Annotated in this window: 54 protein-coding genes (1 of these 54 cut by a window edge); 31 read left to right on the top strand and 23 right to left on the bottom strand. The window is 70.0% G+C overall.

Annotated features, from left to right (window positions below; translation table 11 throughout):
- The 3 genes in view from pdxA to AC792_RS17875 are tightly spaced (each overlapping or abutting the next) and all read right to left on the bottom strand, a layout consistent with a single transcriptional unit that may run on beyond the window.
- A protein-coding gene (gene pdxA, locus AC792_RS17630) for a 4-hydroxythreonine-4-phosphate dehydrogenase PdxA (protein WP_049828996.1) crosses the window boundary here: on the bottom strand, positions 1-927 show its 5' portion. It extends 111 nt beyond the left edge of the window; only the first 927 of its 1,038 coding nucleotides appear in the window; the start codon lies at positions 925-927; its stop codon lies off the left edge, out of view.
- Positions 924-1,151 (bottom strand): hypothetical protein, encoded by a 228-nt coding sequence (locus AC792_RS17625; RefSeq protein ID WP_235436310.1) that lies wholly within the window; start codon positions 1,149-1,151, stop codon positions 924-926. Before AC792_RS17625 ends, pdxA begins: the two co-directional genes overlap by 4 nt.
- Entirely contained in the window at positions 1,145-2,275 is a 1,131-nt protein-coding gene (locus tag AC792_RS17875; RefSeq protein ID WP_049828994.1) for a four-carbon acid sugar kinase family protein, read from the bottom strand. The genes AC792_RS17625 and AC792_RS17875 overlap by 7 nt, the downstream gene beginning before the upstream one ends.
- A 181-nt stretch (positions 2,276-2,456) precedes the next feature.
- Between AC792_RS17875 and AC792_RS02405 the strand changes: the two genes are divergently transcribed.
- From AC792_RS02405 to AC792_RS02360, 10 genes are all read left to right on the top strand, one after another.
- Positions 2,457-4,031, top strand: coding sequence for an ABC transporter substrate-binding protein (locus AC792_RS02405; protein WP_049828993.1), 1,575 nt, complete (start codon positions 2,457-2,459; stop codon positions 4,029-4,031).
- Position 4,032: 1 nt separating this feature from the next.
- Complete coding sequence (locus AC792_RS02400) at positions 4,033-4,968, top strand: ABC transporter permease (RefSeq protein ID WP_049828992.1); 936 nt, start codon at positions 4,033-4,035, stop codon at positions 4,966-4,968.
- A complete protein-coding gene (locus AC792_RS02395; protein WP_049828991.1) occupies positions 4,965-5,903 on the top strand; it encodes an ABC transporter permease in 939 nt (312 codons plus the stop codon). The genes AC792_RS02400 and AC792_RS02395 overlap by 4 nt, the downstream gene beginning before the upstream one ends.
- A gap of 1 nt (position 5,904) precedes the next feature.
- Complete coding sequence (locus AC792_RS02390) at positions 5,905-6,834, top strand: ABC transporter ATP-binding protein (RefSeq protein WP_049828990.1); 930 nt, start codon at positions 5,905-5,907, stop codon at positions 6,832-6,834.
- Entirely contained in the window at positions 6,827-7,651 is an 825-nt protein-coding gene (locus AC792_RS02385; RefSeq protein WP_049828989.1) for an ATP-binding cassette domain-containing protein, read from the top strand. Before AC792_RS02390 ends, AC792_RS02385 begins: the two co-directional genes overlap by 8 nt.
- Positions 7,652-7,703: 52 nt before the next feature.
- Positions 7,704-8,693, top strand: a complete 990-nt coding sequence (locus AC792_RS02380) for an aldo/keto reductase (RefSeq protein WP_049828988.1) — start codon at positions 7,704-7,706, stop codon at positions 8,691-8,693.
- Between the two features lie 37 nt (positions 8,694-8,730).
- Entirely contained in the window at positions 8,731-9,507 is a 777-nt protein-coding gene (locus AC792_RS02375; protein WP_049828987.1) for an HpcH/HpaI aldolase family protein, read from the top strand.
- 4 nt (positions 9,508-9,511) lie between these two features.
- Complete coding sequence (locus tag AC792_RS02370) at positions 9,512-10,759, top strand: sialidase family protein (protein WP_049828986.1); 1,248 nt, start codon at positions 9,512-9,514, stop codon at positions 10,757-10,759.
- Positions 10,749-11,429, top strand: a complete 681-nt coding sequence (locus AC792_RS02365) for an SDR family NAD(P)-dependent oxidoreductase (protein ID WP_049828985.1) — start codon at positions 10,749-10,751, stop codon at positions 11,427-11,429. The genes AC792_RS02370 and AC792_RS02365 overlap by 11 nt, the downstream gene beginning before the upstream one ends.
- Before the next feature lie 196 nt (positions 11,430-11,625).
- Positions 11,626-12,663, top strand: coding sequence for a TerC family protein (locus AC792_RS02360; protein WP_049828984.1), 1,038 nt, complete (start codon positions 11,626-11,628; stop codon positions 12,661-12,663).
- A 52-nt stretch (positions 12,664-12,715) separates the two neighbouring features.
- Here the strand turns inward: AC792_RS02360 and AC792_RS02355 are convergent, their stop codons facing one another.
- Positions 12,716-13,453 carry a GntR family transcriptional regulator gene (locus tag AC792_RS02355; protein WP_049828983.1) on the bottom strand — a complete coding sequence of 246 codons (738 nt, stop codon included), beginning with the start codon at positions 13,451-13,453 and terminating at the stop codon, positions 12,716-12,718.
- Positions 13,454-13,576: 123 nt separating this feature from the next.
- On the opposite strand from AC792_RS02355, the gene AC792_RS02350 reads away from it, so the two are divergent.
- From AC792_RS02350 to eda, 6 genes are read left to right on the top strand one after another with little or no spacing between them, the layout of a single operon-like run.
- Entirely contained in the window at positions 13,577-14,956 is a 1,380-nt protein-coding gene (locus tag AC792_RS02350) for an MFS transporter (RefSeq protein ID WP_049828982.1), read from the top strand.
- Complete coding sequence (locus AC792_RS02345; RefSeq protein WP_049828981.1) at positions 14,953-16,026, top strand: L-idonate 5-dehydrogenase; 1,074 nt, start codon at positions 14,953-14,955, stop codon at positions 16,024-16,026. The genes AC792_RS02350 and AC792_RS02345 overlap by 4 nt, the downstream gene beginning before the upstream one ends.
- Positions 16,023-17,234 (top strand): D-mannonate dehydratase ManD, encoded by a 1,212-nt coding sequence (gene manD / locus AC792_RS02340; protein ID WP_049828980.1) that lies wholly within the window; start codon positions 16,023-16,025, stop codon positions 17,232-17,234. The genes AC792_RS02345 and manD overlap by 4 nt, the downstream gene beginning before the upstream one ends.
- On the top strand, positions 17,231-18,199 hold the full coding sequence (locus AC792_RS02335; RefSeq protein WP_049828979.1) for a PfkB family carbohydrate kinase: 969 nt from the start codon (positions 17,231-17,233) through the stop codon (positions 18,197-18,199). The genes manD and AC792_RS02335 overlap by 4 nt, the downstream gene beginning before the upstream one ends.
- On the top strand, positions 18,181-19,641 hold the full coding sequence (locus tag AC792_RS02330; protein WP_326947576.1) for a mannitol dehydrogenase family protein: 1,461 nt from the start codon (positions 18,181-18,183) through the stop codon (positions 19,639-19,641). The genes AC792_RS02335 and AC792_RS02330 overlap by 19 nt, the downstream gene beginning before the upstream one ends.
- On the top strand, positions 19,634-20,260 hold the full coding sequence (gene eda / locus AC792_RS02325) for a bifunctional 4-hydroxy-2-oxoglutarate aldolase/2-dehydro-3-deoxy-phosphogluconate aldolase (protein ID WP_049828977.1): 627 nt from the start codon (positions 19,634-19,636) through the stop codon (positions 20,258-20,260). The genes AC792_RS02330 and eda overlap by 8 nt, the downstream gene beginning before the upstream one ends.
- A 96-nt stretch (positions 20,261-20,356) precedes the next feature.
- On the opposite strand, the gene AC792_RS02320 is transcribed toward eda, so the two are convergent.
- Positions 20,357-21,013, bottom strand: a complete 657-nt coding sequence (locus AC792_RS02320; protein WP_049828976.1) for a peroxiredoxin-like family protein — start codon at positions 21,011-21,013, stop codon at positions 20,357-20,359.
- 217 nt (positions 21,014-21,230) lie between these two features.
- Between AC792_RS02320 and AC792_RS02315 the strand changes: the two genes are divergently transcribed.
- Complete coding sequence (locus tag AC792_RS02315; protein ID WP_049828975.1) at positions 21,231-22,166, top strand: quinone oxidoreductase family protein; 936 nt, start codon at positions 21,231-21,233, stop codon at positions 22,164-22,166.
- Between the two features lie 13 nt (positions 22,167-22,179).
- On the opposite strand, the gene AC792_RS02310 is transcribed toward AC792_RS02315, so the two are convergent.
- Both AC792_RS02310 and AC792_RS02305 read right to left on the bottom strand, forming a co-directional pair.
- Positions 22,180-23,382, bottom strand: a complete 1,203-nt coding sequence (locus AC792_RS02310; RefSeq protein ID WP_049828974.1) for an MFS transporter — start codon at positions 23,380-23,382, stop codon at positions 22,180-22,182.
- Positions 23,383-23,492: 110 nt separating this feature from the next.
- A complete protein-coding gene (locus AC792_RS02305) occupies positions 23,493-24,503 on the bottom strand; it encodes a 1-aminocyclopropane-1-carboxylate deaminase (protein WP_049828973.1) in 1,011 nt (336 codons plus the stop codon).
- 170 nt (positions 24,504-24,673) lie between these two features.
- Between AC792_RS02305 and AC792_RS02300 the strand changes: the two genes are divergently transcribed.
- Positions 24,674-25,327 carry a GntR family transcriptional regulator gene (locus AC792_RS02300; RefSeq protein ID WP_049828972.1) on the top strand — a complete coding sequence of 218 codons (654 nt, stop codon included), beginning with the start codon at positions 24,674-24,676 and terminating at the stop codon, positions 25,325-25,327.
- Here the strand turns inward: AC792_RS02300 and AC792_RS02295 are convergent.
- Positions 25,252-25,689, bottom strand: coding sequence for a class I SAM-dependent methyltransferase (locus AC792_RS02295; protein ID WP_049828971.1), 438 nt, complete (start codon positions 25,687-25,689; stop codon positions 25,252-25,254). The genes AC792_RS02300 and AC792_RS02295 overlap by 76 nt on opposite strands.
- A gap of 92 nt (positions 25,690-25,781) precedes the next feature.
- On the opposite strand from AC792_RS02295, the gene AC792_RS17615 reads away from it, so the two are divergent.
- The 3 genes from AC792_RS17615 to AC792_RS02280 all read left to right on the top strand — a co-directional run bounded on the left by AC792_RS17615 (position 25,782) and on the right by AC792_RS02280 (position 27,868).
- Positions 25,782-26,837, top strand: coding sequence for a tetratricopeptide repeat protein (locus AC792_RS17615; protein ID WP_235436308.1), 1,056 nt, complete (start codon positions 25,782-25,784; stop codon positions 26,835-26,837).
- Between the two features lie 69 nt (positions 26,838-26,906).
- Positions 26,907-27,302, top strand: a complete 396-nt coding sequence (locus tag AC792_RS02285; protein WP_049828970.1) for a VOC family protein — start codon at positions 26,907-26,909, stop codon at positions 27,300-27,302.
- Complete coding sequence (locus AC792_RS02280) at positions 27,299-27,868, top strand: GNAT family N-acetyltransferase (RefSeq protein ID WP_049828969.1); 570 nt, start codon at positions 27,299-27,301, stop codon at positions 27,866-27,868. The genes AC792_RS02285 and AC792_RS02280 overlap by 4 nt, the downstream gene beginning before the upstream one ends.
- A 56-nt stretch (positions 27,869-27,924) precedes the next feature.
- On the opposite strand, the gene AC792_RS02275 is transcribed toward AC792_RS02280, so the two are convergent.
- Together AC792_RS02275 and cynS are read right to left on the bottom strand one after the other, a co-directional pair.
- Positions 27,925-28,749, bottom strand: coding sequence for a formate/nitrite transporter family protein (locus AC792_RS02275; protein WP_049828968.1), 825 nt, complete (start codon positions 28,747-28,749; stop codon positions 27,925-27,927).
- A 24-nt stretch (positions 28,750-28,773) separates the two neighbouring features.
- Positions 28,774-29,226 (bottom strand): cyanase, encoded by a 453-nt coding sequence (gene cynS, locus AC792_RS02270; RefSeq protein WP_049828967.1) that lies wholly within the window; start codon positions 29,224-29,226, stop codon positions 28,774-28,776.
- Between the two features lie 210 nt (positions 29,227-29,436).
- Here cynS and AC792_RS02265 point away from each other — a divergent pair, with 210 nt between their 5' ends.
- Positions 29,437-30,249, top strand: coding sequence for a helix-turn-helix transcriptional regulator (locus tag AC792_RS02265; RefSeq protein WP_049828966.1), 813 nt, complete (start codon positions 29,437-29,439; stop codon positions 30,247-30,249).
- 18 nt (positions 30,250-30,267) lie between these two features.
- On the opposite strand, the gene AC792_RS02260 is transcribed toward AC792_RS02265, so the two are convergent.
- Complete coding sequence (locus tag AC792_RS02260; RefSeq protein ID WP_049828965.1) at positions 30,268-31,506, bottom strand: cobalamin-independent methionine synthase II family protein; 1,239 nt, start codon at positions 31,504-31,506, stop codon at positions 30,268-30,270.
- A gap of 301 nt (positions 31,507-31,807) precedes the next feature.
- Positions 31,808-32,899: a Gfo/Idh/MocA family protein gene (locus AC792_RS02255; RefSeq protein ID WP_049828964.1), complete on the bottom strand. Its 1,092-nt coding sequence runs from the start codon at positions 32,897-32,899 to the stop codon at positions 31,808-31,810.
- Positions 32,900-32,997: 98 nt separating this feature from the next.
- On the opposite strand from AC792_RS02255, the gene AC792_RS02250 reads away from it, so the two are divergent.
- Positions 32,998-34,113, top strand: coding sequence for a dienelactone hydrolase family protein (locus tag AC792_RS02250; protein WP_049828963.1), 1,116 nt, complete (start codon positions 32,998-33,000; stop codon positions 34,111-34,113).
- A gap of 86 nt (positions 34,114-34,199) precedes the next feature.
- Here AC792_RS02250 and AC792_RS02245 read toward each other — a convergent pair whose 3' ends face one another.
- The 7 genes from AC792_RS02245 to AC792_RS02215 form a co-directional block, all read right to left on the bottom strand.
- Entirely contained in the window at positions 34,200-35,240 is a 1,041-nt protein-coding gene (locus tag AC792_RS02245; protein ID WP_049828962.1) for an LLM class flavin-dependent oxidoreductase, read from the bottom strand.
- A gap of 55 nt (positions 35,241-35,295) precedes the next feature.
- The gene (locus AC792_RS02240; protein ID WP_049828961.1) at positions 35,296-35,502 is read right to left on the bottom strand and encodes a tautomerase family protein; all 207 of its coding nucleotides are present in this window, start codon (positions 35,500-35,502) and stop codon (positions 35,296-35,298) included.
- Positions 35,503-35,511: 9 nt separating this feature from the next.
- Entirely contained in the window at positions 35,512-36,993 is a 1,482-nt protein-coding gene (locus AC792_RS02235; RefSeq protein ID WP_049828960.1) for an aldehyde dehydrogenase, read from the bottom strand.
- Complete coding sequence (locus tag AC792_RS02230) at positions 36,986-37,744, bottom strand: alpha/beta fold hydrolase (protein WP_235436307.1); 759 nt, start codon at positions 37,742-37,744, stop codon at positions 36,986-36,988. The genes AC792_RS02235 and AC792_RS02230 overlap by 8 nt, the downstream gene beginning before the upstream one ends.
- Positions 37,741-38,292, bottom strand: a complete 552-nt coding sequence (locus AC792_RS02225; protein ID WP_049828959.1) for an amino acid synthesis family protein — start codon at positions 38,290-38,292, stop codon at positions 37,741-37,743. The genes AC792_RS02230 and AC792_RS02225 overlap by 4 nt, the downstream gene beginning before the upstream one ends.
- Positions 38,289-38,921 carry an amino acid synthesis family protein gene (locus tag AC792_RS02220; RefSeq protein WP_049828958.1) on the bottom strand — a complete coding sequence of 211 codons (633 nt, stop codon included), beginning with the start codon at positions 38,919-38,921 and terminating at the stop codon, positions 38,289-38,291. Before AC792_RS02220 ends, AC792_RS02225 begins: the two co-directional genes overlap by 4 nt.
- Before the next feature lie 66 nt (positions 38,922-38,987).
- Positions 38,988-39,680, bottom strand: a complete 693-nt coding sequence (locus tag AC792_RS02215) for a GntR family transcriptional regulator (protein ID WP_049828957.1) — start codon at positions 39,678-39,680, stop codon at positions 38,988-38,990.
- 129 nt (positions 39,681-39,809) lie between these two features.
- On the opposite strand from AC792_RS02215, the gene AC792_RS02210 reads away from it, so the two are divergent.
- The 3 genes from AC792_RS02210 (at position 39,810) to AC792_RS02200 (ending at position 43,983) form a co-directional block, all read left to right on the top strand.
- Complete coding sequence (locus tag AC792_RS02210; protein ID WP_049828956.1) at positions 39,810-40,754, top strand: flavin reductase; 945 nt, start codon at positions 39,810-39,812, stop codon at positions 40,752-40,754.
- Positions 40,755-40,806: 52 nt separating this feature from the next.
- Positions 40,807-42,408, top strand: coding sequence for a BCCT family transporter (locus tag AC792_RS02205; protein ID WP_235436306.1), 1,602 nt, complete (start codon positions 40,807-40,809; stop codon positions 42,406-42,408).
- A 69-nt stretch (positions 42,409-42,477) separates the two neighbouring features.
- On the top strand, positions 42,478-43,983 hold the full coding sequence (locus AC792_RS02200; RefSeq protein ID WP_049828954.1) for an NAD-dependent succinate-semialdehyde dehydrogenase: 1,506 nt from the start codon (positions 42,478-42,480) through the stop codon (positions 43,981-43,983).
- Between the two features lie 106 nt (positions 43,984-44,089).
- On the opposite strand, the gene AC792_RS02195 is transcribed toward AC792_RS02200, so the two are convergent.
- Complete coding sequence (locus AC792_RS02195) at positions 44,090-45,655, bottom strand: chitinase (RefSeq protein WP_049828953.1); 1,566 nt, start codon at positions 45,653-45,655, stop codon at positions 44,090-44,092.
- A gap of 203 nt (positions 45,656-45,858) precedes the next feature.
- Here AC792_RS02195 and AC792_RS02190 point away from each other — a divergent pair, with 203 nt between their 5' ends.
- Entirely contained in the window at positions 45,859-48,327 is a 2,469-nt protein-coding gene (locus tag AC792_RS02190) for a glycosyltransferase family 2 protein (RefSeq protein ID WP_235436305.1), read from the top strand.
- 31 nt (positions 48,328-48,358) lie between these two features.
- On the opposite strand, the gene AC792_RS02185 is transcribed toward AC792_RS02190, so the two are convergent.
- The gene (locus AC792_RS02185) at positions 48,359-49,822 is read right to left on the bottom strand and encodes a protein adenylyltransferase SelO (protein ID WP_049828952.1); all 1,464 of its coding nucleotides are present in this window, start codon (positions 49,820-49,822) and stop codon (positions 48,359-48,361) included.
- Between the two features lie 120 nt (positions 49,823-49,942).
- On the opposite strand from AC792_RS02185, the gene AC792_RS02180 reads away from it, so the two are divergent.
- Positions 49,943-50,638 carry a DsbA family oxidoreductase gene (locus tag AC792_RS02180; RefSeq protein WP_049828951.1) on the top strand — a complete coding sequence of 232 codons (696 nt, stop codon included), beginning with the start codon at positions 49,943-49,945 and terminating at the stop codon, positions 50,636-50,638.
- 3 nt (positions 50,639-50,641) lie between these two features.
- On the opposite strand, the gene AC792_RS02175 is transcribed toward AC792_RS02180, so the two are convergent.
- Positions 50,642-51,496 carry a metal-dependent hydrolase gene (locus AC792_RS02175; RefSeq protein WP_049828950.1) on the bottom strand — a complete coding sequence of 285 codons (855 nt, stop codon included), beginning with the start codon at positions 51,494-51,496 and terminating at the stop codon, positions 50,642-50,644.
- Positions 51,497-51,631: 135 nt separating this feature from the next.
- On the opposite strand from AC792_RS02175, the gene AC792_RS02170 reads away from it, so the two are divergent.
- Positions 51,632-52,609: an MsnO8 family LLM class oxidoreductase gene (locus tag AC792_RS02170; protein WP_049828949.1), complete on the top strand. Its 978-nt coding sequence runs from the start codon at positions 51,632-51,634 to the stop codon at positions 52,607-52,609.
- Positions 52,610-52,650: 41 nt separating this feature from the next.
- Here the strand turns inward: AC792_RS02170 and AC792_RS02165 are convergent, their stop codons facing one another.
- Complete coding sequence (locus tag AC792_RS02165; protein ID WP_049828948.1) at positions 52,651-52,905, bottom strand: hypothetical protein; 255 nt, start codon at positions 52,903-52,905, stop codon at positions 52,651-52,653.
- A gap of 373 nt (positions 52,906-53,278) precedes the next feature.
- On the opposite strand from AC792_RS02165, the gene AC792_RS02160 reads away from it, so the two are divergent.
- Positions 53,279-54,139, top strand: coding sequence for a YsnF/AvaK domain-containing protein (locus AC792_RS02160; protein WP_049828947.1), 861 nt, complete (start codon positions 53,279-53,281; stop codon positions 54,137-54,139).
- A gap of 3 nt (positions 54,140-54,142) precedes the next feature.
- Entirely contained in the window at positions 54,143-55,276 is a 1,134-nt protein-coding gene (locus tag AC792_RS02155; protein ID WP_049828946.1) for an aminotransferase class V-fold PLP-dependent enzyme, read from the top strand.
- Positions 55,277-55,339 lie beyond the last annotated feature (63 nt).

The following is a 55,339-nucleotide window of genomic DNA, read 5'->3' as shown; positions in this document are numbered from 1 at the left end:
GTCCACGGACGTGCGGATGACCGGGAGCCCCACGGTGATGTTCACCCCGGCCTCGATCCCCAGCACCTTCACCGGGCCGTGCCCCTGGTCGTGGTACATCGCCACCACGAGGTCGTAGTCACCGCGCCCGGCCAGGAAGAAGAGGGTGTCCGCCGGGAGCGGACCGGTGACGTCGATGCCGTCCGCGGCCGCCCGCTGCACGCCGGGGGCGATCTTCTCGGCCTCCTCGCCCTGCCCGAAGAGGCCGTTCTCACCGGCGTGGGGATTGATGGCGCACACCCCGATCTTCGGTGCGGGGACACCGGCCCGCACGAGGGCGTCGTGGCCGCGCCGGACGGTCCGTTCCACGAGATCGGGGTTGATCTTCCGGATGGCATCCACGAGGCCGATGTGCGTGGTCACGTGGATCACCCTGATCTTCGGGGTGGAGAGCATCATGGACACCTCCTCGGTGCCCGTCAGGTGCGCCAGGAGCTCGGTGTGGCCGGGGTAGACGTGGCCGGCCGCGTGCAGTGCCTCCTTGTTGAGCGGGGCGGTGCAGATGGCGTGCACCTCCCCGGCCATCGCCAGCTCACTGGCCACCCGGATGTACTCGTACGCGGCATGCCCGGCCGTGGCGGAGAGCTCACCCCAGGCCAGGTCCTCCGGCAGCAGCGCGAGGTCGATCACGTTGACCCGGCCCGGCTCGAAGACGGCCTCGCCCACGGTGGTGATCGTCCGGATGTCGGCGCTGATGCCGAGGACCTCCGCGGCCTGCCGCAGCCGGCCGGCGTCCCCGATGACCACCGGGCGGCACTCGGCGTTGCTCTGCGGGTCCAGGACGGCGGCCACCACCACCTCGGGGCCCACCCCTGCGCCGTCGCCCATGGTGACGGCCACCAGGGGCAGGTCGTTGCGGATCTCTGTCGGGTCGAGCGTCGTGGTCATGGTTGCTCCAGGGTGTAGACGGAAGATGCGGTGGTGTCGGTGGTCGATGGATCGGCGGCGCGAACGTGCCGGAGGAGGTCGTGGAGCTCGGCGAGCGCGTCGTCGTCGCCGAAGCTCCCGGGCTTGGTCCCCACGAGCGTCCCGTCCCCGGTGCGGCTGACGACGGCGCCGTGCTGGGCCGCCCGCAGCGGTACCAGGCCGCGGTGCCCGAGGACGGTCAGCACCTCGCGCGCCGGCCCCCCGCCGGGCAGCAGGAGATCGGGCGGCGAGGGGCCGCCGGCCACGCGGGCGGCGACCCGCGCGGGGGAGGCGGCGGCGGGGGCCGGGCGGGCGGGGACCAGGGCGGCCGCGGCGGGGGTGACGACGCGGCGGAGCCCGCGGCCAGCGCGGGGCGGCACCGCAGCAGGGCCTCCTCCGGGGCGGACGGGTCCGCTGCGGGGATCCGGAGCCGGAGGAACCCGCGCTCCCCGGGCCTGCCGAGCTGCCGGTGCGCCGGGGCCGAGGCGGTTCCGACGACGGCGAGCCCCGGTCGGCTGCGGGGGCCCCGCCCGCCCCCGGGCGCCTCTGGTGTCCCGGACGGGACATTCTGCGCGTTGTGCGCATCAGCGTGGTGCTGAGCGGCAGGGGGTGCGCAGCGGTCGGCGAGGGCGACGGCGGCGGCGCCGGTGCCGGCGAGGACCACCCGCCGCCCACCCGCGCCGGAGCCGCCGCCCAGCAGGAACTCCACCACGAGGTCGAGGTCGGCGTCGGTCTCGCCGTCCACCAGCAGGACCACGGGATCCGGGCCCGAGAGCCGTTCGGCCAGCCGGGAGGCGCGGTCCGCGGAGCGCAGGAGTGCCAGCGGGAGGTGGCGGACCTGCTCGGGTGCGTCGGGGCGGAGCAGCACCCGGAGGTCGGTGGGGGGTGGGGCTGCTTCCGCCTGCCACCGCTCCGTGGCGGCCAGGGGGACGCCGTCGACGACGGGCCGGCCGTCGAGCACCGCGCGGCCCAGGTGGGGAAGGGCCCCGGCGACGACGACGTGGTGTCCGGCCGCGGTCAGGGCGGAGATCTCCGCGTGGATGTTCCCGCGCCAGAGGGAGTCGATCTTCTTGAGGACGAGCGTGTCCGGACCGGGGGGAAGGTCCCGGAACACGTCGCCCGTGCGGCGCCGGGCCTCCGCCGCGCCCGTGCCGCGGGGGTGGGTGTCGTGGACGACGACGTCGGCCTCGGGGGAGTGCGCGGTGCGGTCGCCGGAGGAGGCCCCGTCCCGGGCCAGGACGAGCACGGTGCGCAGACCCCGACGGACGAAGCACTGGGCGGTCTCGGCGGCTCCAGAGAGATCGTCGGCCTGCACCACGATGTGCGTCACTGCGTCCCTCCTCGTTCCCGGCCGAGGCCTTCGAGGGAAGGCCGTCGTGACCATCATCATGACAGTTATGCGCGATATGCGCCATACCTATTGCGTAAAACACGCAGTGATGCGACAGTGATGGAGATTACACGGCGGCCTCGCAGACGAACCGCCCCACCGCTCTATCGAGAGGTCAACGATGACCGGCCTTCCCCACGGCTCTCAACTCTCCCGCCGTCGTCTCCTCCAGTTCGGGGCCCTCGCCGGCATCCTCGCCGGTTCGGGGAGTCTGGGCGCGTGCGCCGGCCCCACGGGACTCCCGGGGCGCGACACCCTGACGCTGGCGCTGAACCGGTCCCTGGTGAGCCTGGACAACAAGCTGAACCAGTTCGACGCCGCGGTCACGGTGCAGCGCGCGGTCCGTCAGGGCCTCACGGCCATCGGCCCCGACACGAGCGCCGTCCCCGTCCTCGCGGAGTCCTTCGAGCAGACCGGTCCGCTGCAGTGGACGGTGCGCCTGCGCGAGGGGGTCTGCTACTCCGACGGCAGCCCCGTCACGGTGGAGGACGTCTCCACGGCGCTCGAGATGTACCAGCAGGTGCAGGGCTCCTTCGTGGCCGGGTTCTTCCCCGAGTTCCCCACCGTGGTGCCCGTGGACGAGCGGACCTTCCGGATGGAGTCCGAGCAGCCGATCCCCATCCTCGACTCCCTGATGAGCATGATCCTGATCACGCCCGCGGCGCAGAACAAGCCGGAGGAACTCCAGGAGGGCCTGGGATCGGGGCCCTACCGGGTCACCGGCTCCAACCGGGGTGCGGGCACCTACAGCCTGACCCGGAACGAGAACTACTGGGGCGAGCCCGCCGAGGTGGAGAACGTCGAGGTCCGGTTCCTCCCCGAGGAGTCCAGCAGGGTGATCGCCCTGCGCAGCGGCGAGGTGGACGTCATCGACTCCATCACCCCCGACTCACGCGAGCAGCTGGCGGGACTCCCCGGTATCCGGCTCCAGGAGGCATCGAGCCTGCGGCTGAACCAGATCTTCTACAACTTCCGGAAGCCGACCGGCCACCCCCTGGCCGATCCCCGCGTGCGGCAGGCGCTGAGCATGGGGATCAACGGCGAGGCACTGGTCCGCGACGTCCTGGTGGATGCCGTCACCCAGGCGGAGGGCGTGACGCCGTCGAGCCTGACGGGGTCCGTCAAGACCGGCGACTACGTGTACGACCCCGAGCAGGCGAGGTCTCTGCTGCAGGACCTCGGTGCCACCGGCCTGTCCCTCAAGATCATCTGGGAGACCGGCGAGTTCGCCGGTGACGTCTCGGTGATGGAGGCCCTGGTGGAGATGTTCGGCGCGATCGGCGTGAGGACCGAGCTCCAGCAGTTCGAACCGGGCGGCAACATCCTCTCCTGGCGCCAGGGCAAGGAGGGCGACTGGGACCTGCTGGGGAACGGCTACTCGAGTCCCACGGGTCTGGCGATCACCATGCTGCAGGGGATGTACGCGGGGACCCCGGAGAAGGAGGAGACGCGGGACACCTACCAGGGGTACGTGATCCCCGAGGTCACCACGGCCATACGCGCCGCCGCCACGGAACCGGACCCGACCCGCAGGCAGGAGCTGCTCGGGAACGCCCAGCAGGCGGTCTGGGACACCTGGCCCTGCGCCTGGGCGTTCGTGCCGAAATCCGTTCTCGCACACCGCGAGCGGGTCTCCGAGGTGGGGCTCGCCACCACCAACTCCTACCCGCTCGCCACTGTCCGGTTGGAGGCCTGACATGAAGACCTACGTCCTCAAGCGCATCGGCCAGGGCCTGCTGACTGTCTTCCTCACGGTCTCCACGGTCTTCATCCTCATCCGCCTCGCCCCCGGGGACCCCGCCGCGGCCTACGCCGGGCCCCTTGCGACCTCGGAGCAGCTCACCGTGGTGCGGCAGCAGTTCGGGCTGGACCGCCCGGTGATCGAGCAGTACTGGATCTTCCTGCAGCAGCTGTTCACCGGCAACCTCGGGCAGTCCTACTCGTTCCAGGCGCCCGCGCTTCAGGTGGTCGCCGAACGCATGCCGTACACGCTCACCCTCGCCACCGCGGCGATCCTCCTCACCGCGCTCGTCGCGATCCCCCTCGGCGTCTGGATGTCACGGCGGCCGGACACGGGGCGCGAGTTCGGCGTCAACGTCCTCACCATCGCGGGACAGTCCATGCCGGACTTCTGGACCGGCATCATGCTCCTCACCGGGTTCGCCGTGCTGATCCCGGTCTTCCCCGCCTCGGGCTTCGCCACCTGGGGTGGCCTGGTACTCCCGACCATCACCATCGCCATCCTGCAGATCGCCCTGATCTCACGGATGGTCCGCCGGGAGATGACCGCGAACTTCGCGGCACCGTACCTCACCGTGGCCCGCTCCCGGGGCGTGCGCAACTCCGCCCTGACGTGGCGTTACGCCATGAGTAACTCGGCCATCCCGGTCTTCACCGCCCTCGGCACCCGGTTCGCCGCCATGCTCAACGGGGTGGTGGTGGTCGAGGTGGTCTTCGCCTGGCCCGGCGTCGGCTCCCTGATCGTCCGCGCCCTGGAGACCCGCGACTACCCGCTCATCCAGGCCACGGTGCTGCTGACGGCGTTGCTCGCCGTGACGGTCCAGCTGGTCATCGACCTCGCCTACCCGCTTCTCGATCCCCGCGTTCGTCTTGGAAAGGCGGCAGCAGCATGAGCCTCAGCGACACCACGAACCCGGCCGGCGGGAGTACGCCGGCACCGGCGTCCCGGGAGCCGAGCCCCACCGCCGTCACCCGGCAGCTGATCGCCCGGGCGGGAGCCACCCGGCGCCGGAACACCTCGCGGAGCAAGATCGTGGTGGGTGTGGTGTGCACCCTGCTGGTCATGGTGCCGATCCTGCTGGCCCAGCTGCTCCCGATCCCGGACGCGAACTTCCAGGACCTCTCCGCGCGGCGTCTGCCCCCGCTCACGGACGGGCACCTGTTCGGCACGGACCAGCTGGGCAGGGACCTGCTCTCCCGCGTCCTGCACGGCGGTCAGGTCTCGCTCACCATCGGCATCCTCGCCGTCCTCGTCTCGGGGGCCATCGGCATCGTCCTGGGATCGGCCGCCGGCTACTTCGGCGGCTGGATCGACACCATCGTCTCCCGTCTACTCGAGGCCCAGATGTCCCTGCCCCTGCTCATGATGCTGCTCCTGGTGGTGGCGCTCTTCGGGCCCTCCATCCCGGTCATCACCTTCGTCATCGCCATCGCGCAGTGGCCCGAGGTGGCGCGCCTGACCCGCTCCATGGTGCTGGTGGAACGCGAGAAACCCTACGTCTCCGCCGCCCGGATCCTCGGCCTGCACCGGGTGCAGATCCTCGTCCGCCACATCATCCCCAACGTCATCAAGCAGGCCACCCTGGTGGTCCTGCTCCTGCTGGCCCAGGCCGTGCTCCTGGAGAGTGCGCTGAGCTTCCTCGGTGCAGGTCCCCAGCGTCCCTTCGCCACCTGGGGCCGCATCATCTCGGACGGACAGGACTACATCACCACCTCCTGGTGGATGGTCACCATGCCGGGTCTGTTCATCGTGCTCATGGTGGTGGGCGTGAACCTCCTGGGAGACGGTCTGCGCGACCGCCCCCGCCGCAGGAAGAAAGGTGCCTGACATGACGGTCCAGACCGAGACCAGCAACCGGAGCACGCACCGGGAGGAGGCCCTCCTCGAGGTGCGGGACTTCCAGGTCGAGCTCATCACCGACGCCGGGATCGTCCGCGCGGTGGACGGCGTGAGCTTCCGGATCGACCGCGGCGAGACGGTGACCATCATCGGCGAGTCCGGCTCGGGCAAGTCCACCACCGCCATGGGCGTGCTCGGGCTCCTGCCCAAGGACCTCGCGGTGCTCTCCGGCACCGTGCTCATCGACGGCGTGGACACCACCGCGAGCCCGAAGGCCATCGAGAAGGTCCGCGGACGCACGGTGGCCCTGATCCCGCAGGACCCCATGACGGCGCTCAGCCCCGTGCACTCCATCGGCTCCCAGCTCACCGAGGCCATCCGGATCGCCGGTGCTGCCTCGAAGGAGCGCGGTGCACTCGCGGCACGGGCCGTGCGCCTGCTGCAGCAGGTCCACATCCCGACGCCGGAGAAGCAGCTGAGGAAGTTCCCCCACCAGCTCTCCGGCGGCATGCTGCAGCGCGTCCTGATCGCCATCGCCCTGGCCAGCGAGCCCCAGCTACTGGTCGCCGACGAACCCACCTCCGCCCTCGACGTCACCGTGCAGGGCGGGATCCTCGACCTGCTCCTCGAGCTGCAGGAGCAGCGCGGGATCGGGATCCTCATGATCACCCACGACCTCGGTGTGGCCCGGCTCATCTCCGACCGCATCCACGTCATGAAGAACGGCTCCTTCGTGGAGTCCGGTGACGTCCAGCAGATCGTGGACCACCCCGCCACCGAGTACACGCGGTCCCTGCTCGCGGCCATTCCCACCCTCGGCCCCTGGGACGAGACGATGCCCCCGACGACCGGTGGGCGGACGCCCACCGGTCACGGCAGTACCGCCGCCGCGCACAGAAACGGAGCCGACCATGGATGAGCCCTTCCTCTCGGTGGAGAACCTGGTGGTGGACTACCAGGTTCCCGGCGGATCCTTCCGGGCGGTCGACGACGTCTCGTTCTCCGTGGACCGCGGCAGGACCATCGCCGTCGTCGGCGAGTCGGGCTGCGGGAAGTCCACCATCGCCAAGGCGGTCATGCGCCTGATCACGCCGACCAGCGGTGCGATCAGGTTGGACGGCACCGACATCGCCTCGCTCCCCGAGTCCAGGCTCAGGTCCATGAGATCGAGGTTCCAGATGGTGTTCCAGGACCCCTACGGCTCCCTCGACCCGCACATGACCGCCCAGGAGATCGTCGCCGAACCGCTCAGGCTCCAGGGCGTGCGCTCGAAGGCGGAGCGGCACCGCGCCGCGGCCGAGCTCATCGACCAGGTGGGCCTACCCGTGGCGTCCCTGGACAAGCACCCCTCCGAGTTCTCCGGCGGCCAGCGGCAGCGCATCGGGATCGCCCGGGCGCTCGCGTCCAAACCCGAGCTGCTCGTCTGCGACGAGGCGACGAGCGCCCTCGACGTCTCCGTGCAGGCCCAGGTGCTCGGACTGCTGCGCTCCATCCAGGAGGAGACCGGCATCACCTACGTCTTCATCACCCACAACCTCGGGGTGGTCCAGGAGATCAGCGACACCATCATGGTGATGCAGCGCGGGCGCGTGGTGGAGGCCGGGCGCACCTCCACCGTGCTGACCACCCCGGCCGAGGACTACACCCGCAAGCTCCGCCGGGCGGCGCTCGACCCGTCCACGATGCAGGGCGTCAAGCCCCGCCACCTCGTGCGGTCCCTCTCCCTGGCCGGCTGAGGCCGATGCGCCCTCCCCTCCCGTTCCCCCCGACCAGTACCAGGAGCCACTCATGACCACGACGTCCTCCGCCGCCCGTCCCGTCCCGGCAGCACCGGCGATCTCCCGCCTGGTGCTCGGCACCATGACCTTCGGCGACACCGTCGACGAAGCCACGGCGGCGCGCATGCTGGACGAGGCGTTCGACGCCGGGATCACCACGGTGGACACCGCCAACGCCTACGCCGCCGGCGTCACGGAGGAGATGCTCTCCCGGCTGCTGGCGGGGCGACGCGACGGCGTCGTCCTGGCCTCGAAAGCCGGTATGCCGCACCCCGACCACGGGGAGCACAGCCCGCTGTCCGCGGACGGTCTCCGGGCGGGCGTGGAGGGCAGCCTCCGCCGGCTCGACGTGGAGCGGCTCGACCTGTTCTACCTGCACCAGCCCGATCGCGCCGCCCCTCTGCACGAGACCCTGCAGACGGTGGCGGAGCTGGTCCGCGAGGGCAAGATCGGCGCCCTCGGGGTCTCCAACTTCGCCGCCTGGCAGATCGCCGACGTGATCCACGTGGCCCGCGAGGTCGGTGCCCCCGAACCCACGGTGGCCCAGCAGCTGTACAACCTGGTGGCGCGCAGGGTGGAGGAGGAGTACCTCGAGTTCGCGGCGGTCCACTCCCTCCACACCATGGTCTACAACCCGCTCGGGGGAGGCCTGCTCACCGGGAGGCACTCCTTCGACGCCAAGCCCTCCGAGGGCCGCTACGGCGACTCCCGGCTCGCCGCCATGTACACCCAGCGGTACTGGGACCGCCAAATCTTCGACGCCCTCGGTGAGCTGGCCGCCATCGCCGCGGACGCCGGGATGCCGCTCACCGAACTGTCCTTCCGCTGGCTCTCCTACCGGGACGGCGTCGGGTCGATGCTGCTCGGCGGCTCCAGGGTGGAGCAGCTGCGCAGCAACATCCGGGCCGTCGCCAACGGTCCGCTACCGGCCGACGTGGTGGAGGCGTGCGACGCCGTGGGCGCGACGCTCCGCGGCCCCATGCCCGCCTACAACCGCTGACACCACACCCTCCATCCCCGACGAAAGCAGGCTTCCCATGACCTCCGACCTCGCCCTCGAGTTCGCCCGCACCATCCGCGCCCGGGAGAAGGCCGTCGGCTACTGGGCCGTCCTCGACGCCCCGGTGGCCACCGAGCGCATCGGCCGGCTCGGGTACGACTACGTGGCGCTCGACGCCCAGCACGGCCTCCTCGGGTACTCCGGGGTGCTCGCCGGGCTCATGGCCGTCGACGCCGGGCACACCGCGGTGGGCATGGTGCGGGTGGAGGAGAACTCGCCGGTCGCCATCGGCAAGGCCCTCGACGCCGGTGCGGTGGGGGTGATCGTGCCCCTCGTCGACACGGCGGAGGACGCCGCCGCCGCGGTGGCCGCGGCCAAGTACCCGCCCCTGGGGAACCGTTCCTACGGTCCCATGCGCTCGGCGCTGCGGATCGGCCCCGTGCCCGCCGAGGCCAATGCCGCGACCCTGGTGTTCGCCATGATCGAGACACCGGACGGCCTGGCGAACGTGGCGGAGATCTGCGCCACCGAAGGACTCGACGGCATCTACGTGGGACCCTCCGACCTCACCATCGCGGTGGGCGGGAAGTACCCCGGGGACCCGGACGTCCAGGAGGCGTTCGGTGAGGCGCTCGCCACGGTCGCGGCCGCCGCCGCGGCGGCCGGGGTGGCCGCCGGGATCCACACGGCGGCCGGGGAGGTGGCCGCCCAGCGCCTGAGCCAGGGCTACACGTTCGCCACCGTGGCCTCCGATCTGACCCATCTCGAGCAGATCGCCAAGAGCCACCTCGCCGCCGCGACGGCCGGGAGGTAGGGCGATGCCGGAGCTCGACGCGGACTACAGCACCATCACCCCCGACGGTGCGGTGAGGAGGGCCGGCGGCGTCGCGTACGCGTCCCTGCCGGCACCCACCGTGCAGAGCCACGCCGCGAACCTGCTGACCCTCCCGGACGGCCGGCTCGGCTGCGTGTGGTTCGGCGGCACCCAGGAGGGGGTGCCGGACATCTCGATCTGGTTCTCCACCCTGGACGAGGGGGCCGAACAGTGGTCCTCGCCCGAGCAGCTCTCCCACGATCCCGCGCGGTCCGAGCAGAACCCCATCCTCTTCACCGCACCCGGTGGTGATCTCTGGCTGCTCTACACGGCGCAGAAGGCGGGCAACCAGGACACCGCGGAGGTGCGCCGTCGGATCTCCACGGACAGCGGCCGCACGTGGGGGGCCGTGGAGACCCTCTTCGCGGCGAACGCGACGGGCGGGGTCTTCGTCCGTCAGCTGCCCGTGGTCCTGCCCTCCGGCCGGCTGCTGGTGCCCATCTTCCGGTGCATCACCGTGCCGGGGGAGAAGTGGGTGGGCAACAGCGACGACAGCGCCGTCATGTACTCCGACGACGGCGGTGTCACCTGGAGCGAGCAGGTGCTCCCCGGGAGCCTGGGCTGCGTCCACATGAACATCCAGCCCCTCACCGACGGCACCCTGCTCGCGCTGTTCCGCAGCCGCTGGGCGGACTGGATCCACGAGTCCCGCTCCACCGACGGCATCACCTGGAGCGAGCCCGTGCCCACCGAGCTGCCCAACAACAACTCGTCCATCCAGTTCACGGCCCTCACCGACGGCCGCCTGGCCCTCGTGTACAACGCGAGCCGGGCGGAGGAGGGCACCGAGCGCCGGCTCTCGCTGTACGACGAGATCGACGACGACGGCCTCGCCGACGAACAGGGGCAGCTCGCCGAACCCGAACCCGGGGCAGCGTCCGTCGGTGACGAGCGCAGGGCCTTCTGGGGGACGCCGCGCTCGCCCATGACCCTGGCCGTCTCGGAGGACTCGGGGCGCAGCTGGTCCGTCCGCCGGGACCTCGACGTGGGGGACGGCTACTGCCTGTCCAACAACTCCCGTGACGGGCTCAACCGCGAGTACTCCTACCCCTCGATCCACCAGGGGCCGGGCGGCTCCCTCGAGATCGCCTACACCTACTTCCGGCAGGCCATCAAATGGGTGCGGGTGGAGCCGCAGTGGGCGTACGAGGGCACCGGTACTCCAGGACAGGCAGCCGCCCATGACGGCTGAGCGGCGTGCGGTGGTCACCGGCTGCAGTTCGGGGATCGGTGCGGCCATCACCCGGCAGCTGCTGGCGGACGGGTGGTCCGTGGTGGGGCTGAGCCGGACCCCCACCGATCTCCCGGGTTCCTTCGAGTGGCGGGGGGGGGGCCCCTCGGCCCTCGGCCACGTCGTGGACGTGGCCGCGGGCCTCGGCGGGAGCGACGCCCTGGTCCACGCCGCGGGGTTCCAGCGGTCCGCGCGTCTGGGAGACCTGGATCCCCGGGCCCTGGAAGCGATGTTCACCGTGCACGTGGCGGCGGCGAGCGTGCTCGTGAACGCGGTGGTCCCCACCCTGACCGACGGCGGCAGGATCCTGCTCCTGGGGAGCCGGACCGCCACCGGGGTGGCGGGGAAGAGCCACTACGCGGCCACGAAGGCCGCACTGCTGGGGCTCGGACGGTCCTGGGCGCAGGAGCTGGCGGGCCGGCGCATCACGGTGAACGTGCTCTCGCCGGGACCCACCGACACCCCGATGCTGCACGATCCCGGGCGAGCGGCCACACCCGTGAGGCTGCCCGCGCTCGGAGCGCTGGTCGACCCGGAGGATGTCGCGGCGCTGGCCGGTTTCCTGCTCGGTGTCCACGGGAGGTCCATCACCGGCCAGAACTACGTGATCTGCGGAGGAGCGTCCCTCTGACAGGTGGTCCTGCGGCGGACTTGGCCGGTTCGCCGCAGGTGGGTTAGGGTTCTTCCATCAAGGGGAGTACTCCCGTCTGTGATCGGCTCGTCAGTACGGATGCTGCGAATGCGTCCCGGGCCCATCGGTCCCGGTTCCACCGGGGCGGAGGAGACCTTGGCGTCCTGTCATCACGCCTACCCCTTGGGAGCCTTCCATGGAGATCACCCCCCTGGTCTGGACCATCACCCTCGCAGTGACGGTCCTGTTCTTCGTCTACGAGTTCTTCGCGCACGTGCGCACCCCCCATGAGCCGACCATCGGTGAGTCCGCCCGCTGGTCCGCGTTCTACATCGGCCTCGCCCTGCTCTTCGGCGTGGGCATCGGCGTCGTCTCCGGGTGGGGGTTCGGTGGCGAGTACTTCGCCGGGTACCTCACCGAGAAAGCACTCTCGGTGGACAACCTCTTCGTGTTCCTCATCGTGATGACCGGCTTCGCGGTGCCGAAGAAGTACCAGCAGAAGGTGCTGATGATCGGCATCATCATCGCCCTGGTCCTGCGCGGCGGGTTCATCGCCATCGGTGCCGCCCTGATCGACAACTTCTCCTGGATCTTCTACATCTTCGGCGCCCTGCTGCTCTTCCTGGCGTACAAGCAGGCCTTCGGCGGCGACGACCACAACCCGGCCGATGGCAAGTTCATGCGCCTGGTCCGCCGGATCCTACCCATCACGGACGAGTTCCACGAGGACAAGCTGACCGTGAAGCTGGCCGGCAAGCGCTTCGCCACCCCGATGTTGCTGACCATCATCGCGATCGGTTTCATCGACCTGGTGTTCGCCGTCGACTCCATCCCTGCGATCTACGGGCTCACCAACGAGGCGTACATCGTGTTCACCGCCAACGCCTTCGCGCTCATGGGCCTGCGGCAGCTGTACTTCCTCATCGGCGGACTCCTGGAGCGCCTGGTCTACCTGGCCCAGGGCCTGGCCGTGATCCTCGCGTTCATCGGCGTGAAGCTCGTGTTCCATGCCCTGCACGTCAACGAGCTGCCCTTCGTCAACGGCGGGGGGCCGCCCCCGTGGGGGCCGGGGATCCCCCCCTGGTTCTCGCTGCCGTTCATCGGGGCCGCCCCCCCCCTCGCCCCCCTGCTCAGCCTGCGGAAGACCCGCGGCGACCGGGACAAGAACGACCGCGGCCGGGTCGACGGCGAACCCGTCATCGCAGCGCCCGAATCGAATCATAAGTCCCAGTAGCGAGGTGGCAGCACTGCCGTAGGCAGGCGGACACATTCCTACGGGGTCGATGTCAGTCCAGGGTGTGGACGGTCCGGCGGTTGAGCCGGACCGTCCTGCCGTCCGAGAACAGATGCGGCACGGCGGCCCTGATGCGTTCGATGTCCTCGAACACGGCCCTGAGGTGAACGCGCAGAGCACCGATCGCGGTGGCTGCGTCACGGCTCGCGAGTGCATCGACGATGTCGGTGTGCTGACCGACGAGCGTCGAGATGGGGCGCGTGTCGATCAGGCTGAGCCGGCGTGCCCGGTCCAGGTGGGCTTTCGCGGAGGTCACGGCGGCCCATGCTGACTCGTGTCCCCCGACGGACAGCAGCTTCCGGTGGAACCGCTCGTCCAGGGCGAAAAACTTCTCCACGTCGCCCTCGATCTCGGTTACCTCCTGCTGCGCCAGGATCGATCGCAGTGACGTGAGGTCCTCCTCCGTCACCCGAGCGACGGCGTCGTTCAGCGACGCGCACTCGATGGCCTCACGGATGAACTGCGCCTGCGTGACGCGCTCGATGTCCACGAGGGAGACGAAGGTCCCGATCTGGGGGAACACCTGGACGAGAGCCTCCTGCTGCAGCAGGATCAGGCTCTCCCGTACCGGTGTCCGGCTCGTGTCGAGGCTCTGGGCGAGTTCGTTCTCCGACAGCGACGTTCCCGGCGCGAGTTCCAGGGTGACGATCTTGCGTCGCAGGGTCTCGAGGGTCCGGGACCGTGCGGAGTGCGAGGGTGCTTTCGGGCTACCGCTGCTCGATGCTGTCATGACGTAAGCCTACCTATTGACACACTAGTATGGCAGTGCTTGTATGGTAGCCGTCGTCATGGGCACGAGGCGGCACGAGCAAGGCCTCACGGTTCTTCCCCGTCCTATGCGAAGGAGCATGGAATGTCTGCACACACACCACCCACCACACAGCACCCTGAGCGGTCCACCAAGGATCTGGCCAAGGTCGCCGCCTCGGGTTGGCTCGGAACGGCCATGGAGTTCATGGACTTCCAGCTCTACTCCCTGGCCGCCGCCCTGGTGTTCAACCGCCTCTTCTTCCCCGATGCCAGCCCGGCGGTCGGTCTGATCGCCTCGATGGGTGTGTACGGGGTCGGCTACGTGGCCCGTCTCGCGGGGGCGGTCTACTTCGGCCGCATGGGGGACCGGCTCGGCCGCAAGAAGGTCCTCTACATCACGATCGCCCTGATGGGGGGGTCCACCACCCTGATCGGTATCCTCCCCACCTACGCCATGATCGGTATCTGGGCACCGATCCTGCTGGTGGTCCTGCGACTGGCCCAGGGATTCGGTGCGGGCGCCGAGTTGGCCGGCGCGACGGTGATGCTCGTGGAGTACGCCCCCGTCAGGCGAAGGGGCCTCATCGGCTCCCTGGTCTGCCTCGGTACCAACTCGGGCACCCTCGCAGCCTCCGGCATCTGGGTCCTCCTGGTGGCGACACTGTCCGAGGAGCAGCTGCTCAGCTGGGGCTGGCGCCTTCCGTTCCTGTTCAGCTTCGTGCTGCTCATCGTGGCCGTATGGGTACGCCGTTCCATCAAGGAGAGCCCGGTCTTCGAGGGTCGCGACGACGTCGTCGACGGCGTGGCACTCACGAAGGAGCAGGCCCTCGCGGACGCGAAGGCCAACGGTGAGAGCACCATCGAGGCCGCCCTGCACCAGAAGAAGGGCAGGGCGTTCCTCATCGCCGTCGGACTGCGCTTCGGCCAGGCCGGGAACTCGGGATTGATCCAGACCTTCCTCATCGGTTACCTCGCCACCACGCTGCTCGTCGACCGGTCCGTGGGCACCACCGCGATCCTGTACGGTTCTCTGCTCGGCTTCGTCACCATCCCCGTCGTGGGGCTGCTCGGTGACCGGTTCGGGCGGCGTCCCATCTACATGGCCCTGACCACGCTGACCATCCTCTTCGCAATCCCCATGTTCATGATGCTCAACAGCGGGGACACCGGGCTGATCACCCTGGCCATGGTCCTCGGGCTCAACATCGGCGTCCTCGGACTGTTCTCCCTGGAGGGTGTCACCATGGCGGAGCTCTTCGGCGCACGCACCAGGTTCACTCAGCTCGCACTGGCCAAGGAGATCGGTGGCATCCTCACCACGGCCATCGGCCCCGTCCTCGCGGCGAGCCTGACCGTGGCGACCGGTCACTGGTGGCCGCTGGCCGCCATGATCATCGGCTACTCCATCGTGACGTTGACCGCCACGATGCTCAGCCCGGAGACGCGGGGCCGCGACCTCGTGAAGCTGGAGGACGCGATATGAGGGCCGTCGTCGTCCACGGACCCGACGACCTGCGCGTCGACACCCTCCCTGAGCCGCAGGCAGGTGAGGGAGAAGTGGTCATCGACGTGGAGTGGGGAGGCATCTGCGGTTCGGACCTCTCGTACTGGCGACACGGGGCGTCCGGCACGGCCGTGCTCGGCGCTCCTCTCGTCCTCGGTCACGAGATCGCGGGCAGGATCTCCGCGCTCGGTCCGGGGGTCACCGGTGTGAGCATCGGGCAGCCCGTCACCGTCCACCCGGCCGAGCTCGTCGGCGACGGGGAGATGCCCGAGCGCCTGGCGGGCAGGACCAATCTCTACCCCGCGGTGCGGTACTTCGGGTCAGCGGCCTTCACCCCGCACACCGACGGCGGGTTCAGCCAGCGCAAGACCGTCCGCGCCTCCCAGCTGCGGCCGCTCCCGGACGGGGTGAGCACCCTCTACGGCGCGCTCGCCGAACCCCTGGCCGTCGCCATGCACGCCGTCAAGCGGGCCGGCGACCTCTCGGGCAGGGACATCCTGGTCAACGGTGCAGGTCCGATCGGCTGCCTCGTGGTCGCGGCCGCCAAGCACGCCGGGGCCCGCAGCGTCACGGCCACCGATCTCAGCGACACGTCGCTGTCCATCGCCGCGGCCATGGGCGCCGACATGGTGCTGAACGTGGCGGACCCCTCCAACATGCCCGCCGACGCCGAAATGGTCTTCGAGGCATCCGGGGCACCCGCGGCCCTGGGCAACGTGCTCCGTGCCACGGCCCGCGGCGGTACCCTCGTGCAGGTCGGCAACCTTCCCGGCACCCCGGCTCCGGCCCTCCTGGGCGATCTGGTCACGCGTGAGATCACCTGGATCGGCTCCTACCGGTTCGTGGAGGAGATCACCGATGCCCTCGAGGCCATGGCCGGCGGACTGGACGTCTCCCCCGTCATCACCCACCGCTTCGCCCTGGACGACGCCGACCACGCCATGCGCGTGGCCGCGGATCGGACCTCGGGCAGCAGCAAGGTGATGCTCGACCTCGGCTCTGCCGCCTCGACCTCCTCCACCGGCTCCGACGAAAGGCCCTCCTCGTGAGAATCACCGATGCCCGAGTGGTGGTGTCCTCCCCGGGACGCAACTACGTGACCCTGATCATCGAGACCGAGGACGGCGTCGTCGGAATCGGCGATGCAACCCTCAACGGACGCGAACTCTCCGTGGCCTCTTACCTGAGGGACCACCTGTGCCCGCTACTGATCGGTCGCGACGCCCGGCGGATCGAGGACACGTGGCAGTACTTCTACAGGGGCGCCTACTGGCGGCGCGGTCCGGTGACCATGACCGCCATCGCTGCCATCGACATCGCCCTCTGGGACATCAAGGGGAAAGCGGCCGGCATGCCTGTCTACCAGCTCCTCGGCGGCGCTGCACGCGACGGCGTCATGGTCTACGGACATGCCAGCGGAGCCGGTCTCGACGACCTGAGCGCCGACGTCCAGCGCCACCTCGACCTCGGATACAAGGCCATCCGCGTCCAGGCTGCCGTCCCAGGTCTGGACAAGACCTATGGGATCGGCCCGGCCGACCGCAGCGTGTACGAACCGGCAAGCGGGGACGCCCCCCAGGAGGACGTCTGGGAGACCACGTCTTACCTGGACTTCGCACCGAAGATGATGGCCCACGTCCGGCAGGAGTTCGGCTACGGGGTGCACCTGCTGCACGACGTCCACCACCGCCTCAGCCCCATCGAGGCCGGACGGCTCGGAGCTGCGTTGGAGCCCTACCGACCCTTCTGGATCGAGGACCCCACCCCGGCCGAAGACCAGTCAGCCTTCCGCCTGATCCGCCAACACACCACCACGCCCATCGCCGTCGGTGAAGTGTTCAACTCCATCTGGGACTGCCAGCAGCTCATCACCGAACGTCTCATCGACTACATTCGCACCTCCGTGTCCCACACCGGCGGCATCACCCATCTGCGTCGCGTGTTCTCACTTGCCGACCTCTACGGTGTCCGTTCGGGCTCCCACGGTGCCGGCGACCTCTCCCCGGCATCCCTGGCCGCGGCGCTTCACGTGGACATGAGCATCCCCAACTTCGGGATCCAGGAGTACATGGGCCACCGCGACGAAGCCGACGAGGTGTTCCGCAGCAACTACTCCTTCAGCGACGGATACATGCACCCCGGCGATGCCCCCGGTATCGGTGTGGAGTTCGACGAGGAGGCCGCCGCTGCGTTCCCCTTCGACCCGAAGTACCTCCCCGTGAACCGACGTCTCGACGGGTCGGTGCACGACTGGTGAGCAGCGTACCCGACACCGAGCCCTTCGACGTCGTCGTCCTGGGCGAGATCCTCGTGGAGATCTCCACCGAACAAGCCTTCGGGCACGGGGTCCCCGCCGAGATGGGGATCTCCGGGGACGCACTCAACGTGGCCGCCGCCGCGGCAGGAGCGGGGGCCCGCGTGGGCCTGGCCGCAGTACTCACCGACGACGAACTCGGCGCCGCGATCACCGAGCGCGTCCGGGAGCTTGGCGTCAGCACGGATCTGCTGCGCTACCGCCGCGGACAGCAGGGCGTCTACCTGGTCCACGGGGACCCGGACGGGCAGCGGGAGTTCTCCTACGCCCGCTCAGGCAGCGTGGGCTCCACCCTGGGTCCGGAGGACCTCGACGACGACGTCCTACGCTCAGCAGGCGCGGTGGTGGCCAGCGGCATCGCCTGCGCCATCTCCGACACCGCACGCGACGCCGTCCACACCGCGGCGCGTCTGGCGACGCGCTTCGTGTACGACCCGAACTACCGCCCGCGCCTGACCAGCGCCGACACGGCAGCGGAGGTGCTCACCGACCTAGCGGAGCACTGCTTCCTCATCACGCCGTCCTTCCCGGGGGAGACCGAGGCCCTCCTCGGTGTCGCCACCGCGGAGCAGGCCGCGACAAAGCTCCTCGCGGCAGGCTGCGATACCGTCGCCGTCACCTGCGGGGCAGAGGGCGTCCACCTGCAGGACGCCTCCGGCAGCACGTGGCTGGACGCCGTCCCGGCCCCGGCCGTGGTGGACCAGACCGGAGCCGGTGACGCGCTGGTCGGTACCCTGACGGCTCGTCTCGTCCTCGGCGACAGCTTGGAGGACGCGGCGGCTTTCGCCGCGGCCGCTGCATCGCTCGTGGTCGGTGGCAAGGGAGGAACCGGCTTCGTGCCCACCTTCGAGCAGACCCGGGCACATGCCGACAGCCACGCAGGAGGGCGATCCACATCGAACGGCTGAGCCTCTCCACCTTCCCAACACCGGCAATCGACCGCGGCCAGCTCGGCAGCGGGATCGTCCACCTCGGCGTGGGCGCCTTCCACCGCGCCCACCAGGCGGTCCTCACCGAGGACGCGATGCTCGCCACCGGGGACACCCGGTGGGGCATCACCGGTGTCACCCAACGCTCCCGGACGGTCGTGGAGCAGCTCGGGCCGCAGGACGGCCTGTTCACCCTCAGCCAGCGGGGTGCCGGTTCCGGTCTACTCCGGGTGGTCAGTAGCCTGCGGGACATCATCCCCGGTCACGAGCGACCACAGCAAGTAGTCGACGCCATCTCCGCGGCGACTACCACCGTGGTGACCCTGACCGTCACGGAGAAGGGGTACCGGATCGACCCCCGTACCCGCAGACTCGCGCTGCACGACGCCGCCATCCAGCAGGACCTCGCCGGCGGTCCCGCACGAACGGCCATCGGGCAGATCGCCCGGGGTCTGCAGGGACGGTTGCGGACCGACACCGGTCCGATCAACATCATTTCCTGTGACAACCTGCCCTCGAACGGCGCGTTGACCCGCACACTGGTGCGGGACTTCATCGCCGCGCTCCCCGGCGGCGAGGCGGACGCCCTGGATGCATGGGTGCGGGAGAACGTCGCCTTTCCCGACACGATGGTGGACCGGATGGTCCCGGCCACGACCGTGGCGGACCTCGACGCCGTCGAGCAGGAACTCGGTCTCCGCGACGAAGGTGCGGTGATCGCGGAGCCGTTCCGGCAGTGGGTCATCGAGGACCAGTTCGTGGCCGCCCGTCCCGCATGGGAGAGAGCCGGTGCGCTGCTGACGGCGGACGTGCTGGGGTGGGAGACCGCCAAACTGCGGCTCCTCAACGCCAGCCACTCCCTATTGGCCTACCTGGGGTTGGCCGCGGGACTGAGGACGATCGCCGACGTGGTCGCGGACGACGCATTCCGGACGGCCTGCTCCCGCATGATGATCGAGGACGTCCTGCCGACGCTCGACCTGCCCGAGGGGCTCGACGGCCGACAGTACATCGAGACCGTGCTGGAGAGGTTCGCGAATCCTGCTCTGGGGCACACGACCGCCAAGGTGGGCAACGACGGGTCCCAGAAGCTCGGGCCACGCCTCCTGGCGACCATCACGGCCGCTTTGGCCGCCGGCCGTCCTCCGCGCTGGGCCGCCCTCGCGGCCGCGGCGTGGATGCACCATGTCTCCACCGCGGACGTCGCGGAGCTCGACGACCCCCTGGCGCGATCCCTCAAGGACTCACTCCCTTCCTCGACGAACAGCGCCAGCATCGTTCGCGCACTTGTGAACCACCTCGACATCTTCACCCCAGAACTAGCAGCAGACACCACCTTCACCGGCCTGCTCACGCACTGGTACAGCATCATCGACAAGCACGGGCCCGAGGGCCTGAGGAAGGAGATCACCCATGGTTGAGAGTGCCCAGTTGTTCGAGGTCTCGCCCGTGATCCCCGTGGTCACCATCGAGGACCCGGCCGACGCCGTCCCCCTGGCCCAGGCCCTGCTCGACGGCGGCATCCGCATCATCGAGCTGACCCTGCGCACCGACAGTGCCCTGGAGAGCCTGCGGCGCATCAGCACCGAGGTGCCGGACATCCTCATTGGAGCGGGCACCATCCTGAGCCCGTCGCAGGCCGACGCCGCCATCGCGGCCGGCGCCCAGTTCCTTGTCAGCCCAGGGACGACGCCGGCGCTCCTGGACCACCTCCTCGCACAATCCGTGCCCGTGCTCCCCGGCGTGGCCACGGTCAGCGAGATCCTCACCGTACTCGAGCGGGGCATCACCACATTGAAGTTCTTCCCGGCAGCGCAGGCGGGGGGGCAGGCCTACCTGAAGTCCGTCGGTGCCCCGATTCCCCAGGCCCGCTTCTGCCCCACCGGTGGCATTACGCTCGCGACTGCCCCCGACTTCCTGGCGCTCCCCAATGTCGCCTGCATCGGCGGCAGCTGGCTGACGCCGATGGACGCCGTGCAGGAGAAGAACTGGCAGTACATCACCGATCTCAGCCGGGAGGCGATGACCCTCGGGCGCTGATCCGGCCGAGCTTCGGCGGACACGGACGACGGCGGGCGTGGGCTGCGTCGCCGCGGCAGCGGATGCCCGCGCAGCATCACGAGAAGCTGGTATTCGTCAGAGGTCTCGTACCGCCTCGAGGATGTCCGCCACCTCGGTGCGCGTGGTGTAGTCGGTGTGCACGTCCATGAACCGGACCGTCCTCGAGGCGTCGACGACGGCGACCGTGGGGAACGGGATCGCGGCGGTGTCATCGGCGTTGCTGTCCGAGACCTCGAAGCCGAGCTGCGTGTGGGCGCTGCGGGCCTCCGCGCTCGGCTCGGTGACGATGCCGATCGCCGCGGCGAGGCGGTTGCCCGGGTCGGACAGGACGTCGAAGTCGAGCTCCGCGTCCTTCGCGGTGGCCCCGCTGCCCTCCGGGTGCTGGGGGCTGATGGCGACGAGCTTGATCCCCTGCTCCACCAGGGACGGCAGCAGCTCGCGCTGGTAGGTCCGCAGCGTGATGTTGCAGTAGGGGCACCAGGCGCCGCGGTAGAACACCAGTACGCCGGCCGAGGATCCCAGGACCTCCGTGAGCTCCACCTCCTGGCCGTCCGCTCCCAGCAGCGTGGCTTCCGGCAGCCGGTCACCCGCCGGTACAACGCCGTCCGGGTGCCCCGCCGCGCGCAGGTCCGCCTGCTCCTGCGCGAAGGTCCCGGAGAGCTCCGGCCCGATCTGGGCCTCGAACCCCCGGTTGAACTCCGCGATCTGCGACTCGATGCTGGTCTGGGTCATGGCTCTCCTCGATGGTCCGGTCAATCCGTCAGGGGCTGCACTCGAAGGATAGGAGACGATCCGGGGAGCAGTCCCGAGGAGTGTCACACACCGACATACAGGCCGCGGGCGAGGCGGTGTCCCGCCGGGGCGTCGGATGCGTGTACCACTTGTGACCGGTGCATGGACGGCGTGGTCCGGTCTTGGCGGCCCGGTCACGCGGGTATCCAATGGGTGCATGAGCAGAGCATGGGTGGCAACGGACTTCGGCGGCTTCGACGTGTTCCAGGAGGTCGACGTCCACGTTCCGGAGCCACGGCGCGGGGAGGTGACCCTCCGGGTCCTCGCCGCCGGCATGAACCCCGCGGACTACAAGCACGTGGCCTCGGGCTCCGGCCGGGAGCTCCTTCCCGTCCGGGTGGGGTACGAGGTGGCCGGCGTCATCTCCGCCGTCGGACCGGGTACGGAGATCGCGTCCGGCGGAGGAGCGGTGGGGGATGAAGTGCTCGCCTTCCGCATCTCCGGCGGCTATGCGGAATCGGTCACGGTCCCGGCACGGGACGTCTTCGCGAAACCTGCGTCCCTCGACTTCCCGCAGGCCGCCAACCTCCTGCTCGCGGGGACCACGGCGGCCGAGATGCTGCACGTCACCGGTGCCGGACCGGGCGACGCGATCGTGCTGCACGGGGCATCCGGCGCCGTCGGCGTGAGCGTGCTGCAGCAGGCACGGCTACACGGCATCCGGGTGATCGGCACCGCGAGCGAGCACAACGCGGACGTGGTCCGGGAGTTCGGGGGCGAGCACGTGGTGTACGGGGAGGGACTGGAGGGCCGGCTCCGCGAGCTCTCGCCGGAGGGGTACGCAGCGGCCCTCGACGCGGTGGGGACCGACGAGGCGATCGACGTGTCGCTGGCACTCGTGCCGGACCGCGGGCGGATCGTGAGCATCGCCAACTTCGGACGTGCCGAACGGGACGGCTACCGAGTGATCCGGGGCAACATGCCGGACAGCGCGGCGTTCCGGGACGAGGCGCGGGCCGGGTTGATCGAGCTGGCCGGATCCGGCGACCTGGTGATCCCGCTCGCCCGGACCTACCCTCTCGGCGAGGCGGTGGCGGCGATGACGTTCCTGAGCGACCAGCACCCGGGCGGGAAGCTGGCCCTGCTGCCGTAGACGCGGAGGGTGATCAGCCGTGGCTGATCACCCGGTTCCGGCCGGCGAGCAGTCCGCTGCCGGTGAGCGCCACCATGAGCACCGCGGTCACGAGGAGCGGGAGCGTCCAGTCCCCGCTGAGATCACGCAGCGCGCCGAAGACCACCGGTCCCAGCGCCCCCAGGGCGTAGCCCATAGACTGCGCCATGCCGGACAGCGACGCCGCCTGCGGGGCGTCGACGGTGCGCAGGCTGAACAGCGACAGCGCGATCACGATGAGGCCCCCGCAGCCGATCGCCCCGAGCACCACCCACAGCAGCACGAGCCCCGGGGCCACCGCGAGGCCCACGAACGTGACCACGGTGAGCACGCTGCCCATGAAGGACACGAGGCGTTGGTCCGGTCCGCGGTGCAGGATCTGCCCGGTGGCGAGACTGGCAGCGACGCTGATGACGAGGAAGACGGAGAGATGCGTACCCGCGGTGGCGGCCGGGACCCCGTGGCTCTGCTCGATCGTGGGCAGCCACGCCATGAGGACGTAGAAGGCGATGGACTGCAACCCCATGAACACGGTCACCTGCCAGCCCAGGGCGGAGGACCACGGCGAGCGGTGGGGCGCCGTCGTCGTGCCGGTGCGCCCGGCGTCGGTGCGGCGCCGGCGTAGCCACGGCCACAGGACCGCCAGCGCGATCAGGGCCACGCCCACCCAGATCCCGAGGGCCAGCCGCCAGCCGCCCGGCGAGGTCTGGGCCACGGGCACGACGACGGCGGTGCCCACCGCGGCCACCGCGGCCTGGACGGCGGTGTACCCGCCGGTGAGCTGGCTGACCCTGTCCGGGAAGTCCCGCTTCACGAGGGATGGCACGAGGACGTTGAGGAACGCGATCGCCAGGCCGATCAGCGCCGTCCCTGCCCAGACCAGGCCGGCGCCGGGGAGCGAACGCGTCACGATCCCGACGGCGAGGACCAGGAGGGAGAGCCAGAGCGTGCGGTCGAGGCCCATCCTGGACGCGATGGCCGGTGCCAGGGGCGAGAAGACCGCGAAGGCGATCAGCGGAAGACCCGTCAGCAGTCCTGCAGCGGAACTCGACAACCCGAGGTCGCCCGAGATGTCGGTGAGGACGGGCCCCACGCTGACGAAGGACACCCGGAGGTTGACCGCGATGAGGAGCACGCCGATGAGGGCGAAGCCTGTCCTGGCGGTGCGCTCTCCGGTGGGCCGAGTGGCGGTGGGCATGGTGCGTCCTTCATCCGTCGGGTCCGCCGGGCGCGAACTGGGAGTCGTCCGCCGTCGTGCGGTTCCTCCCAGCATGGCACCGACGCCGGACTCCGCCGAAACCCCTGTGGTCAGGAGCGGAACAGTCCGCTGTAGGCGTTGAGCGCGAGCTGGCCACCCAGGTGCGCGTAGAGCACGTTGCTGCTCGCCGGGATGTCCCGGCTCGTGACGAGGTCGATGAGCCCGGCCAGGGACTTCCCCTCGTACACGGGGTCGGTGATCATGGCCTCCATCGAGGCGCCGAGCCTGATGGCCTCGAGGGTCGAGTCCACGGGGATCCCGTACAGGTCCCCGGCCCAGCCCTCCAGCACCGTGATCTCGTCGTCGCGCAGGTCCCGTCCGAGCTCGATGAGTTCCGCCGTGTTCCTCGCGATGCGCTCCACCTGTGCCCGGGTCTTCTCCAGGGTGGCGGAGGCGTCGATGCCGATCACGCGGCGTGGGCGGTCCTGCCCGGCGAACCCGGCGATCATGCCGGCGTGGGTGGAGCCGGTGACGGTGCAGACGATGATCGTGTCGAAGAACACGCCGAGCTCGCGCTCCTGCTGTTCCACCTCGTAGGCCCAGTTGGCGAAGCCCAGCCCGCCGAGCCGGTGGTCCGACCCACCGGCGGGGCCGGCGCGCGGCCTCCCCCCGGCCGCCTCCCCCCCCGCGATCGCCGATTCCCAGCTGCTGCGGATCCCGATGTCGAAGCCCGCGCTGTCGAGCCGGACATCGGCACCCATGATCCGGGAGAGCTGGATGTTCCCCACGCGGTCGGTCAGCGGGTCCGGCCAGTCCACCCAGTTCTCCTGCACCAGGCGTGCCTTCAGGCCGAGCTTCGCGGCGACGGCGGCGACCTGCCGGGTGTGGTTGGACTGGTACCCGCCGATGGACACGAGGGTGTCCGCCCCCTGCGCGAGGGCCTCCGGCACGAAGTACTCGAGCTTGCGGGTCTTGTGGCCGCCGAACGCGAGCCCGCTGTTGACGTCCTCCCGCTTGGCCCAGAGCTGCGCGCCTCCCAGGTGCTTGGTCAGACGGGGCAGGGGGTGGATCGGGCTGGGCCCGAAGGTGAGGGGGTAACGCTCGAAATCGCTGAGACGCATGGGAACTCCTTCGTGTCTGGCCGACCTGACATCGGGTGGCACCATGATGCCCGAGCGCTTCCGAGCAGTGATATGCAATATATTGCTTGCTTCGACATGAGGCGTCAACTGTTCTCACCCGGTGCAGAGGGCTGGCTGCCCCCTCCGATCGGCGGGCTACAGCGTTCTGCATGCCCACCCCCGCCGGCCCCGGCCTCCACAAGCGGACGCTCCTGCGGGACGACGTCTTCGAGACGCTGCGGGACGCCATCGTGGACGGCACCTACGCTCCGGGGGAACGGTTGCGGGACGCCGAACTGGGGGAGTGGCTCGGGGGCGGCAGGACCCCCGCCCGCGCGGCGCTCCCGCGCCTGGGGCACGTCGGGCTCGTGATCGCGCTCCCCGGGCGGGCCACGATCGTGGCCCCCTACGATTCCGCATCCACCACCAGCACCCAGCAGGTGGTGGCCGCGATGCACGAGCTGGCAGCGCGGCTGGCGGTCCCCGTGCTGACCCCGGCGGAGATCGAGGAGATGGTGGTGGCGAACGAGAGCTTCGAACGCGCGCTGATGGACCTGGACGTGGAGGCGGCGCTGAGCTCGGACGACGCCTTCCACGCGGTCTTCGTGACGGCGAGCCGCAACCCCGTGATCGGGGAGGTCCTCGAGCAGACCACGCCCGTGATCCGCCGCGTCGAGCGCATGCGCTTCAGTACCTTCGCGGCGCGGGGTTCGGTGGCTCAGCACGCCCACATCATCGACCTCGCGCGTCAGGGGGACGCCGACGGTGCTGCGCTCGCCACGCGCGAGAACTGGATGTCGCTGCGCTTCACCGCCGAGGAGTGAGCACCGTTCCACGGCCGGTGGCCGGGACGTTCTGGTGGCTGCCGCTCCTCCACGCACACGTGCTCGCCCTCCACGAGCGCATCGATGCTGCCGACGTCGAACGCGATCCCGGGGTACTCGGCCCGGGCATGATCGACGAACGCCGGCACCAGGTCGACGCCGCTGACGGGCACCCGGTGCTCTGCGAGGAAGGCGGTCCAGTGGCCGGGACCGCAACCGGCGTCGATGACCGGCCCGCTCAGCCGTTCCGCACAGCCCGTCACGAGCAGGCGATCGGCGGGGTGCACGCTCTCGATCGATCCGAGCAGCTCCGTGTACTCCGCTGCTCGATGCGAGTAGGCCTTCTGGATCTTCGAGCTCATCCACCGAGCCTAGGGTGCAGCACGACGGTCGACGACTCATCGATGCGTGCTCCCTCCCGGAACGCGCTGGGCACGCGTGGCAGGCTGACGGCATGACCGACACCGCATGGACCCGGACGATCGACCACTTCTACGCCCACGAGTTCGACGACGCCGACCCGCAGGGTTCCGTCGCGAGGATGCGGGAGATCGTCGCGGAACGCCCGGAGGGTGACGCCGAGGCGCTCTTCGAGCTGGCGGGGGTCCACGACGCACTGGGGCTGGAGGAGGAGGCGATCCCGCTGTACCGGCGGGCGATCGAGGCAGGGCTCGAGGGCGGGAGTGCACTCCGGGCTCCCATCCAACTGGCCAGCACCCTGCGCAACGTCGGTGCTTCCGCCGAGGCCGTGGCGATCCTGGAGTCGATGCCCACCCCGGGCAGCGATGAAGGGGCCCGTCAGGCGTTCCTCGCCCTGGCGCTCCACGACGAGGGGCGACACGGCGACGCGCTCCGCACCGCCCTGCTGGCGCTCATCCCCACACTCGACGGGTACAGGCGGTCCCTCACCGAGTACGCAGCCGAGCTCCGGGGTGCCCGGGCCGGTGGTGATGGCGGCGCAGACGGGCCCCGATCCGCAAGGGAGGCGGACAGTGCGGCCCTGGGATCCGAGCTCGATCGGATCCTCGCGGAACGGGATCGGGATCACATGCAGCCCACCATCGATGCGCTGCTGCCCCTGTACGAAGCTCACCCTGACCATGCGCGGGTGCTCTACGAGGTGGGTGGTGCCTACGACACCGCCGGTCAGGAGGACCTCGCGCGGAGTTTCTACGAGCGGGCCCTCACCGCCGGGTTGGAGGGTGATCTCCTCCGCCGCTGCTACCTCCAGTACGGATCCACGCTGCGGAACCTGGGCGAGTACGAGGCGTCGCTCGAGGTCTTCGCGCAGGCCCTGGGAGCTTTCCCCGGGTCGCCGTCGCTGGCGGTCTTCGAGGCCATCACCCTCCATGCGGCAGGTCGATCGGACGCCTCGGTCGCATCGCTGCTGGAGATCGTCGCGGGATCCGTCAGCACTCCCGACGTCGAACGCTATCTACCCGCGATCCGCGCCAATGCAGCTCATATCCGTGTGCTGGACGAGGTGAGCGGGCTCGACGACGCCCGGTGACCTCCGGCGCGAGGCTGCGGATCCGCCGTCGTCGTTGCCCATCAGTGATCCGTGCGGGATATTCGATGCATGACCTCGATCATCCGGAACATCTCCGTGGACTGCGCGGATCCCTGGGCCCTTGCCTCCTTCTGGGACCGGGTGCTCGACCGTCCGCTCGATCCGGAGACGAGCGAGGGCGACGGCGAGGTGGGGGTGGTGCTGCCCGACGGCTCAGAGCTCCTGTTCCTCGCGGTCCCCGAGCCGAAGAGCAGTAAGAACCGTCTGCACCTGTGCCTGGAACCGGACATCCGGCGCGACGACGAGGTGGAACGGATCCTCGCACTCGGGGCCACTCTGTACGACGACCGGCGAGCGGAGGACGGCACGGGATGGGCCGTGCTCCGTGATCTTGAGGGCAACGAGTTCTGCGTACTGCGCAGCAGCGCGGAGCGCACTGAGGGCACTCTCGCGACGGACGTATGAGCGCCACCGCGCCGTTCCGTGAGCAACGGACGTTGCTCACGGAACGGCTGCGCCTGGAGCCGCTCGGCCCCGAGCACTTCGACGGGATGTGGGAGGGGCTGCAGGACGAGGAGGTCAGGAGACTCACGGGCACGCACGCCGTCTTCACCCGGGAGCAGATCGCCGATCACCTGGGTTCCCGGGCCGCGGCGCACGACCGGGCCGACTGGGCGATCATCCGGCTCGAGGACGATGCGTTCCTCGGAGAGATCGTCCTCAACGATCTCGACGCCGACAACCGCTCCCTGGGCATGCGCATGAACCTGAACTCGGCGCCGCTCTTCGGCCGGGGGTACGGCACCGAAGCGCTGCGGGCCGTGATCGTGCACGCGTTCGACGACGTCGGCGTGCACCGGATCTCCCTCGAGGTGTTCGCCTTCAACCCCCGGGCACAGCGGGTCTACGAGAAGTGCGGGTTCACGGTGGAGGGCCGGCAGCGGGAGGCCCTGTTCTGGGACGGCACCTGGCACGACGTGATCCTCATGGGCATACTCTCCACCGATCCACGGTACGTAGGCGGTGGGTGAGGCACAGGCCCCGGGAACCGCGCGTCGTCGGCTCGTGGTTCCCGGGACTGTGAGGTCTACGAGTCCTGCAGTTCGCGGGAGCGGACGGGGCCGGTCCTCACGTGGGTGGTGTAGATGACGAACCCCACGAAGGTCAGGCCGCCCACGAGGTTCCCGACCACGGTGGGGATCTCGTTCCAGACCAGGTAGTCCATGAGGGTGAACTCCCCGCCGAGCATCAGCCCGATGGGGAAGAGGAACATGTTGACGATCGAGTGCTCGAAGCCCATGTAGAAGAAGAGCATGATCGGCATCCACATGGCGATGACCTTGCCGGGCAGGCTGTCGGACATCATGGCGCCGACCACCCCGGTGGAGACCATCCAGTTGCACAGCACGCCGCGCACGAAGAGCGTGAGCATCCCGGCCATGCCGTGGTCCGCGTACCCGACCGTCCGCCCCTCCCCGATGTGCCCGATCGCCTCGCCCACCGCACTCGGTGGCGTGGAGAACCCGTAGGTGAACACGATGGCCATGAGCACGGCGGTGGTCAGTGCTCCGCCGAAGTTGCCGAGGAACACCAGGCCCCAGTTGCGGAGCATCGCCCGCCCCGTCACCCCGCGGCGTTTGTCCAGCCACGCCAGCGGTACCAGCGTGAAGACACCGGTGAGCAGGTCGAAGCCGAGCAGGTAGAGCATGCAGAATCCGACGGGGAACAGCACGGCTCCCAGCAGGGGTGACCCCGTCTGGACGCTGACCGTGACGGCGAACGCGGCGGCGAGCGCCAGGATCGCCCCGGCCATGTAGCTGCGGATCAGGGTGTCGCGGGTGGACATCAGGGCCTTCGCCTGACCGGCGTCGACCATGCGGACGGCGAAGTCCTTGGGGGCTACGTATGACATGGGGTCCTCGATCTCAGGTTCGGTCTACCACTGGTACTTGAGGAACTTGCCGTCGATGACCACGCGGACGCGGTCGCCTTCCGGGTCCTCGCGACGTTCGACGTCGACCTTGCAGTTGATGGCACTCATGATGCCGTCGCCGAACTCCTCGTGGATGGCCTCCTTCAGCGCCGGCCCGTACACGGCGAGGAGTTCGTAGAAGCGGTAGATCGTCGGGTCCTCCTTGAGGGATTCGCCGTCGATCCGGTACGGCTGCTCCTGCAGGGCCAGCACGGTGTCCTCGTCGAGCTCGAGCAGTTCGCCCACCGCCTTCGCGGTCTCCGCCGGGACCGGGTGGGAGCCGAGGAGCGCGGCGATCGTCCACAGCAGCGGGCGGTCGATGTGCTCCGCCACGGCGGCCCACGTGGTGCCGTTCCTCTGCAGGGTGGTACGGATGGTCCGGGTCGCGGTGTCGCGGGAAGTGTTCCAGGCAGTCACAGTGTCTCTCCAGGTGGGTGTCCGCAGGCGGGCCGTCCCGCCGCTCTGCCTCGACCTCAGCAGAGGGAGGCGTCCGGCTACCAGGCCATGTGCGCAGAGCACCCTGCAGGAAGCGCACCGGGCAGCAGAGTTTACGCTCGCGAAACACCTCCGCAACTCGCAGGGGAGGTCCGGGCACGTACCGTCGGGTCTTGGAAGAGGAGGCCTCCGATGATGCTCTCAGCACCTGCACGGACGGCCGGTGGCCTCCCCGACACCTCGCTGCTGATGGGCGTGGTCCGCGAAGCGCCGGTGCCGCTCTGGGTGATCGGGCCCACGGGCGCCGTCGTCCTCGCCAACCGTGCGGCCCTGGCCTTCCTGGGGTACCGCGGCGAGTCCGACGTCGTGGGCGGCCCGAGTCATGAGCTGCTCCACCGCTGCCACGTGGACGGGTCCGCCTACCCTGCTCACGAATGCCCGATCGTCGGCGCCGCGGGGGCGGGGGCCGGCACCTCCGAATGGTTCGTGACGAGGGACGGGGACCCGCGCGAGGTCTCCTGGTCCACCCGGGGGATCGACGACGTCGGGAGCACCCTCCTCAGCTTTGCCGCGTCCGCGCCGGGGACCACACGATCCGTTGCCGAGGCGCCGCGACACGACGCCGTGCGCGTTCCCGTTCCTGCCCGCTCCCGGGAAGCGGCACGTGCCGGACTGTACATCGTGATGCGACGGCGTTTCACGGACCCGCTGTTCTCGGTGGCGGAGCTGGCGGCGGAGGCGCATCTCTCCACGCGGTCGGTCCAGACCCTCTTCCAGGACGTCGGCCGGTCACCGGCCGCGGAGATCCGCCGCCTCCGCCTCGATCATGCCCGCAGCATGCTGGAGCGGGGCCACAGCGTCCAGGTAACCTGCTTCAGCAGCGGGTACGCGGACCCGGGATCGTTCACCCGCGCCTTCCGGCTCCGCTTCGGATGTGCCCCCACGCAGATCCGGCGGAGTGCGGAACAGGATGTCCGGGCAGCCAGGGTCACCGCCTCCGTCTGAGACGGTGACCCCTGCCGGTCAGACGGACACGGTGCTGCGGCTGAAGAGCCGCTCCGAGGCGATCCGGGCACCCTCCCCCAGGGTCTGGAGCTTCGCGGCCGCGATGTGCGGGTGGATCCGCCCGCCCAGGCCGCAGTCGGTGGAGCCGATGACGTTCTCCCGGCCCACCAGGCCCGCGAAGCGCTCGATGCGCTGGGCCACCAGCTCCGGGTGCTCGACGACGTTCGTGGCGTGGGACACGACGCCGGGGGCCAGGATCTTCCCCTCGGGCAGTGCCACGTCCTGCCAGATCGTCCACTCGTGCTCGTGGCGGGCGTTGGCGGCCTCGAAGGAGTACGTGCCCGCGTTGATGCCGAGCACGAGGTCCACGATGTGGCGGAACTCGATGTCCGTGGTGTGCGGGCCGTGCCAGGAGCCCCAGCACACGTGGAAGCGGATCTGCTCCTCGGGCAGTCCGCGCAGGGCGTGGTTCAGGGCCTCCACGCGGATCCGGGTGAAGGCCTGGTAGTCCTCCACGCTGGGTTCCGGGTTGATCTGGTCCCAGTTCTCGGCGATGGACGGATCGTCGATCTGCACGGTCAGCCCGGCGTCCACGATGGCCTTGTACTCCTCGCGCAGGACGTCGGCCCATGCGTAGATGAACTCCTCCTCCGTGGCGTAGTGCTCGTTGCCGATCCTGCTCGCCGATCCCGGCGAGAGCGCGGTGATGAACCCGGTACCGAGGTCCGCGGCGGCCAGACCCGCCTTCAGGTTCGAGATGTCACGGGCCAGGGCGTCCTGGCCCGTGTAGGAGAGGGGGCCGGTGGCGCTCGGGAACGCGGTGGCGTTCCTGCCGATCTGGATCCCGCTCTCGGGGTCCTGGTAGGCGTCGGCGAAGCGGGTCCAGTCGCGCCGGTCGGCGAAGGAGGTGAGGCGGATCGCCCCGGGTCCGCTGTGGACCGCGGGGGCGTCGATCGGGTTGAAGTCGGTCAGCTCCAGGCCGGCGGTGCGCTGGAAGCTGTAGGTCCACCAGGCGCCGTAGTCGACGGCGTTGGACATCGCCTTGCCGTACTCGCCGTCGCCCGGGATGGTGATCCCGGCGTCGTGCTGTCGGCGCACGAGGTCCACCACCGCGTCGGTGAGCAACCCCTCGAACTCCGGGGTGCGCTGCAGGGTGAAGCCGTCCTCGGCGAAGGTCCGGGCCGCGTTCGCGGCGATCAGCTCCGGGGTGCGCGGCAGGGAGCCGGCGTGGGTGGTGTGGATGCGCTCGTTCGTCATGGTGCGTTCCCTTTCCATCGTTCCTGCCATTAGCACCGTTCCGGACAAGGGGTCCGGGGGAAGCTGCAGCGTCACGGAGGCAGGTCTCTCGGCTGCTCTGGATGGTGTGGCTCAGGGCTCTGAATCCACCGGTGGCGTGAGATGACGCCCTCTCCACGACCACGGGCCGAGCACCAGAGGGAGAGGCTGGTCACCATGGTGGACGATGATCGGTGCCCGTGGGAAGACGTCGTCGTCATGTTTCCTCACACAACGGGTCCGTGACGTGCCGATCCGGAGCGCATCCGACCCGGCGCCCGGGTCAGGGGATTGGCGCCCAGGGCTGCCGCTCGGCCCGGATCGTCCCGCCGGTCTCCGCCGCCTCGTGGATCAGCAGACCGAGATAGGTGTCCTGGGCGGCCTCGGCCAGACCGTAGAACTCCGGCCCGCCGGCCACGTGCTCGCTCATCCGCCGCAGGCACATCGCGATCGCGAGTTCGTCGTCGTTGAGCCGGCCCGGGAGGAACTCGTTCCGGTACACCCACGCGTCACCGGCCACGAGCCCGCGGAGGAACTGGCCCTCGAGGTTGCCACCCTCACCGGCGCTGACCCGGCGGATCTCGTGGAACATCGGGGTGCGGAAGTCCTGCAGGTAGCGGACCTCGGTGTCCTTGACCTCCCCCCGTTCCCCGCGGATGAGGAGACGGTTGGCGCGGATCCACGAGAAGTACTGGTCGGAGGCGAACTCGTACACGCCCAGACGGTCGCCGAAGTCGAGCCGGGCGGTGATCTGGCGGGTGGTCACCGTGATCTCCTCCTGCGGTTCACCGGCCCTGCTCGGTCCCTTGACCAGGGGGTGGTCGAAGGTGTCCGCCGTGATCACGGGGCTCTCGAAGCCGACGCCGAGCGCACGCCGCAGGATGCTGACGCCGTGGTAGTCGTGGCACTGCGCCACGAGCGCCTGGCTGACGGTCCCCAGCCGGCCCGAGGCGGCGATGGCCAGCTGCGCGTTCAGCAGGGGCGAGAGGTGGTACTGCTCGGCCACCTGGATCACCGCACCCTCCTCGACCAGGCGGAGCAGCCGGAGCAGACCCTCGAGGTCGGGGGCGGGCGGTGTCTCGGCGAGCACCGGTACACCCAGCGACACGGCTTCCTCGATGACGTCCGGCGCCACCGTCTTGGTGACGGACACGACCACGAACTCCGGGGTCACCGATCCGAGGAGATCGGGCAGGGAGCGGAAGACGGGAACATCCCAGGCGGCATCGATCCTCCGGGCGGACTCCTCGCTCCGCGCCACCACCCCGCACACCTCGAACCGCTCCGGCAGGGCACGCGCGATGCGCTGGAAGAAGAGACTGCGCCACCCCGTGCCGATGATCGCGAAGCGGATCCGATCGTTGCTCTGTTCCATGGTCCTCGGGCTTTCCGTGTAGGGGCTCGCGATGCAGGGGCTCTGCCGGTCAGCCTACTGTCCGGCGGATCGATCCGTCCCCGCCGTAGAGTGCAGGCATGATGCCTCCCTCTGCCATCGCCGGGTACGAGGACTGGCCGGCCTTCTGCGAACGGCCGCGCCATCGCGGCACCGGTGAGCGGGCGGACCGGCTCGTCGCCGTCCTCGGTGTTCCCGCGCAGGCCGGGACCCCTGAAGTGTCCGTGGTGTCCGAGCACGTGGTCGACGGCGTACGGCTGCGGGAACTGGGCTGGCAGCTGCCGTTCGGTCCTCGCACCACCGCCTGGTCCCTGGAGCCGGAACAGCACGACGGCGCCCTGCCCGGCGTGCTGTGGCTGCACTGCCACGGCGGGAACAAGTTCCTCGGTGCGGAGCGGCTCGTGGACCGCGGCGCCGGAACGGATCCGTCGGTCCGGCGGTTCCAGGCCGAGCTCTACGAGGGCAGGGCCGTGGCCAACGAGCTGGCCCGTGCAGGGTTCGCCGTGCTGGTCCACGACCCCTTCGCCTGGGGCAGCCGGCGCTTCCACCTCGATCCGCCGCCCACCCGCACCGCGGAGCTGCTCGCCGTGCAGCAGGCGGCCTGGGCGGCTGCCGGAACCGTCCCGGACGCCGCAGCCGTGTACAACGCGGCGGCGGCGTACCACGAGAACACGATCGCCAAGACCGCCGGCATGCTGGGGACCAGCTTCGCCGGCATGGTGGCGCACGACGACCTCGCGGCGCTCGCGGTGCTGAAGGGTCTCCCGGGTGTGGACGCGCACCGGATCGGTACGGGTGGATTCTCCGGTGGTGGCGGGCGGGCCCTCGTGCTCGCCGCCCTCGCGCCGGAGGTCCGCGCGTGCGTGGTGGCCTGCATGATGACCACCTTCGCCTCCCTGGTGCCGTACCACCTCGAACACCACTCCTGGTTGCTCAACACCCCCGGGCTCGCCCGCGCGTCCGAGTGGCCCGGGGTGGCCGCCGTGTCCGAGCACGCCCGGTTCCTCGTGCAGTTCGCCGCGGAGGACGCCCTCTTCCCCGTCGACGGCATGCAGGAGGCGGACGAGGAGCTGCGCAGGCTCTTCGAGCACGACGACGGACGGTACCGGGCCGCCTGGCACCCGGGTGGGCACGTGTTCACGGCGGCGTTCCTCGAGGAGGTCGCGGACTTCCTGACGGAGGTGCTGGGGGAGTAGACGGCGCAGTCGCCCCGAGTGCTTCGGATGCTCGGGTAGTACGGTGCCCGACCGGGCCGGCCGTCGGGGGCCGGCCCGGGAAGTGCTCAGGCGAAGGCCGGGACGACCTCCTCGACGAACAGTTCCAGTGAGGCCTTCTTCTGCTCGTGCGTCATGCTGTTGTCGATCCAGTAACCGAACTCGTCGACGCCGAGCTCCTGGTAGTGCTTGATCCGCTCGATCACCTCGTCGGGTGTGCCGATCATCGCCGACCGGTGCAGGCTCTCCGGCTCGAACTCCGCCCGGCCCGCGAACTTCTCCTCGGGCGAGGGTTCGAGGAAGCCGTCCGTGGGGGTGGTCCTGTTCCCGGCCCAGGCATCGAAGGTCCGGTAGTAGCGGTTCACGGCGGCTGCGGCGTCGCGCCATCCCTCGGGGTCGTCGGCGCTGTGCACGTGTGTGTGGCGCAGGCACATGATCTCGGGCTTCTCCGCCCCGGGGAACTTCGCCACCGCGTCCCTGGTCTTCTCGGTGAGGTCCGCCACCTCGGCGTCGTCCTTCATCAGGGGAGTGACCATGATCTTGTAGCCGTTCTCCACCGCGAACTCGTGGGACTCCGGGGAGCGCGCCGCCACCCAGATGGGGATCTGCTCCTGGACGGGCTTCGGCACGCTGGTGGAGGTGGGGAACTGCCAGATCTCGCCCTCGTGCGCGTAGTCGCCCTGCCAGAGGGCCTGCATGGCGGGCAGCAACTCACGCAGGTGCTTGCCGCCCTCGGCCGCCGGCATGCCGCCCGCGAGGCGGTCGAACTCGAACTGGTAGGCGCCACGCGCTATGCCGAGCTCGAGCCGACCGTTGCTGATCACGTCCACCAGCGCGGATTCCCCGGCGGCCCTGATCGGGTTCCAGAACGGGGCGATCAGCGTACCGGCGCCGAGTCGGATGGTCTCCGTCTTCGCCGCGAGGTACGCCAGGACGGGCATGGGACTGGGTGAGACGGTGTACTCCATGGCGTGGTGCTCGCCGGTCCAGACGGTGGAGAACCCGCCCTTCTCGGCGAGCTGGACCAGCTCCACGAGATTTTCCATGAGTTCGCGGTGACCCACGGTGGCGTCCCAGCGTTCCATGTGGGCGAAGAGTGAGAATCGCATGTGTAGTGCCTCCTGTGGTGGTTGCAGATGGTGAAGTTCGCGTGTGCGGAGAACGTCAGGCCGGGTCCGGCCCGGTCCTGAGCTCCGCGATGGTACGGTCCGCCTTGGACCAGTGGGTGGAGGGCACCTCGCGGATGATCACGGTGGTGTTCTCCGGGAGTGCGCCGACCGTCTCCTCCGCTGCGCGGTGGAGTGCGGAGACGAGGGCGCGCAGCTGTTCCGGGCTGCGTCCCTCGGCGATGGACACGTCGATGAGCGGCACGGCTGATCCCTAACCGCGCATCACGAAGGGGTCCGCGACCGGATCCTCGTCCGTGTTGATCCACACGCTCTTGAGGTGGGTGTACTCGTGCATCGACTCCAGCCCGTGCTCGATCCCCACGCCGCTGCTCTTGTAGCCCTGGCGCGGGGACATCGGTGACATGGCCCGGTAGGTGTTCACCCACACCGTGCCCGCCTCCAGCCGGCGACTCATGCGGTGCGCCCGGGCGAGGTTCTGGGTCCACACCCCGGCCGCGAGCCCGTAGTCGGTGTCGTTGGCGAGCCGCAACACCTCCTCCTCCGTGTCGAAGGGCATGATCGCTGCCACGGGGCCGAAGATCTCCTCGCGGGTGACACGCATGGAGTTGTCCACCCCCGTCAGGACGGTGGGCGAGTAGAAGTAGCCGGGGAGGTCGACGTCGGGGCGGTTCCCCCCGGTGAGCACCGAGGCACCCTCGGAGATGCCCAGCTCCACGTAGGAGCTGACCTTGTCCCGCTGCGCCTCGAACGCCAGCGGGCCGAGCTCGGTCTCGTCCAGCAGCGGGTCACCGATCACGATGCTCCGTGCCCGTTCCGCGACGCGTTCCAGCAGCTCGTCGTAGACCGAGCGGTGCGCGAAGACGCGGCTTCCCGCGATGCAGGTCTGGCCGGCGGCGGCGAAGATGCCCGCGACCACGCCCATCGCCGCATTGCCGACGTTCGCGTCGTCGAAGACGATGTTGGGGCTCTTGCCCCCGAGTTCCAGGGTGCAGCCGATGAAGCGGGCGGCGGCCGAGGCCGCGATCCGGGATCCGGTGAGGGTGGATCCGGTGAACGAGATCTTCGCGATGTCCGGGTGGTCCACGAGGGCGGCCCCGGCCTCCGCCCCGAAGCCGCTCACCACGTTGACGACGCCGTGGGGGAAGCCCGCCTCGACGGCGAGTTCGGCGAGGCGGAGCACGGTCCGTGAGGTGTACTCGGAGGGTTTGATGACCACCGTGTTCCCGGCGGCGAGCGCCGGGGCCAATTTCGAGGTGGTCAGCGTCAGCGGTGAATTCCACGGCGTGATGGCACCCACCACGCCGAGGGGCTCACGCTGCGTGTAGTTGAGCATGAACACGGAGTTCGTGGGGATCTGGCTGCCCTGGACCTTGTCGGCCAGCCCGGCGTAGTAGTACAGGTACTCGGGCAGGGTGGTCAGTTGCCCGCGCATCTCCCGCAGCAGCTTGCCGTTGTCCCGGGACTCCATGCGTGCGAGTTCCTCGGCGTTCTCGCCGATGAGGTCACCGAGGCGACGGAGCAGATGCCCGCGCCGGGTAGGGGAGAGGTCACGCCAGGAGGCGTGCTCGAAGGCCCTGCCCGCAGCCGTGACGGCGGCATGGACATCGGCCGAGGTGCCGCGGGCGGCGGAGTAGAGCACCTCCAGCGTGGCGGGGTTGGTGCTCTCGAAGTACTCGCCCTCGATGGGTGCCACGTACTGCCCGCCGATGAAGTGGTCGTATCGCTCAGCCATGATCTTCTCGATTCGGTTCGGTGATGAAGTGGTGGATGATGCGCGCCAGCTCGTCCGGCTGCTCCACGGGGAGCATGTGACGGGCACCGGGGACGACGACGGCCCGGGTCCCCGGGATCGCTGCCTCGAGCCGACGGGTCATCTCCGGGGTGGAGCCCGGATCGAACTCACCCGTGACAGCCAGGGAGGGCACGCGGATCCGGTGGAGCTCGGTCCCGATCTCGGTATCGGCGGTGGCGAACACCTCGTAGGCGTGGAGGTAGGACTCCACCGGGTTGGCCAGGAGCGTGGCGCGTGTCTGCTCGATCCGATGCCGGTCGACACCCTGACCCTCCGGGTACCACCGGGTGATCGAGGCCTCGACGCTGCCACGGAAGTCCGACCTCGCGGCGTCGAGCCGCCGGCGCACCTGCATGGACTCCTCCGGCGTGCGCCGGCAGACGGAGCTCACGCTGGCGAGGGAGGCGACCAGATCCGGACGGTGCACGGCCAGGTGCTGTGCGATCAGCGCACCCAGCGAGAACCCCACGATGTGGGACCGTCCCGGCAGCCGCCCGGCGACGTCCTCCGCGAGGTCCTCCAGCGAGACCGGTGCGGTGAGCGCTGGTTCACTGCCATGACCGGGGAGGTCGAGGGAGACGACCGTGCGGTCCGTGAGCTGCCCGAGCGCGGTCTCCGCGGGCTCCCACATGGTCCGGTCCAGCCCGACACCGTGGAGGAGGACGATCGGGAGGGGCTGGGACTCGGTCACTGTTCGCTGCTCAGGGGGGCCAGGCGTTGCTGGGGGCGCCCCTGGGCAGCTGCCGCGAGGGCGATCACGATCTCCCCGGCGTGCGGCGCGTCGGCCAGGCGTACCTCGATGCTCTGGTGGTGGGAGCGGATGGTCGCGTCGGTGATGTGCTTGAGCGGGATGTCGAAGGTCACTCCGGCGGGTCCGCGCTTCTCCACCGCCGGCAACAGTGTGGTGGCGGAGGCGGCGTCCCGGAAGTGGTTCCCGAACTTCAGGGTGTGGATGAGGGCCGAGCCGTGCTCGATCTCGCCGTCGAGCCCCACGATCGCGGCCTTGCCGAAGGCCTCCACGGGTGCTCCGAGGGCTTCCACCACGCGCGCCGCCAGCAGCGCACCGACATCGGATGCCGTGGCCTCGATGCCCGGGTTCAGGTCCTCGACGAAGCCCTGTCCGGCCCATGGGTTGGCGATGACCGCGGCGACCACGGCCACGCGTGCTGCCGGTTCCACCGGGCGTCCGCCCTCGGCGAGGACCTCCTCGACCAGGGTGACGATCTTCCGTGTGCTCATGCGGGTGCTCCTTCGAGGATGGTGGAGGTGACTGCGGGGTCGGTGTTGCGGTCCCCGATGCGGGGATGCGGCCGGGGGCCGGTGGAAGCCGCGACGACCACCACGATCTCGTCGGGTCGCGGCCCGTCGCCGACCCGGGCGGTGATGGTCTGGTAGTGGCTGCGGGTGGCGGCGTGGGTCTTGTGCCACATGGGCACCACGAGCGGCTGACCCGCCTCGGCGCGATCGTCCGCGAAGCAGATGATGGAGGTGCCCTCGAGGAACTCGCGGACCAGGTTGCCGAAGTACGGGGTGTGGATCAGGGCGGCGGCGTGCTCCAGCTCGCCTGCCGTGCCCACGATCGCGGCCTTGCCGAAGGCCTCGACCGCGTCCGCGCCGCCGAGCCCTTCGAGGAGCCGGTCGGTGAGGGCCAGGGCGAGCTGCGGGGCCAGGGACTCCGTGGTCGCAGCGAGGTCCGTGTCCGGTCCGGTGCCCGACCACGGGTTGCGGACCACCGCCGCCACGGTCGCGCGCGTGATCGAGGCGGCTGGTCCCTTCCCGTTCTCGGCGATGATCTCCTCCTGGTAGTAGACGATCTTGCGGATGCCCGATCCGGGAACCCGTTCGGCCACGTGCGGGGTGAGGGTCATGTCAGGCCCTTTCGATGCTGGGTGGTGACGGTGTGCGGTCATCGGCCCCGCCCCGGGGCCGATGCATCAGGTGTGCAGCTGCACCGGGGCCGTGCGGGCGTCGGTGAGGACCTCACGTGCCGAGGCGTGGACATGGTTCCGCATCGCGGCTTCGGCTCCGAAACTGTCCTTGTCCCGCAGCATGCTCAGCACCACCCGGTGCTCGCTGGTGGACGCCTTGATCCGGCCCGGGTGCTCGGCGGTCCGGAGGACGAGCCGATGGTAGGCGAGCTGGTTCATCAGACGGTCGTAGTGCTCCACCAGCTTGGAGTTGTCGGCTCCGGTGATGATGGTGCGGTGGAACTCGTGGACGAGCTCCGCGTACCGGACGGCGTCCTCCGCGGACGTCGCCCGGTCCGACTCCTCGATGTTGTGCTCGAGGACATCCAGTTCCGGTACGGGGCCGCGGCGGGCCAGGAGGCCCGCGGCGAGGCCTTCCAGGCTCTCCTTGATCTGGAAGAGCTCCACAATCTCCCTCCGGGTGGGTTCCCGGATGAAGGTGCCGACCTTCGGGCGGATGTCCACGAGCCCCTCGTGCTGCAGTTGTTTCAGCGTCTCGCGGATCGGGGTGCGGCTCACCTCGAAGGCCTGGGAGAGGAAGACCTCCGAGAGTGGTGCACCCGGTGAGAAGCTGCCGCTGAGGACGAGCTGCCGTACCCGGTCGAGCAGTGGCAGGTCATCGATCACTTCATCGTCCTTGAAGTTTTCGGTCTGTTGCATGCAACGAACGCTAGACGGCGAGCGTGGTGATCGTCAAGAACCGTAAGAGGGTCAGCCTTTATGGCCACCTGGAAAAACTTTTCTCCATATCCCTTGTAGTTGATTGTGATCTGGATTACGTTCACTACCATGCAACAGACCTTCCAAGAGACTCTTGATTCCACCTGGCAAGCTGCTTGGGACCACGGCGACGTGGGTGCCCTGGCGTCGATCGTCACCCCCGAGTACGTACGTGTCAGCCGTTCCAGCGGGAACAGCTCCACCCTGGCGGACCTGCAGGGTGAGATCACCGCCATCCGCTCCGGGTTCCCCGACCTGGTGACCACCATCGACGCGGTGGTCGTCGAGGGTGATCAGGCGGCGATCTTCTGGACGTCCACGGGAACCCATACGGAGAACTTCCTCGGTGTACCGCCCACGAACCGTCGGGTCCAGACCCGTGGCTGCAACCACGCGAACCTGGTGGGTGGCAGGATCGCCCGGGAGGAGGTCACCTGGGACGGCTCCGAGCTGCTCCACAGTCTGGGGGTCCGCCACCTCAGCGACACGCCCTCGACCCCGCCCGAGGTGACCGTCGAGGACTTCTCGGGCGACCCCGACCCGCAGGTGATGAAGACCTTCAACCGCCAGTTCATCACCGGCGTGACCGTGGTGACCACCCAGGACGGCGACACGCCGCGGGGTCTGGCGGTCAACTCCTATGCCTCCGTCTCGCTGGAACCACCCCTGGTCATGGTGTGCATCCAGAAGACCTCCTCCACCTACCCGGCCCTGTTCGCGGCCACCCATCTGGGCATCAACATCCTGGGGACGAACCAGCGGGAGACCATCGCGACCTTCGCCTCCAAGACCCCCGACAAGTTCGCGGAGGTCGACTGGCACGCAGCCCCGAACGGCAGCCCGCTGATCGACGGCTCGCCGGCCTCGCTGGAGGCCGAGATCCGCGAGCGGTTCCAGGCGAAGACCCACACCGTGTTCATCTGCCGGGTCCGGCACGCCGAGGTCGTCGAGGCATCCCCCATCATCTACAAGGCCGGCCGTTTCTACGACAGCGACGACCTCACGCAGCTGTGATCCATCCCCAGCAGTAAGTCCACCCTCCTCGTCAGAGAAACCGGAGAAACCCGTGGTCCAGCATCTCGACAAACCAGCCTCGACGCGGTCGCGCAGATACACGCCGAGCACCCGGCCCGGGGCGGTGTTCATCGCGTCGATCGCCTTCATCGTGGCCTTCGTGCTCTGGGCCGCGCTGTCCCCGGAATCGCTGAACAGCACCATGACGGCGACGATCGACTGGACCACGGGTTCGGTCGGGTGGAGCTACCTGATCGTGACACTGCTCAGCATCGGTCTGCTGCTCTACCTGGCGTTCAGCCGGTACGGCAGCATCCGGTTGGGCACGGACAACGAACCACCCGAATTCAGCACCTGGGCCTGGCTGGCCATGATCCTCTCGGCGGTCATGGGGGTGGGGCTGATCAGTTACGGCGTCGCCGAGCCGATGTCCCACTTCATGGCTCCCCCGCATGCGCTCGCCGAGCCCGAGACCATGGACGCGGCGGTCCTGGCCATGCAGTACAGCTTCTTCGACTGGGGACTCCACGCGTGGGCGGTGTTCGGTGTGTTCGGCCTGGCCATCGGGTACTCCACGCATCGCAAGGGCCGCCCGGGGCTCGTGTCCCCGATGCTCCGCCCGGTTCTCGGCAAGCTCGTGGACGGCTGGGTGGGCAAGGCGATCGACGTCTTCGCGATCATCGCCACGCTGTTCGGCACCACCACGTCCCTCGGCCTCGGCTCGTCGCAGATCGCCGAGGGCCTGAGCCGCATCGTCGGCCTACCCAATACCCTGTTCACGCAGATCGTCATCATCGCCGTGATCACGATTCTCTTCACCCTCTCGGCGCTCTCCGGGGTGGACAAGGGCATCAAGTACATCAGCGAGATCACCATGGGACTCTCGGCGCTGCTGGCGGTCTACGTGTTCGTCGCAGGTCCCACGAACTTCATCACCAATCTCTTCTTCCGCTCGGTGGGCCAGTACGCCACCGAGTTCTTCACCACGAGCCTGACCACGCCCTCGACACCCGACGACCTCCAGTGGATGCAGTGGTGGACCTACTTCATGATGGCGTGGTGGCTCAGCTGGGGTGCCTTCGTCGGCGTGTTCCTCGCGAAGATCTCCAAGGGCCGCACCGTCCGCCAGTTCGTCACCGGTGTGCTCGTGGTTCCGAGCCTGGTGTTCTTCGCCTGGTTCACCATCTTCGGCGGCTCGGCCATCAGCATGGACATGCAGGGCGCGAACATCGGCGAGGCGACCACCGCCAACATCAACTCCGCCTTCTTCGCGATGCTCGACCAGCTACCGCTGACCCAGGCCACGGCGGTGCTGACGGTGATCCTGGTGGCCCTGTTCTTCATCTCCGGTGCCGACGCGAACACCTACGTGCTGAGCATGCTCTCCTCGAAGGGCACGCTGAACCCCACCAAACCCGTCCTGACCCTGTGGGGTGTGCTCACCGGTGTCTGCGCGGTGTTCCTCCTCGCGCTCGGCGGGCTCGTCGCGCTGCAGCAGGCGGCGATACTGTCGGCGCTGCCCTTCACGATCATCGTGGCGATCCTCGGGATCTCCCTGATCCTGGAGCTGCGCCAGGACCCGGAGTTCCAGCCCCTGCGCCGGGCCCGGCTCAATGACATCCCCCGGCGGACCTCGAGCACCCACGACGGCTGAGGCGTCCTGCTCCCCGACAAGATCCCCGGCCCTCGTCCCAGCGACTCCACGAACGGAAGAGACCCACATATGAGCAGCACCACCCTCGACGCATCCACGCTCGGCACGAGGATCGATGGCGTCCTGCAGCGAACCCCCACCGGACTCCTCATCGGGGGGCACTGGCGGGAGGCCTCGGACGGCGGCACCTTCGACGTCGAGAACCCGGCCACCGGTGAGGTGCTGGCCACACTGGCCTCGGCCACCCGCGAGGATGCGCAGGCCGCGATGGATGCCGCCGCGGACGCCCAGGAATACTGGGCGCGGACCTCGTCCCGGTCCCGGTCGGAGATCCTCCGCCGGGCCTTCGACCTCGTCCAGGAACGGGCCGAGGACCTCGCGCTGCTGATGACCCTGGAGATGGGCAAGCCGTTCCCGGAAGCACTCGGCGAAGTGAAGTACGGCGGGGGGGTCCTGCGGGGGGTCTCCGAGGAGGCCGGCCGTGGCTACGGCCGGGACAGCGAGGCCCCCGAGGGAACCCTGCGCATGCTCGTGAAACGTAAGCCGGTGGGTCCGTGCCTGCTCATCACCCCGTGGAACTTCCCGCTGGCGATGGCCGCCCGCAAGGTGGCCCCGGCCGTTGCGGCAGGCTGCACCATGGTGTTGAAGCCGGCCCGCCTCACGCCGCTCACCTCGCAGTACTTCGCGCAGCTCATGATCGACGCCGGTCTGCCGCCCGGGGTGCTCAACGTCGTGGCGTCGGCGTCGGCTGGGAACGTCTCCGAACCGATCCTGGCGGACCCGCGCCTGCGGAAGATCTCCTTCACGGGCTCCACGCCGGTGGGCAAGCAGCTGATGAAGCTCGCCACCGACAACGTGCTGCGGACCTCCATGGAACTCGGTGGGAACGGTCCCCTGATCGTCTTCGAGGACGCGGACATCGACAAGGCCGTCGCGGGCGCCATGGCGGCCAAGATGCGCAACATGGGTGAGGCGTGCACGGCGGCCAACCGGCTCCTCGTCCACGAGGACGTCGCGGAGGAGTTCGTGACCGAGCTGGCCGCGCGGATGTCCGCCCTCACCGTCGGCGACGGGACGCGCGAGGGAGTGGACGTGGGCCCCCTCGTGGAGGCGAAGGCACGGGACTCCGTGGAGGAGTTCGTGAAGGAGGCCGTGGACGGCGGGGCGAGAGTGGTGGTCGGCGGGTCGCGTGTGAACGGACCGGGGTACTTCTTCCAGCCCACCCTGCTGACGAACGTGTCCAGGGACGCCCGCGTGATCCGCGAGGAGGTCTTCGGCCCCGTGGCACCGGTGATCACCTTCGCCACCGAGGACGAGGCCGTGGAACTGGCGAACTCCACCGAGTACGGACTGGCCTCCTACGTCTTCACGGAGAACATCTCGCGCGGGCTACGGATCGGTGACCGCATCGAGTTCGGCCTGATGGGGTTGAATGTCGGCGTGATCTCCAACGCCGCCGCCCCGTTCGGGGGAGTGAAGCAGTCCGGCATCGGCCGTGAGGGTGGTGCCGAGGGCATCGCGGAGTACACCACCCTGCAGTACGTCGGGATCGAGAACCCCTGGGACGCGGCCTGAGCAGCGTGACGACGTCCGGCCCCGCCTCCACGGGTCGGCGGTCGGCGACGGACAGGAACCCGAAGGGCAGCTCGAGCAGATCCAGGGCCCCGGGAACCCGGGCCCCTCAGCCCTCCTCCGGCTCCGTCCCGAGGAGCTTCACCAGGGCGGCGTCGTCGAGCTTCATCCAGGGCGAGGCGTCCGAGCCCTGCTCCGCCGCCTCGGGGCTGTCGCGCTGGCTCCACCACTTCGCCTCGTACACGCGCCCGTCCACGAGGATGCGGTCGCCCCGCCCGTACACCGTCTCCGGATCCCACTCGGGGTAGAGCCCGGCGGGGGCGGTGACCACGGGGACGGGCCGCTCGTTCGGCAGCACCGGTCCCAGCAGCGTCCACGGCGTCTCCTCCGCCTGCAGCACGGGGTTGTCCGGGACGTCGCCCTGGGTCCAGTACTTCGCCACGTACACGTTGCCGTGCCACACCACGCGGTCCTCCGTGCGGTAGGTGCCGACGTCGGACCAGATCGGGTACGGGCTGGTCTCGGGATCGTCCTCCACGAGGGCCTCGGGAGTCTCCTCGACCAGCGGCTCGTCGGAGAGGGTGGCGGCGCGGCCCTCGAAGTCCGCCCCCAGGATCGGCGCGAACGCCAGGCCCTGCTGGTCGATGCCGCTGCAGGAGTCCGAGACCACGGTGGTGTCCGCGTAGTTCTGGCTGCAGGTGGCGTCGCGGTTGAGGGACCACATGGACATGCGTCCGGCGCCGCGCTCCAGGGCGAAGGCGTTGAACGCGACGGCGTCGTCGAGGGTGAACACCTCGCCCTTGACGTCGTTCTGCCCGATCATCGGGGTGATCCCGATCTTCCGCCACGCGGCCTGCGGACCGATGTCCTGGCCCGCCCGCTGGTACAGCACCTGGAGCTGCCGGTGCGTGGCCTCGGCCGCGTTCTGCGACGCGGTGAGCATGCTCATGCCCTCCGTGCGGCTGCCGCCGTAGTCCATGGTCATCACGTTCACCCCGGCGAGGTCCACCCCGGCGGCCAGGAACTGCGCCACGGCCGCGGTGCCGTCCGCCGTCAGCCCGGTGGGGGCCACCGGCAGGGTGAGCCACACGTTCAGCGGGCGGTCCGTGCCGGCACGCTCGGCCTGCAGCGCGGCCATCGCCTCCGCGCGGCGCTCGCCGGCCTCCACGTCCTTGAGGTTCTCGCCCTCGATGTCGAGGTCCACCGTGCTCAACCGGTAGCGGTCCACGACGGCGGCGTAGGCGTCCTGCAGAGCGTCGGGATCGGTGCAGGCGGTGCCCAGCTCGTCGTTCAGCAGGCCGCCGAAGGAGACGGTGACCTCCCCGCCGTCCTGCACCAGGCGTGCCACCCGGCGGTCGAGGTCCAGTGCGGACTCGGCCTGGTCCAGGGTGTAGTAGGTGCCCCAGGACGGGACGCAGGGCCGCTCGGCGTCGGCCACGATGAAGGAGAGCATCACGGACCCTCCCGTCTGCACCGCGGGGTCCTCGAAGGCGTACGTGGGCGTCGCGGTGACGTCCACGTACCCGGCGAAGAACGCACCGGTGCTCTCGGCCGCGCGGGCGTCCTCGTACCGGTTCCACCCGAACAGCATGCTGTAGCCGGCCACGCCGACGACGACGGCGAGGACGGTGAGGCGGAGGACGGACAGTTTCCTGCCGGGAAAGCGTGCAGACACGGAGAACCCCAGATCGGTGTGGGAGCAGCGGAGCCGATGCGCTTGAGACCGCGAGAAGCTGCTCGAGGCTCAATGCTACTGGGGTTGCCCCCGTCCGCAATGCCTAACGGGTGGCGTCCCGGGTGCCGAGAGTTGCGCACGACACCGGGTCCCCGCATGGGGTGGGCCCCGGCCGGAACGTGTCCGTCAACTGCTGGGTAGCCATGTCCAAACACCGCACCACCGCGCCGTCCTCCCGGCGTGCCCCCGCCGCCGGTCGGACGACGCCCGACGGGTCCTCCGCCGTCGACCCCGTGCACCCGGAGGCGGGCGGGCCGTCCGCCGTGAAGCGCGGTCCGAGGCGGCGGACCAGTGCTCCCGTCCAGCTCCCCGCGCCGGAGACGGCGTCCACCCGGCGCCGGCAGTGGGGTGCGGAGCGGCGTTCGGAACCGCTCTCGATCGTGCACCCGACGCCGTCCTCGCGGAAGATCGCCCTCGGTCGGCTCGCGATCGTCACCACCGTGCTCGCCTGGGTCACCTACATCATCACCACGATCGTGCGGCAGTTCGCGGACAACCCGAATGCGGGGTTCCGGTTCCAGATCGAGGCGGTCTCCTACCTGATCGTGGTCACGTTCCTCACCTTCTCGGCCCTGCTGTACCTGGTGGCACGCCAGGGTGCGCTGTACCGGTTCCGGGACCACACGCGCGTGCCGCGCGGCGAGCTGGACCGGCACTTCGCCCACCACGCCGAGGGCATCACCGTGCTGGTGCCCTCCTATGCGGAGGAACCCGCCGTCGTGCGTGCCACGCTGTGGTCCGCGGCGCTGCAGGAGTTCCCCGACATCCGGGTGGTGCTCCTCCTCGACGACCCGCCGTCCCCGACCGATCCCGTGGTCAAGGAGCGGCTGGATGCCACCCGGGCACTGAGCCTCGAGATCGAGTCGGCGCTCCTGGAACCCTCCACGCAGGCCACCCGGGCACTCGCCGCCTTCGAGGAACGGCTCGCGGCGGCGGCGGACCCCGCCCCCCCCCGCGGCGACCACCCGCCGCTGATCGCGGCCTACGAGTCCGCCGCCGTCTGGCTCGAGGACATGGCCGACGCCGAGAAGGTGGAGGACCACGTGGACGAGTTCTTCGTGGACCTCGTGGTCATGGGGCTCGCCCGGGAACTGCGCCTGACCATGTACGCGCTGAACGCGGCCCTGGTCCAGGAGCAGTGCCCGGAGCCGGACCGCGTCCGCGAGCTGTACGTGCGGCTGGTGCGGATCTTCAACACCCGGTTGGAGACGTTCGAGCGCAAGGCCTACGCCTCGCTCTCGCACGAGGCCAACAAGGCCATGAACCTCAACGCCTACATCTCGCTGATGGGGCGGCGGTGGCGGAGGGAGCAGGTGGCCACCGGCACGGTGCTGCGTCCCTTCGCGGACGGCGAGGGGACGGGGGACGACGACGTCATCGACGTCCCCGACTCCACCTACCTGCTCACCCTCGACGCCGATTCGCTGCTGCTGCGGGACTACTGCGTGCGGCTCGTGTACCTCCTGGAGTCGCCGGGCAACGAGCGGATCGCCGTCACCCAGACGCCGTACTCCTCCTTCCGCGGTGCTCCCACGCGCATCGAGCGGGTGGCGGGTGCGACGACGGACATCCAGCACATCCTGCACCAGGGGATGTCCTACTACGGCGCCACGTTCTGGGTGGGGGCCAATGCCGTGATCCGGAAGCGGGCGGTGGAGGACATCGTGGAGGTGGAGAACGTGGGCGGCTTCGAGGTCAAGACGTACATCCAGGACCGCACCGTCATCGAGGACACCGAGTCCAGCGTGGACCTCGGCACCCACGGCTGGACGCTCATGAACTACCCCGAGCGCCTGAGCTACAGCGCCACCCCACCGGACTTCGGGTCCCTCGTGGTGCAGCGCCGCCGCTGGGCCAACGGCGGTCTGCTCATCCTGCCGAAACTGTGGGTGCAGCTCGCCCGACGGCGTCACCTGCGTGAGCAGATCCTCGTCCGCGAGGTGCTGCTGCGCGTGAACTACATGGCGTCGATCGCCTGGGCGAGCTTCGGGCTCGTGTTCCTCCTCGCCTATCCGTACGACAGCCGGCTCCTGAGCCCCGTGGTGTTCCTCGCCGCGGCGCCCTACTTCCTGGCGATGGGCAGCGACCTGCGCGACTGCGGGCACCGGTTCTCGGACATCTTCCGGATCTACGGCTTCAACCTGGTGCTACTGCCGGTCAACCTCGCCGGTGTGCTGAAATCCATCCAGCAGGCGTTCACCGGGGACAAGATCCCGTTCGTCCGCACCCCGAAGGTCAAGGACCGCACCGCCGCCCCCGGGTTGTACGTGGTGATCCCGTACGCCATCGTGATCTTCTCGCTGCTGACGCTCGCGCGGGACGTGTCCGAGCAGAACTGGGGCAACGCCGCCTTCGCCGGGCTGAACGCCACCCTGGCGGCCGGTGCCATCCGCGCCTACATCGGCATCACCGACTCGCTGGTGGACATGTGGCTCGGTGTCCTCAACTGGCTGTACGTGAAGCCGCGGGTCAGGAAGGTGGAGGTGTCCAAGGTGGTCGCGAAGACGGCGGCGGAGGCCGACTGGGCATCGATCCTGTACCACGGCGACCGCCGCCTCAACCGGGACCTGCGCTCCGGGAACGACCGCCGTCGTCGGGCAGGGGTGCGGTAGCCGCAACGCGGAAGGCTGCTGGGTACCGGCTTCAGGTCCCGCAGTACGTCGTGTACGCGCCGAAGTCGTCGGGTGCCCCGGCAGCGTAGCGCTCGAGGCCCGGGCGCTCCTCGAACGGGTGGGCCAGGACGCCGTGCAGGCGCTCCAGGGGCTCCAGGTCCCCCGCCGTCGCGGCGGTCAGTGCCTCCTCCACGAGGTGGTTCCGCGGGATGTACACGGGGTTCACGCGGTCCATCGCATCGGCGTCCGGGTGCAGTGCCAGCCAGCGCTCGGCCCAGGCGTCGAAGCCGGCGACGTCGAGCACCTGGTCCCGCGCCGGCCGCGCGTCGCCGCGCACCACGGACCCCAGTCCGCGGAAGAAGGACGTGTAGTCCACGTGGTTGTCCTGCAGGAGGGTGAGCACGTCGTCGGCGAGCGGGGAGGCGATCTCGTCCGCGACGTCGTCGGGCAGTCCCAGCTTCGCCTTCATCCCGGCCAGCCATGCGGCGCTGTACTGCGGGCGGAACTCCTCCAGCGCCGCGACGGCGAGCTTCACGGCCTGTTCCTGGTCCGTATCGATCAGCGGGAGCAGGGTCTCGGCGAGGCGCGCGAGGTTCCACTCGGCCACCAGCGGCTGATTCGCGTAGGCGTACCGGCCACCGTGATCGATGGAACTGAATACGGCGGAGGAATCGAACCTGTCCAGGAACGCGCACGGGCCGTAGTCGATGGTCTCGCTCGAGACGGTCATGTTGTCCGTATTCATCACGCCGTGCACGAACCCCACGAGCATCCACCGCGCCACCAGCGCGGCCTGGGCCGACAGCACGGCGCGGAACAGTGCCAGGTACGGGCGGTCGGCGCCGGCGATCGAGGGGTGGTGGCGGGCGATCGCGTGATCGGCGAGGCGCGTCAGAAGGTCCCGGTTGCCCGAGGCCGCGGCGAACTGGAAGCTGCCCACGCGGAGGTGGCTGCTCGCCACGCGCGCCAGCACGGCGCCGGGCAGTTGCGTCTCCCGGCGCACGTCACGGCCGGTGGCCACCACGGCGAGCGCCCGGGTGGTGGGGACGCCGAGGGCGTGCATCGCCTCGCTGACGAGGTACTCGCGGAGCATGGGGCCGACGACGGCGAGCCCGTCGCCACCCCGGGCGAAGGGGGTGCGGCCCGAGCCCTTGAGGTGCAGGTCGCGGAGCTGCCCGTCGGTGTCGGTGAGCTCGCCGAGGAGCAGGGCCCGGCCGTCGCCGAGGCCCGGGTTGAAGCTGCCGAACTGGTGGCCGGAGTAGGCCTGCGCCACCGGCGTCGCGCCCTCCGGCACTGCGGTGCCCGTCAGCAGGGCCAGGCCCGCGGGGGAGCGGAGGAACGCCGGGTCGAGGCCGAGCTGCTCGGCGAGGGATTCGTCGAGGGCGAGGAGCCGTGGCTCGGGGGCGCTCTCCGCCTGCCACGGAACCGCCATCTCGGGGAGGTCCCGTGCGAAGCGGTGGTCGAAGGTGACCCTGGAGGTGAGAGGTGCGCTCATCTCTCCACGGTACGCCCGGTGTTCACGGCGATGACATCCCGAAGGTGCCGGTTGCGCATCCTGCCTCCGGTCGGGAACCGGGCGGGAATAGCGGCCGATCCCGCTGAGGTTGTGCAGGGCATGCGCATAGAGATCTGGTCCGACGTGAAATGCCCGTGGTGCTTCGTGGGGAAGCGCCGCTTCGAGAAGGCCCTCGCGGACTTCCCCCACAGGGAGGACGTCGAGGTCACCTGGAAGAGCTACCAGCTGGACCCCACTCTCCCCGAGCACTACGACGGCACCGAGGAGCAGTACCTCTCCGAGCGTAAGGGCATCGCCCCCGAGCAGCTCCGCCAGATGTGGCAGCACCTCTCCCAGCAGGCCGAGGGGGAGGGCCTCGCCTTCGACTTCGACCGGATCGTGGTGGGCAACAGCTTCACCGCGCACCGCTTCCTCCACCTCGCGAAGGCCGCCGGCCGGGGCGACGCCGCGAAGGAGGCCATCATGTCCGCCCACTTCGAGCAGGGGCTCGACACCTCCGACGTCGACGTCCTCGCCTCCCTCGGTACCGGCATCGGTCTCGACGAGGCGGAGATCCGCGAGACGGTGGCCGGTGACCGCTTCGCCGACGACGTCCGCCGCGACACCCAGGAGGCCCGGACGCTCGGGGTGCAGGGCGTGCCGTTCTTCGTGGTGGACCGGAAGTACGGCATCTCCGGTGCCCAGCCGGTGGAGGTGTTCCGGCAGGCCCTCGACACCGCGTGGCAGGAGGCCCACCCGCTGGTGTCGCTGACGCCGTCCGCTGACGGCCCGGCCTGCGGGCCGGAGGGCTGCTGAGGATCAGCCGAGGCCCGAGAGCTGGGTGAGCGTGGTGCCGCCGGCGTCGATCTCGGAGATGGCCAGGGCCACCCCCGCGACGGCGTAGAACGAGATCGGCACCAGCAGGCACCACTCGCGGGCGGACCCGGCGTTCCCGAGGATCGGCACGGCGATGTTGCCGCCGGGCCGCCACATCCGGGAGATCACCGGGACCTTCGCGAGGCTCCGCGGGCGCTTGACGCGCAGCGGGTACAGGGGGTTGCAGCCACCGGTGGTCAGCAGGTCCCCGAGGATGTGCACCACCACCCCGATGCCCATGGCCAACGGGAACCAGAACTGCTCCTCGGGGGCGAAGGCCGTGACGAACGCCCCGGCCGTCAACCCCACCACCCAGGGGAACTTCCGCAGGCCGTCCGGGATGATCTTCAGGGCCTTCGCCGCGAAGGAGACCAGGAGCACCGTCAGCACACCGGCCCCCGGATAGACGGTGCCGAACGTCCCGGTCTCCACGGTCCACAGCCCGGCGACGAACGCCACGGCCACGAAGGCCACCACGCCGAGCAGCGAGTGGGTCCCTTTGCGGTGGCCCCCGGACACGGCGCCGATCGCCGAGCACACCACGTTGGAGACCGGCGGGAGCGAGTGGGCGATCGTGGCGTTGTGGTGGTCGGCGTCGGGGAGCAGCGCGGCTCCCGCGGTGACCAGTGCGCCGGTGACCACGCCCACCGGGCTCACCTCCAGCAGCCGGAACCCGAGGTCGAAGGAGTCGGGCAGCACCGGGACGACGGCGCTCAGTGCGCCGAGGTCCACCTCGATCTGCGTGGTGGCGGCAACCCAGGCGGCGGCGCCGCAGGCAGCATGGTGGGCGCCCATCATGGTGGGGGATCCTCTCGGTGGGACGCCCCGGGCCTCGGTCGGGTCCGGTGACGACATCCCATCCTCACCCGTACCACCGTCATTATCGGATCCGGCGCCGAGGAATGCCGCTCCCTGCCGTCCGGTTCCCCTGGTATGCCCCTTCCTTTCACCGGTCTGTCCGTCCTCGACCGGGCCCAGACCCGTGCAGGGGACTCCGAGGCGGCCACCCTGCGGCGGGGGGTGGGGCGTGCGCAGCGGGCCGAGCAGCACGGGGACCCGCGCCTCTGGGGGGCGGAGCACCCCGGCGGCCCGGGGGTCGCCGGCCCTGCCCCGGCGGGGCTCGCCGCCGCGATCGCCCCCCGCACCCCCTCGATCCGGGGCGGCCCGGGCGGCATCATGCTGCCCAACCACCGGCCGCTCGTGGTCGCCGAGCAGGCTGCCACCCTCGCCGCGCTGTCCGGCGGCCGATTCGATCTCGGGGTGGGCCGCTCGCTGGGATTCACCCGGCCGGTCCGCACGGCCCTCGGCGCGGGCAAGGAGGACGCCGCGCGCTTCGAGGAGGACATGATGGAGCTGCTGGACTTCCTGGCCGGCGAAGCGTCGGTGACCGCGCGTCCGCGGGACGGCGGGCGCACCCCCGTGTTCGTGCTCGCCACCGGGCAGGGCGTGGACATCGCCGCGCGGGCCGGTCTCGGCGTCGTCCTCGGTGGACCCGGCCTGTTCAGGGAGGAGGATCCGGCCCTCCGGCGCTACCGCGAGGCCTTCCGGCCGTCACCGTGGTGGGACGCTCCCCACGTCTCGGTGTCCCTGAACGTGGCCGTGGCCCCGACGACGGCGCAGGCCCGGGACCTGCTGCTCCCGGAGGCCCGGGCGCTCGCGGTGTCCCGTACCGACGGGTACTTCCCGCCCCTCGAGGGCCCCGACCGCAGGCAGCTGACCTCGCGGCCGGAGGCCCGGGTGGAGAACGCACTCGCCACCGCGGTGTCCGGGGCGCAGGCCGAGGGGGCGGGTGGGGTGGGAGAGCTGCACGCGCGCACCGGTGCCGACGAGCTCCTGGTCAGCGGCGGGGCGGGGGGCCCCGAGGCGCAGTCGCGGTCGGACGCGCTCCCGGCGGATCTCGCGGCCCCCTGACCGGCCGGCTTCCGAGGTCCGGTGGTACCGGGTGCGAGGCGTCAGCCGGTGTAGGTGTAGGTGCCCCCGCTCGGCGCTGCCGACGACGTGCTCACGTAGGTACCGCGGGTCGCAGGGGCGAGGGGGCCGTGCTGCGAGAAGGCATCCGTGCGCGTCACGTAGGCGCCCTCCGTCGCCGGGCGGGCTGAGCCGGTCGTCACGTAGCTGCCACCGAAGGGAGCCGGGGCACCCTGCTCGGGAACGGAGGGTGAGGCGGTGGGGCGCCGTACGGGCAGTGGTCGGTCGAGGATAGTCATGGGGTGATGTTCCTTCTGTCGGAGGGGATGCACGGCATCGTGGACACGGCGGGCCGGGAGCATGCCGGGGGTCGTGGTCGAGCGGGACCGCGGATCGTGGTCGAAGTCGCTCGTCGATCTCCGCGGTGTGATCGGGAGACCGTCTGTCTCGAGCCTAGGCCTTATTGTGATCTACTCAAAATAAATGAGACGTCAGTTCCGTCACACCCTGCGGACCCCCCCTGCTCCCACGTGGGCGGCGCCGCTCCCGCGATGACGGGCCGAGGCGCCGGTTCCCGCAATAGTAAGTGTGCTTGTCATCGTGTGGACGGTCGACCTACGCTGACCGTGGATCGCCGATCGACGGCGGACGAATCCGATGACAGGACCACGCATGCTCACGATGGACGACCTCGATCCCCTGCTCGACTCCCGGACGGCGGTGCTCACGCACCAGGGGGAGGGGATGGGCCCGATCGGCGAGGTGTACCTGGACGAGACCGCCGAGCAGCCGGTCTGGGTGACCGTCCGCACCGGCCCGTCCGGTACCCCGAACTTCGTGCCGCTGCGGGGCGCCACGGCGGAGGGCGACCACCTCGTCGTCGTCCCTCCGCGCGCGCTGATCGAACAGGCTCCGTCGATCGACGGTGACGGCCACCTCGGTGCCGAGGAGGAGGCCGCACTCGAGGCGCACTACGGGCTGGCGGGCGGTGCGGGGGCGGGCGGGCCGGACGGGGCGGTGCGGGACGACGACGGTGCACCCTGGATGATCCGCTCGGAGGAGCGGCTCAGGGTGCGGACCGAGCGGCACGACGCCGGCCGGGTGCGGTTGCGGAAGTACGTCGTCACGGAGGAGGCCCGGGCAACGGTGTCCCTGCGCAGGGAGCAGCTCCGGGTCGAGGTCGAGCCGATCACCTCGGCGCACCCGGACCTCGACGAGGACGCGTTGTTCCAGGAGCGGTCCGTGGACGTGGTGCTGCGGGAGGAGGTCGCGGTGGTCGGTGTGGAGACGGTTCCCGTGGAGCGGGTGCGGATGGACACGGTCACCGTCGCCGGGCGGGCCACGGTCCGGGAGGAGGTGCGGAAGGAACGCATCTCCACCAGTGTCGACGGCGAGCCTGCGCCCGGCGCCGTGTCCGGGAAGGCGCGGAGAACCACGGGGAAGGCCTCCCGACGCCGGACGGAGGGCGAGAACTCCTCCGACATCGTGCGGAACCGTCCCAATGCCCTCCTCAAGGGGAAGAAGCGGCGCTGACCCATGGCGATCGATCCCACGCCCGACGAGCTGTTCGCGACGTACGAGTCGGCCTTCTCCGAGCTACCCGGGTTCCTGAACTTCGCGAGCTACGGCCCGCCGTCCACCAAGGTCCGCGATCACGTGGCACACCTCATGGGGATCGCCGGGGAGGCCGGGCCCGACGCCGTCGAGCTCCTCTTCGCCGAGGAGGTACGGGCCCGTGAGGCCTTCTCCAGGTTGAGCGGCTTCCCCCTCGATCAGGTGGGACTGACCGGCAGCACCTCGCTCGGTCTGTTCCAGGTGGCCTTCGGTCTCTCGCGCGGGACGGTGCTCGTGAGCGCCGGCGAGTTCCCGTCCAACACCTATCCCTGGCTCCGGAACAGTGAGGCCGGACGGGCGCGCGTCGAACTGATCGGCGAGCCCGGCACCCAGGTGACCCCCGACGTCGTCGCGCGCGGGTTGACGGCGGACACCGTGGCGGTGAGCGTCAGCGCCGTCGACTTCCGCACCGGGTACGTCGCGGACCTGGCCGGTATCCGGGAGGTCATCGGGCCGGACCGACTGCTCGTGGTGGACGGCATCCAGGGCTTCGGCGTCGCGGACCTCGAGTGGACCCTCGCGGACGCGCTGATCGCCGGCGCCCAGAAGTGGGTGCGCGGTGGCTGGGGCATGGCAGGGCTGGCCGTGTCCGAGCAGGGCCTCGAGCGGATCGAGCCCCTGCTCACGGGCTGGACCGGGGGGGCCGGGGCACACCGGTACAACGGCGAGGGACCCCCGCCGCTGCCGGGTGCGGGGCGGTTCTCCGTCTCGAACCTCTCGCCCTACGCGACCGGATCCTTCGCCGAGGCCCTGGAGCTGGTCGAGACGGTGGGCGTGCAGGCGCTCCAGGGTCTCGTCGCGACGCACGCCGGCGCACTGATCGACCACCTCGATGCGGCCGGGGTCACGGTGCTGTCACCGAGGGAACGGGACCGCCGCGCCGGGATCGTGGTGGCCGGCGTCCCCGGGCGGGCTGCGGAGGCACGGGAGGCGCTCGCCGCCGCCGGGATCACTGTGACCCGGCACGGGGAGGACCGCATCCGTTTCGCCGTCCACGCGACCACCCGGTCGGAGGTACTCGGCGAAGCCGCCGCCGTCGTGGCCGCCTTCACCTGACCGCGGAGGCGGCGGGGGCCGGCCGGGGATGACGACCCCCGCCGTCGCACGGACGGCGGGACC

The organism is Arthrobacter sp. RIT-PI-e (assembly GCF_001187915.1).
In the GTDB taxonomy this organism is placed as follows: Bacteria; Actinomycetota; Actinomycetes; order Actinomycetales; family Micrococcaceae; genus Arthrobacter_D.
This window is presented reverse-complemented; position numbering and strand designations above follow the sequence as displayed.

What these genes read in the sequence shown, in the direction of transcription:
- AC792_RS02405 (WP_049828993.1), top strand. Translation starts at nt 2,457, where the DNA reads ATGACCGGCCTTCCCCACGGCTCTCAACTCTCCCGCCGTCGTCTCCTC.
- AC792_RS02400 (WP_049828992.1), top strand. Translation starts at nt 4,033, where the DNA reads ATGAAGACCTACGTCCTCAAGCGCATCGGCCAGGGCCTGCTGACTGTC.
- AC792_RS02395 (WP_049828991.1), top strand. Translation starts at nt 4,965, where the DNA reads ATGAGCCTCAGCGACACCACGAACCCGGCCGGCGGGAGTACGCCGGCA.
- AC792_RS02390 (WP_049828990.1), top strand. Translation starts at nt 5,905, where the DNA reads ATGACGGTCCAGACCGAGACCAGCAACCGGAGCACGCACCGGGAGGAG.
- AC792_RS02385 (WP_049828989.1), top strand. Translation starts at nt 6,827, where the DNA reads ATGGATGAGCCCTTCCTCTCGGTGGAGAACCTGGTGGTGGACTACCAG.
- AC792_RS02380 (WP_049828988.1), top strand. Translation starts at nt 7,704, where the DNA reads ATGACCACGACGTCCTCCGCCGCCCGTCCCGTCCCGGCAGCACCGGCG.
- AC792_RS02375 (WP_049828987.1), top strand. Translation starts at nt 8,731, where the DNA reads ATGACCTCCGACCTCGCCCTCGAGTTCGCCCGCACCATCCGCGCCCGG.
- AC792_RS02370 (WP_049828986.1), top strand. Translation starts at nt 9,512, where the DNA reads ATGCCGGAGCTCGACGCGGACTACAGCACCATCACCCCCGACGGTGCG.
- AC792_RS02365 (WP_049828985.1), top strand. Translation starts at nt 10,749, where the DNA reads ATGACGGCTGAGCGGCGTGCGGTGGTCACCGGCTGCAGTTCGGGGATC.
- AC792_RS02360 (WP_049828984.1), top strand. Translation starts at nt 11,626, where the DNA reads ATGGAGATCACCCCCCTGGTCTGGACCATCACCCTCGCAGTGACGGTC.
- AC792_RS02355 (WP_049828983.1), bottom strand. Translation starts at nt 13,453, where the DNA reads ATGACAGCATCGAGCAGCGGTAGCCCGAAAGCACCCTCGCACTCCGCA.
- AC792_RS02350 (WP_049828982.1), top strand. Translation starts at nt 13,577, where the DNA reads ATGTCTGCACACACACCACCCACCACACAGCACCCTGAGCGGTCCACC.
- AC792_RS02345 (WP_049828981.1), top strand. Translation starts at nt 14,953, where the DNA reads ATGAGGGCCGTCGTCGTCCACGGACCCGACGACCTGCGCGTCGACACC.
- eda (WP_049828977.1), top strand. Translation starts at nt 19,634, where the DNA reads ATGGTTGAGAGTGCCCAGTTGTTCGAGGTCTCGCCCGTGATCCCCGTG.
- AC792_RS02320 (WP_049828976.1), bottom strand. Translation starts at nt 21,013, where the DNA reads ATGACCCAGACCAGCATCGAGTCGCAGATCGCGGAGTTCAACCGGGGG.
- AC792_RS02315 (WP_049828975.1), top strand. Translation starts at nt 21,231, where the DNA reads ATGAGCAGAGCATGGGTGGCAACGGACTTCGGCGGCTTCGACGTGTTC.
- AC792_RS02310 (WP_049828974.1), bottom strand. Translation starts at nt 23,382, where the DNA reads ATGCCCACCGCCACTCGGCCCACCGGAGAGCGCACCGCCAGGACAGGC.
- AC792_RS02305 (WP_049828973.1), bottom strand. Translation starts at nt 24,503, where the DNA reads ATGCGTCTCAGCGATTTCGAGCGTTACCCCCTCACCTTCGGGCCCAGC.
- AC792_RS02300 (WP_049828972.1), top strand. Translation starts at nt 24,674, where the DNA reads ATGCCCACCCCCGCCGGCCCCGGCCTCCACAAGCGGACGCTCCTGCGG.
- AC792_RS02295 (WP_049828971.1), bottom strand. Translation starts at nt 25,689, where the DNA reads ATGAGCTCGAAGATCCAGAAGGCCTACTCGCATCGAGCAGCGGAGTAC.
- AC792_RS17615 (WP_235436308.1), top strand. Translation starts at nt 25,782, where the DNA reads ATGACCGACACCGCATGGACCCGGACGATCGACCACTTCTACGCCCAC.
- AC792_RS02285 (WP_049828970.1), top strand. Translation starts at nt 26,907, where the DNA reads ATGACCTCGATCATCCGGAACATCTCCGTGGACTGCGCGGATCCCTGG.
- AC792_RS02280 (WP_049828969.1), top strand. Translation starts at nt 27,299, where the DNA reads ATGAGCGCCACCGCGCCGTTCCGTGAGCAACGGACGTTGCTCACGGAA.
- AC792_RS02275 (WP_049828968.1), bottom strand. Translation starts at nt 28,749, where the DNA reads ATGTCATACGTAGCCCCCAAGGACTTCGCCGTCCGCATGGTCGACGCC.
- AC792_RS02265 (WP_049828966.1), top strand. Translation starts at nt 29,437, where the DNA reads ATGATGCTCTCAGCACCTGCACGGACGGCCGGTGGCCTCCCCGACACC.
- AC792_RS02260 (WP_049828965.1), bottom strand. Translation starts at nt 31,506, where the DNA reads ATGACGAACGAGCGCATCCACACCACCCACGCCGGCTCCCTGCCGCGC.
- AC792_RS02255 (WP_049828964.1), bottom strand. Translation starts at nt 32,899, where the DNA reads ATGGAACAGAGCAACGATCGGATCCGCTTCGCGATCATCGGCACGGGG.
- AC792_RS02250 (WP_049828963.1), top strand. Translation starts at nt 32,998, where the DNA reads ATGATGCCTCCCTCTGCCATCGCCGGGTACGAGGACTGGCCGGCCTTC.
- AC792_RS02245 (WP_049828962.1), bottom strand. Translation starts at nt 35,240, where the DNA reads ATGCGATTCTCACTCTTCGCCCACATGGAACGCTGGGACGCCACCGTG.
- AC792_RS02235 (WP_049828960.1), bottom strand. Translation starts at nt 36,993, where the DNA reads ATGGCTGAGCGATACGACCACTTCATCGGCGGGCAGTACGTGGCACCC.
- AC792_RS02225 (WP_049828959.1), bottom strand. Translation starts at nt 38,292, where the DNA reads ATGAGCACACGGAAGATCGTCACCCTGGTCGAGGAGGTCCTCGCCGAG.
- AC792_RS02220 (WP_049828958.1), bottom strand. Translation starts at nt 38,921, where the DNA reads ATGACCCTCACCCCGCACGTGGCCGAACGGGTTCCCGGATCGGGCATC.
- AC792_RS02215 (WP_049828957.1), bottom strand. Translation starts at nt 39,680, where the DNA reads ATGCAACAGACCGAAAACTTCAAGGACGATGAAGTGATCGATGACCTG.
- AC792_RS02210 (WP_049828956.1), top strand. Translation starts at nt 39,810, where the DNA reads ATGCAACAGACCTTCCAAGAGACTCTTGATTCCACCTGGCAAGCTGCT.
- AC792_RS02200 (WP_049828954.1), top strand. Translation starts at nt 42,478, where the DNA reads ATGAGCAGCACCACCCTCGACGCATCCACGCTCGGCACGAGGATCGAT.
- AC792_RS02190 (WP_235436305.1), top strand. Translation starts at nt 45,859, where the DNA reads ATGTCCAAACACCGCACCACCGCGCCGTCCTCCCGGCGTGCCCCCGCC.
- AC792_RS02185 (WP_049828952.1), bottom strand. Translation starts at nt 49,822, where the DNA reads ATGAGCGCACCTCTCACCTCCAGGGTCACCTTCGACCACCGCTTCGCA.
- AC792_RS02180 (WP_049828951.1), top strand. Translation starts at nt 49,943, where the DNA reads ATGCGCATAGAGATCTGGTCCGACGTGAAATGCCCGTGGTGCTTCGTG.
- AC792_RS02175 (WP_049828950.1), bottom strand. Translation starts at nt 51,496, where the DNA reads ATGATGGGCGCCCACCATGCTGCCTGCGGCGCCGCCGCCTGGGTTGCC.
- AC792_RS02170 (WP_049828949.1), top strand. Translation starts at nt 51,632, where the DNA reads ATGCCCCTTCCTTTCACCGGTCTGTCCGTCCTCGACCGGGCCCAGACC.
- AC792_RS02165 (WP_049828948.1), bottom strand. Translation starts at nt 52,905, where the DNA reads ATGACTATCCTCGACCGACCACTGCCCGTACGGCGCCCCACCGCCTCA.
- AC792_RS02160 (WP_049828947.1), top strand. Translation starts at nt 53,279, where the DNA reads ATGCTCACGATGGACGACCTCGATCCCCTGCTCGACTCCCGGACGGCG.
- AC792_RS02155 (WP_049828946.1), top strand. Translation starts at nt 54,143, where the DNA reads ATGGCGATCGATCCCACGCCCGACGAGCTGTTCGCGACGTACGAGTCG.